Raw genomic sequence first — 57,671 nt, forward strand, 5'->3', positions numbered from 1 at the left:
CTTGCCCTGTAAGTCCCACAGCCGCGCTGTCTTGTCATATGAGGCGGTGAGGATGCGCTGCCCATCCCGGCTAAAACTGGCACTTGTGATATAACCTTCATGCCCCTGTAACTTGGCAATTTCCTTGCCCTGTAAGTCCCACAGCCGCGCTGTCTTGTCATATGAGGCGGTGAGGATGCGCTGCCCATCCCGGCTAAAACTGGCACTTGTGATATAACTTTCATGCCCCTGTAACTTAGCAATTTCCTTGCCCTGTAAGTCCCACAGCCGCGCTATATTGTCCAAGGAGGTGGTGAGGATGCGTTGCCCATCCGGGCTAAAACTGGCACTTGTGATTCTATTTTCATGCCCCTGTAACTGAAACTTGGCAATTTCCTTGCCCTGAAACTTGGCAATTTCCTTGCCCTGTAAGTCCCACAGCCGCGCTGTCTTGTCATATGAGGCGGTGAGGATGCGCTGCCCATCCGGGCTAAAAATGGCACTTGTGACAATACTTTTATGCCCCTGAAACTTGGCAATTTCCTTGCCCTGTAAGTCCCACAGCCGCGCTGTCCAGTCAGCTGAGGTGGTGAGGATGCGCTGCCCATCCGGGCTAAAACTTGCACTTGTGACAAAACTTTCATGCCCGGCCATTACTGTAGATCCCTGCACTTTATCCAAAATTGTCTGTAAAGCTAAAACTGGACTAGCCGCAGGATAAGCTTCTGATTTTCCCTGACTATGCTTGTCTATTAAACCTTTTAACTCCTTGCCATCCCACATGGCTGCCAGCAAAGCTCCCAGTTGATTAAACTGAGAGCGGTTAATATTCGCTACTCCTGACCGTTCCAGTCGCGTAATGTCTAAGGCAACTTGACGGTCTGCCTCTGCCTCTTTCTTGGCAATCTGCGCTGTTTTCAAATCTCGTTTTGCTAGCTGTTGTTGTTGCTGTGCCTTTTTCCGGGCAATTTCTGTTACTTTCAGGTCACTTTGAGCTTTTCTTGCTTGTTGTTGTGCCTGTTGTTTTTCTATCGTTGCTTTCTTCGCATCTTCCTCAGCAGACTTCACCTTCTTTGTTGCAGCTTGAAACTGCTGATTAGCTTTTACCAAGTTAGCTTTTGCAGAATTTAAATTCTTATTTGCTTGTTTCTCTTCGGTTTCTGCTGCTTTCTGTCTGACTTCTGCATCGTGCGATATCTGCTCGTATTTTTGACGCTGGGCTTTGGTTTCTGTCTTAGCTATTTTTAAATCTGTTTTGGCATCATTAGCTTGCTGAATACTCTGTTGTGCAAATATTCCCGAAGCAATTGCCCCCACCAGAGCAAAACCCAGCACCACAGAACCATTGCGAATTCGTTGATTAGCTCTGCTGTTTGCTTTTGCTAAAACTTGCTTTGCCTGTTCCTCTGCCTCCAGCCTTTTCTGCACATCGCGCTTTTCCAACTCTTGGCTAGCAGCTAAAAACCGATAGTCCAAGTCACTCAAACTTTTACCTACTGCCCATTCTTGGGCATCTTGCAAAGTCTGTCCCCGCAACAAGCGCGACTCATCTTGACGTTCCGACTCAACCCAGGCATTAAATGTATCGGAGTAGGGGCGCAAGTTTGCTAAAATCTTGTCGCACCATTCCTGCTTAAACACCTCTGTGTAAATCCGGTTATAAATTCGCAGCTTCCCGTCTCGCTTCACCACCAAACCCGTCAACCGTAGTTCAGTTTGTTCAGGACTATCATCAGCTACTATCTCTCCCTGCTGCAAAATCTGCTGATACAACCCCAACAATCGCCCAGTCCGCTGTTCCCCACTCCGCAAGATTCTGTAACGAATCGTTTTCAAATGCTCCTGCTCATCTTGCGTCTCCCAATTCTCAATAATCCCCTCGCGTACCAACTCTTCCACCCAGTCCCCAGCCCCTAGTTCCCAGTTTTTAGTCTCCAGTGCCCCCTGCACCAGCAACTTACAAACTTTTTGCGTCAAAAACGGCTGTCCCCCCGTCCAGTCCAGCACCACCTGCATCAACTCTTGAGAATCACCCACTTGTGCCAATCCACGCGCCAATGGTTCCGCCTCCGTGAGTTGAAACCCAGTTAAATCAATTGCCTGCCCAATATTAAAAGGTGTCCGGCGTTTATCTTGAATCAAATCTGAAGGTGTAGATACGCCAATCAAAGCAAAGGTGAGGCGATTATATTCAGGATGGTCTGCTCGTCGGTTATAGCAATCACGGATAACTGCAAAAAAATCATCCAAGTTGAATGAAAGACTCAATATGCTGTCAATTTCATCAATAAAAATAACAATCTTTTGTGTAATTGTTTTAAGTAATATTGTTTCAATAAACTTGCTCAAGCGCTGTACTGGTGAAAGCAACCCGTTATCAGTCCACCAAGTATCTAAATCAAAACTTGGATAAATATTAAAACTTCCCACTAGAGTATCAATCACTCCGGCATACCACTGTTCTGGGGTAATATCTGCCGTCCCAATAGCTGTAAAATCAACAACAGCACAAGCAAATCCCTCAGTTTGTAACTGCTGCATTACCTGCACCCGCAAGCTAGATTTCCCCATCTGCCGGGAATTGAGTACATAACAAAAATCCCCAGCCTTCAAGCCTTCATAGAGGTCATGGTCAGCTTGCCGTCTAACATAAGTTGGTGCATTTTGAGGCAGACTACCACCGACTTGATATTGGTACTGGGTCACGTCGCTTCGCTCCGAATTCAAAATTCAAAATTATGAAATACAGCTAGTTTGGTAGAGTGCATTAGCACAGATAGTATTGAAATGGTAAGTTATGTTCTTGGCTAACATACCCTATAAGATTACGAATTACGAATTACGAATTACGAATTAAATCAGCTAGATGTTTTAACACTTTTACGACAGTATATAAGTCATCCCCACGATTAAGCGACAGTGTGTAAGATAAGGCATATTTCGGTGTATCCTGTTTCGTCAACTTAATAAATTGAAATTCACTACCATTGGTGACAAACCCAAAAACAGGTTTTGCCGAAGTTGCATCTGCCAACATATAAGCCAATGCTTGGGGAATTGCTGGCACTAACGAGTAATTTGCTCGTTTTGCCTCAATAACAAGAACCCAAAATGGAGGATGGAACACCAAGATGTCAATACGTCCTCTAACAATTGTGCCTTCATCTTCAGAAGAAATTCTTACCTCTTCTTCTGACGCAATGTAAAAAGGCGGTTGATAAAAACCTGCTAGACGCAATAGTGGAGATAGCACCACCATTTTGACTACAGGTTCCAAAATAGGATATTTCGATAGATGTAAATATTCTGCCTTGATTTCGTTGAGAGATTGCTTTTCTAAGTCACTCAACTCAGGTAAATCTTGCTGCCACTCTGAGAAAAACTCTTCATTGTCTGCACGTTGTAGTCCAAATTCATCAATAAGTTGGGCTAGGGTGATATCTTTTCCTTGAATAACCTGAACCATTGTTAATCCTTTTAGTTAAATGGTAATTGGAGATGAAAATCTTATTGCACTTCTAATGTACTTTTTTAATTTTTCTACCCCAAGCGATGCCCAAAATATTGACGGTACAATTCACACAGAGGCACTACTTCATTGCCTTGAAACTTAACTAACCCCATACTGCGGAGTTTAAACGCTTTAGTTGTGCCTACATCCACGGCGCGATTTGCCATCATCACTTGTTTAACCGCAGCTAGCAATTCTGCATCCTCTTGCAAATTCAGCCAATGGCGGCGCAGATGGTCGCTGTAAGGGCCTTCCTCGGTTGCAGCGATTTTTTGCAGATTTTCCAGGGTCATCCGACCACGAGCAATTTCATAAAGCGCTACCCGCACTAAATAAGGATGACCACCCACCAGTCTCATTAATTCTTCAATTTGTGAGTTAGACCAATTGAGGCTGTGAAGCTGTACCAAGTCTTGTACTTGTGTTTGATTCAAGTCTGGCAACTCAATCGGTAAACCGACATTAAAAGGCGACTGATTAATATTGAGTGGGATATAAACTTCCTTAGAATGCACAATCACCAACCGGAGATTTTTCCAAACTGTCTCATTCTTTGACCGCTCATGCCAAGCTCGTAGTAATCCAAAAAAATCAGCCGCAATTATGGGATGCTTAAAGACTTCATCGACTTCATCTAAACCCAAAGCTACAGGGCTATTAATGGCGGGTAATAAATACCGCTGAAAGTAATTTGTACATTTATTCTTGCTACCTAAAACACCTTTCCAATACTCGTCTAACTTATCGGGTAGATTCAACTCGTAAGTAATGCTGGCACAGAACCACTGCAAAAACTGATCTAAATTGCCGAGAAATTCTGCATCAGCTGACTGGAAATTTACAGGTGCAGTCTGATATCCATGTTGACTAGCATGATGAAGAACCCGCGACATCAACGAAGTTTTGCCCATCTGCCGGGGAGCTTTGATGCGAATTAAGGCCCCTGGTTGCAGAATCGCTTGATAACAGTCTACCTCAATAGGCGATCGCTCCACATAGAAAGCAGAGTTTAAAGATACCTGCCCTTCTGGATTTTCTAAGGAAACTGCTGGTTTTATCTCGGTATCTCGAATTGTTTCGTTAGCAGAAATAGCACCTTGGGGATTATTCCGACTTTTCAGCACTGGGGTGGAAGACTCTGGAATACTTTCTAAATCAATGGCGCTACAGCCAAACTCATAAGCATCCTCATACGATCTATCTGCACCTAGTGCATCATAAAAGCCTACCGCAAATTTAATTGCGGCGCGATCGCCAATTGCCCGATTCATCCCAACCACACAGTTAATGTGTTGGTAAATAGACTCAGCTTGCACCTTGCTATAGCAAGCATTTAATAATACACACTCAACTTTGTCTTTAAATAACTTAAATAACTTTGCCAGTGACTCTGTACTCACTAGCTGCATTTGCCCTGTATTATTTTCCAAGGCTAAACCTTGATTTCCTCCACCATGTCCAGAAAAATGGATGATATGAGGATTATGATCTAAAAGCGCCCGTCGCAAATCGTCAGGACGCACTGCCCATTTAGTAATAAGTTCAAATTTATCTCGGCTGCGAGAGCGTTCCAACCCTGACTGAATTTCTCTTACTTCCTCGTCCAAGCGGAGTTTATCTGTCGTTGTGGGATTAGCCGACACAATCAGGATTTTTTTCACAGCGCTATCAACTATTGAATGCAGGCTTCTGGCTTAGATGTAGTTTACTACAGCAGATAACTAGACAATTACTGATAGCGCATTACCATTAACAAGTCTTTAATACTCGTGAATGAGGCTTGGACACTCCATTAATGAGTATCAAAGACTCATTAATGAGGCTCGGAACTCCATTAATGAGTCTTTGATACTCATTAATGAGGCTTTGATACTCGTGGAGATTACACTAATTTTTATATGTGTGAAGTATAAATGATTGCAGGGGCACAATATATTGTGCCCCTACGCATTTGGTCTATTTCATTGAAAACTGCTGTAATCCCTAGCTAGATGCAACCTAACTAATCTTCATGTCCGGTTTTTTCTTGGCAACTTACGTTTAAGTTAAAGCTTTGACATTGCATAGCTTCCAGCAATTGCCTGACTGCACCATCAGGCTGAAAACTCATTAAAGCTGCCCTCATAGCAGCCAGTGTAACAACAGTGGCTAGTCCCAGCACAGTAGCTCGTTTTCTAGGTATTATTGTCCTGACTAAAGTTTCTATCCCAACGGCAGTACCAACAACTTGAATTGGCTTAAGTGCTTCCAAAGCAACAGCCGCATTAGCATAACGACGTTTTCGGTTACGTTCCACCATTTTCATCAACCACCACCGGAAACGCGGACTGATTTGAGGAACTAATTGCTGGAAATTAAAGCGATAGTTATCATCAATTAATTTGCCAATCTCAATAGAACGGGTATTAGTAAGTAAGCAAATTAGTGTTGCTCCTAAACTATATAAATCTGATGCTTCTGTCAGAGAATGACCAAACTGTTCTTCTGGTGGCATAAAACCTGGGGTTCCAGCTATAAAGCTGCTCAGAGCTACTTTTGCACCCTGTATTCTAGCCAACCCAAAATCAACCAGGTAAGCATTTAGTTCTTCATCAACCAAAATATTCTCTGGTTTAATATCCCGATGAATAATTGGGGAAACTTGCTTTTGCAGATCAACTAGAATTTCTAAGATTGAGAGAGCAATTTGCTTAATTTCTTCAGGATGAAAGCTGCGTTTTAATCCCAAGGATGGGGCATTTTTATATTCTTGTACCAGATAAAAAGCCTCTGGCATTTCAAAGGAATCTATATAGCGAGGAATGCGGTAATGATTGAGTTGTTGCAAGATTTCAATTTCGCGCTGATATGCTTTCACACCTGATAAATCAGCATCTGCACGAGCAAAACAAAACTCTTTAATTACCACCTGTTGATTAGAGTTGAGGATATTAGCTAGATAAGTAATCCGTCCCCCTTCTCGGTTGCGTCCTAGTTCGCTGATGACTTGATAGCCAAGTTCTGAAAAATCTGGATGATGATTTAAGGGAATTACCCTTTTATTTCCATTACGCGCATCAAGCTCCATTTTATATACCATACGAGTTTGATTCTGTCAAGGCGCAATTCAAAGATTAAGATCCACTCACCCAGATTGTTAGCCCCTTTTTTACCTTGCTTGGGCTAATATAGCAACGGACAGGGAGCTTAGGACAGCAATAAAATCACATAGTATCCTGTTGAAGGCGCGTTTCCCACGAACTGTCCTAACGGCTTTGGCGACTGCTATACATATCGGCAGAAAGGCGAAATTATTACCTTTGCGCTAGCCAATCAACAATCTGGGCATTAACAACATCTGGAACCTCATCGTGAGGACAATGACCGGCATTAGGAATGGGAACAATTTTGATATCTTTGCCATTCTCCCGCGCCTTTTCGTAAATCTTGGCCCCGGTAATTGGTGTCCAGGGATCGTCAGCACCCCAAATTACTAATAAAGGACATTCTACTTTCGGCAAAAGTTCCTCTGGACTGGGGCCAGGAGGGGCTGTGAGAATGGAGGCGAAGACTTGTTGCGATCCTGGGTCGCAAGAGGGAGTATAAAGTAAATCGACTAATTCATCAGTGACGGCTTCACGGTTTCGGTAAACTTGGTAAAGAGTCCGGCGAATTTGGGCTTTTTGGCGGATGCGGTTAAAGACCAATTTACCTGTAATTGGCGATCGCACAAACCGATTAAAAGCTGCCATCACAACACGTAGCGGTGGGTTCAATTCGTGAGGACGATGACTCAAACCACCAGCAGAGTTAATTAAAATACTACCAGCAGCAATTTCTGCATGTTCTACCAGTACAATCAAGCTCAGAAGTGCGCCAATGGAGTTGCCAATAAATATAGCAGGTTCGTGTATATGTGCTGTGCAAAAATCTTTCAGCAGTTCCACCCAAACTTCTACGCTGTAATCAATGAGCGCTTTATCGGAACCACCAAAACCTAAAAGGTCTATAGCAAATACCTGGTAGCCAGCATTAGCTAAGACTGGGATATTTTTGCGCCAGTGTCCAATGGAAGCACCAAAGCCGTGAACCAGTACCAAAGGGCGTCCTGTACCCATGACAGTGTACTGAATTTTGTAGCCCTGCCAAGTCCAAAAAAATTTTTCAAAAGCGTCTTGGGTTGTAAGCTGTTGTGTAGTTACAGTCATTATTAAGATTAATAAAGTCTTTCTTCAATATAGTAATATTCTCTGACAGCAAAGGGTCTGAATAAAATGCTATTTTTAAACCAGTCCCAATTGAGTTAAAGTCTTTACCCTCTAACCTATTTTAAATTGAAGCGTAAAGCCTTCTCTACGAGAAGCTATGCCACGAAGGCGTTGCTTCACTTCCTGCGTAGCGTCTCTTAGAGAAGCGACCATGATCGACAAAGACTCATGATATAGAGCAACTAAATTTATTTAGAGGAATTATTAATTTTGAATTTTGAATTTTGAATTTTGAATTTGGAGCGAAGCGACGTGACCCTTTCTGCTAACCAGCTCAAGACCGAAATTATCTACCCCAGCTCTGATGGTAAACCAATAGCAGAGAGTGATCCAGCACGGAATTATCTAATTTATGCTGTAGAAGCCTTAGACATTTATTTCCAAAACCGAAATTATGTTTACGTATCAGGGAATCTATTTGTTTACTACAAAAAGGGCATTCCTAGCGCTGTAATTGCTCCTGATGTCTTTGTGGTATTTGAGGTAGACAAGAAAAAGCGCGTCAGCTACAAGGTTTGGGAAGAAGGGGGTAAAGTCCCTAATTTTATTTTGGAAATCACTTCTGCAAGCACCCAAGAAAACGATGAAGAGGATAAACCCAAGAAATATTCACTTTTAGGTGTGCAAGAGTATTTTCAGTATGACCCAACCGGAGATTACCTCAACCCACGATTAAAGGGTTCCTATTTATATGAGGGCAAATATCAACCGATTACATCCAACTTTTTACCCGATGGTGTCTCGTCTTTTCACAGTGAAGTATTGGGTTTAGACCTCAGATTGATTGACGGAGAACTGCGGTTTTTTAACCCCCAAACTGGGAGAAAACTGTTAAGTCATAAAGAAGCAGAACAACCGCGACAACAAGCAGAACAAGCGCAACAGGATGCAATACCTAGATTATTGGAGTTAGGCTTGAGTGTGGAACAGGTTGCAAGCGCTCTTAGTTTACCTGTGGATAAAGTAAGACGCTTTGTTCAAAAGTCTTAGCTAAGGGTTATAATACGATTTAATTAAGTTGTAGAGACACGATTAGTTGCGTCTCTAGCTTGCTTAACTGTAAAATTAATTTCCTGACCATAGGAAATTTCCAGGGTATGACCATCTGGGTCTTGAAGATAAGCCCAGTAACCAACCGGAGGGCCCCAGTCATTTGGCCCAGCCAGCAGCAGTCCTTCTGTGCGTGCTTCATTGCACAAGCGAGTAACTTCCTCACGATTCTGATAAGCTACCCCAAGATGGGATTGTGGTAACAGTGCGCCTTCTACTTTAACTACTTTAATCAAAACAATCACAAAAGGTCTGGTTAGGTCACTAATCCAAGCAACATCTACTTGAGTCGTTTGATCAGTGCGACGATGCACGACTGTCATCTGGGCATACTTTGCATAAAATGAAATACTTGCCTCAACATCAGTGACTGCAAGTGCTATGTGGGTAAAACCAAGATCAGACATCAAGAAAACTCCGTGTGTAGACTTAACCGGACGAATTGTAGGTATTGGTCTGAGGACTTACTAAGAAAGCTGACACCATTAGATAATGAAGGTAGGCGTTATCTTCATAAAATTTTATGTTCTTAACTTGGTTAGACAGCAACTCTTGGCTACTGGAAATTGGTAATAAAAGAATACTAATTGACCCTTGGCTGGTTGGTTCGTTAATTTTCAGCAATTTGGATTGGTTGTTTAAAGGTTCGCGATCGCAAAATCGCCCAATCCCAGATAATATTGATTTGATCCTGCTGTCTCAAGGTTTAGAAGACCACGCTCACCCACCAACGCTCAAGCTGTTAGATCGCAGTATCAAGGTTGTAGCTTCTCCCAATGCAGCTAAGGTAGTGCAACAGTTAGGCTACACCCAAGTAACAGTATTGGCTCATGGTGAAACTTTCACTTTAAATAATCAAATTGAAATCAAGGCTTTTCCCGGCTCTCCAATTGGCCCGACTCTGGTAGAAAATAGTTATCTCCTCAAAGAATTGGAGAGTGGTTTAACTGTATACTACGAGCCTCACGGGTATCATTGCCCAGAACTTCAGCAAGCTACACCTATCGATGTAGTAATTACACCGTTTATTGATATGACGCTACCTTTGCTTGGGTCGATTATTAAAGGACAAAATAGTGCTTTAGAAGTCGTAAAATCATTACAGCCTCAAGTAATAATACCAACAGCGGCTGGTGGGGATGTGGCGTTTGAGGGATTGCTGATGAAATTGATTCAGACTAAAGGAACTGCTGAGGAATTTCGTTCGTTATTAGAAAAAAACAATCTTTCGACAAGGGTATTTGAGCCGAAACCAGGCGATCGCTTTGAACTACCATTACAAAAACGAGCATTAGCAATCTAATGAGAGTAGATGCTGGATGCCGACATTCGACCAATGTTTAAGCTTTATATTCTGTCATTGCGTAGTTTACCGCCGTAGGCATCGCTCGTCCGAAACATCCACGTCCCAAATCCTCTACCCCAGGAAAGAGAAATAGCAACTAAAGCTGAGGTGAGACGCTTCCCCTTTTTTTCAAGCGAGGAAATTTCAGGCTGTAACTAGGCTTGGGTCAAGAGAGGGCAGCGCTGGGGGAGGAATTTTAGGCCGGGGTGCGGGCGATCGCTTATTTCCTTGGTATTCATTAGCCCCAAAATTACTTATCATAAAACTCAACTGGTTGTTTTTTATTTTTCCTTTGATAGCGATACCACCACATCACAAAACCTGTAATCAGCAAAATGGTAGGAGTTATACCAACCACACCGTAAATAATTTCTGTTGTGCGTCCGCCATAGTGACCAAAGTGCAGGTTTCCAATCCAATCAATCACTTTATCACCTCTAGATATTTGACGGTTGCTCCTGACCCATAGAACTTTTCCACTGTATTGGTCTACATAAACTTCACTCGAACCTGATGAATTTAAATCTTCAGGGAAATGCTTGCGAAAAGAATAGAAGGCTTCAGGTGTAGTGGGAGGCCAAATAATTGGAGTTGTAGCACCGGGAAGTGCTGTATTTGATATTTGAATTGCTTGTTGAAGTGAAATTGGTTTTTTACCAGGAATCGGCACAGAAACCAGGGTTGGTTCTGGTGAAGAAGGAGAAAAAGTTATAGCATGGACGACTGGATTAACCATGCTTCCCCAATTCATACAGAAGCCTGTAAAGCCTAGAATTGCTAGAAATACAGCTGCGAAGATACCTACTAGTTTATGAATATCAAAGTTTGCTCGCTTGGGATGGGCGTTGAGCTTGATTTTGAAGCCAGTTACTAACTTGCGCCAACCAGGCCAGAGAAAGATTCCTGTGATGCACAGAATAAACATCAGCAAACCAATAATGCCATAAACTATTTCACCTGTATGGCCCGCGACTGAGCCAATATGTAATTTACCAGCAATATCGAGCCAGTCACCTGTTGTTTGATGAGTGCCAAGAATTTCACCTGTATAAGGATTGAGAAGTACATCTAAGGATATGCCGTTTTTGTCAATTATGCCTACGGATGCAGGTGAAGTGCCTGTTTGAAAGTAATCAGGGCTAATCGTGCTAACTTTCAAGTCTGGCTGACTACTATATGCAGCTTGGACTTTTTCTACTAGCACATTTAATGGTAGCGGTTGACCCTGTGGTGTTACCTGCGTCAATCTTTTACCGAGGATAAGACGATAAACTTCTGCATCAAACATCCACAATGTGCCAGTCACACCAATTACCACGATAATTAGTCCCAAAACTAGACCGAGATAACGGTGCAGATAAAATACAAAGTTACGGAGCCTTTTAGGGGTGATAGTGTTGTTTTGGGAAAGTTTGGTAGATGTCATAACGGATTACTTAAGGACTTCAATTTGACTGTCAAAATATACTTATTAACTCAAGTGAGTCACAGTTAAAAACATTGATAAACAGCAAGCAATAGCCTCTTGCCTAGTTAAAACCGCACCGAAATCGAACCCAGCACAGTCAATGGTTCACCAGGTTGGATAAAACCATCTGTCTCGTAATACCGCTTGTTAAATAGGTTCTTAAAGTTCAGCCCAAGCTGCCAGTTATCTTGTTTGTAGAAAATTGCCGCATCAGCACGAACGTAAGATGGAACTGTGAATGTGTTAGGTAAAGTAACTTCTCTATCTCCCACATAAAACACTCCTGCACCAAAGCCTAATCCTTTGAAATCTCCCTTGGGGATTTCGTAACTCATCCATAAACTCGCCCCTTGACTAGGCGAATTTATGAGTTTGTCACCTACTGGTAAGTCATTATCTTCGCTGACAAATGAATTGTTAAAAAACAAAGAAGCAATAATATTTAAGTTTGGTAGCGGTTCTCCTGCTAAACTGAATTCAACTCCTCGACTCTTGACTTCACCTATACCGATCACAAAGTCAGGATCTTGTGGATCTGTTGTCAGAATGTTTGTCTTTGTAATTTCATAGGCAGCTAAAGTAGCTGATAATTTGTTGTCCAAAAGTTCGGTTTTGATACCAGCTTCATATTGAGTGCCACGAGTGGGTTCAATAATTTCTCCAGTTCTGGTACGAGCGTCATTAGGAACAAAAGATCTGCTATAACTGGCGTAGAGTGATACAGGCTCAATAGGTTGGTAGAGAATGCCAACGCGAGGTGAGAAAGCGTTACTATCACTTTTATTTGTGTTATTGTCAACACTTGGTTCATCAGGATTGATATTATTAAACTCAAGCAAGATATCAGTTTCTTTATTGAAATCATATCGACCCCCAACTAACAACTTTAAATTCGGGAGTAACGTGACTTGATCTTGAAGATAAAGAGCAATGGTATTACGTTCCTTCTTTTGTGATGATAAATAGTTCAAATCTCTAGGGATAGTTGCGCCATAAACTGGCTCAAAGATGTCAATTGAATAATCAGCATAGTTATCATCATAATTATAATTACCACTAGATTTAGTCCATTCAAGTCCAAACAGTAGTTGATGCTTCACAGTGCCTGTATGAAACTTCCAGATCAACTCATTTTGCAGGGAGTATAGTTGATTGTTGTCTGTGCCTGTTTCGTAGAATCTTGGTGCTAACGAACCATCCAAATCTCCAAAATCTAGCCGAAATGACGAGCCTTTGGAGTTGGTAAATTGAGTAAAAAAGCTACTACGAATTTCTAAATTATTATTAAACTGATGAGAAATTTCAAAATTAATATTATGAGTGTCACTCTGCTGGCGATCGCCTGGTTCTCCTAAAAAACGGTTGCGTGGTAATTGAAAAACCAGCGGATCTGCTGGAAAACCATTATAAGGCGTTCCATCCTGTCTGATGTACTCATAGCCAAAATTCAATGTGGTAAAGTCCCCAATCTTGTAGCTGAGGGTTGGTGCGATTGAAAAGATTTCCTGATTGACAAAATCAACAAAGCTACCAGAATTTTCATAGCCAATATTCAGGCGATACAACAGGTGTTTATCTGTTGTCAGCGGCCCAGAAAAATCGAGTGTGGGGTTGTAGAAGCTGTTGCTACCAACAATAAATTCGCCCGCGTAGTAAGGTGTTTCTAGCGGTTGTTTTGTTACATAGTTCACCACTCCTCCCGGTTCCAGGTTGCCATACAGCACTGAAGCAGGGCCTTTCAAGACCTCAACTCGTTCTACATTATTGGATACTGCTGATCCGTTCGCTGGAACTGTAGATGAGCCAGGAAAAGTAAACCCATTTCTTAGGGTGTTTTGTGTAGTAAATCCTCGAATGACGTAATCAGGTTGTAAACTCCGACGATTACCGCTAGTCACTACGCCTGGTACGTTGCGGAGAGCATCAGAAAGGCGAGTGATTTTTTGATCCTCAATCACTCGGCGAGGAATCACTTGGATAGATTGGGGAATGTCGCGTAATGGGGTATCAGTTTTAGTTGCTGTTGATGCATCCGGTACGCTATATCCTGTGTCTCGCTCACCTGTTACCACTAGTTCAATTGGTTCATCACCCTCAGCCGATGGTTCCTGTGGCGCGGTGGTTGGTGGCTTTGGTCGCGTTTGGGGTTGCTGTTGCGGCTGTGTTGAGGATGCAGCACTAGCAACGCGAAAAATAATACCCTCGTCTAAACTGTCAAACAACTCGACAATTGGTACACCCACCTCACCTGTCACCGTCACCCGGATGGTATTAGCATTAAAGTTAGTAACTGTAATCTCAGTAATTCCCGCAAGCGGTTTTTCCGAGCGGAATGTAAAGGCATTTCCTTTGGTTAATCGCAATTGGGCATTGGGAATATCAACGATAAAGCTGTTGTCAACACTGTGGTTTACTATTTGTAACTGTTGACCTTTCGAGGTTTGTAAAATCACCTCTACACCTTTATCAGTGGGATTTGTCTTGACTCCCGTAACTTGTACAACTTCTGTTAAAGGCGCTATTTCTGATGCTGGCAACTGCACTAGCATAATTGCGCGATCGCTTCTTTGCAGTCGTTTTACTGGTTGGGGTAATTCTTTCCCATGTGCTGGAATTGCCAATCCAATCCATCCTGCTATTGCGATCGCTAGCAGTTGCCATAGTTGCTTCGTATTCATGCTTTCACCTCACACGCGGTTGCATAATTCCCACAAAAAATTATCACTAACAATTCTCATTACCTGAGAATAGAGGATTTGACAAATTGAAGTGGCTCTTAGCGGAACCGCCATGACTCGAAGCGGAACAATTCAAATCTCCCGTTTTTGTGTTTCCTTGAAAAACTCACTCGGATTTATGCCAAACCGTTTGCGAAATGCTGCTGCAAAATGGCTGCGATTTGCATAGCCCACCGCGTAGGCAACTTCTGCTACAGTCATTTGCCCTTCTTCGATAAATTTCCTGGCTTGTTCCATCCGATGACTATGCAAATAGCCGAACACCGTTGTATCAAACTCTCGTCGAAAGCCCTCTTTGAGTTTGCGAGTATTGAGTCCCACTTGTTGAGAAAGTTCCAACAGAGATGGCGGATGTTCTAAATTGTGGATGAGGATTTCTTTAGCGTAGTGCAGGCGATCGCGCTCTTGTGATTTTGATGATGATTTTTGCCTTGGCTGTGGTTCGTTCTGGATGTACTGATCCAAACGTAGCGCCATCACCTCCAGCACCTTACCTTCTAGATACAACTGCCGTGTTAGCCCTTCATAGGGACAATTCAGGATTTGGTAAATGATTGTACACATTGCAGGTGTGTTAACACCCATTTGGAAACAATCTATATGATCTGAATGTTCAAGAAACTGCCTCAGCTTCGGATCGACCAGATCTAAACAATGGGCGATCGCATTTACAAATGTCTCAACTGTAATATGAATATCGAATTTCAGAATTCGTTGTCCTGCTTGCCAGTCAACTAACCCACTGATTCCGGGTTCAAATCCAAGACACAGAAAATTTTGTCCTGCAAGTGTCTGCTCAGTGTGATTATCACCCAAAATCATAAAACTGAACTCCAAATCAAATCCAGGTTTTCCAGGAGCAGTTTCTACAACTAAGTTTTCTTGCAGGGTGTATTGATCAATCACGAGATAAATTCCAGAGCAAAGCAAGATTATCTGTCGCTTTCCCTGGCTATGTTTATGCGGATCATGAAGAGGGCTATCTAATTTCCCAAAATTAGGTAAGCTGTTCAAGTACAAATGATTGGGAGAGGATTGTACCAAAGATTCTGGCTCGCAAAGGAACAGTGTCATTATTGATATGGCCAAAGCAAAAACAATTCTTGTTAAGAAATTTTCGCAGAATTTGGTTGAGGATTAATAATTCTTGTTAGCATTACACAGCAGGCTTGACTGAGGAATGTTGAGCCTCAATTACGCAAATACTTTACAGCACTGGCGGCTGAAAGTATTGATACTTGATTGTTGTAGCAAAGTTAAGAAATTAAGACAAGACGTTTCTTGCTTTGGGCTTTCTTCAAATATTTTTATCATCAGCAATAAAATGCGATGTCTAAGAACAAGCTACTGCTTCGTCTACGCACCCCATAATACGATTATCATTTTTATGCAGATATACTTAAAGACGTATTGACAAAGTTCACTCTATTTTAAATTGTTCCTAACGAAACCAGCCTAATTGATATTAATCGCTCTTTGCTCTGGAAGAGTACAGGTAAAAAAATCTAAAAATCAACCGAAAATACCCTGAGGGGGCATTGCATCTTGATATCAGGAAAAGGTCTAATTAAACGTTGACCCTTTAATTTAGAAGGCTTGAGTGTAATGAAGACCCTTCCCGGATTGCTATTTGTACTTAGCTTCATAGTAGTAGCTTGCAGTCCGTCTCCAGATAAAACGGTGTCTTCCAATCCTGAAGTAACAACCACTCCAGTTCAAGTAGGAGAGCAAAAGACACAAAATAAGCCTTTAGTTGTAACGACAGTTGCTCCTTTAACTAATATTGTGAGTAACATTGCCGGCGATCGCTTAGAAGTTAAGGGTATTATTCCAGAAGGAACCGACTCTCATACCTTTGAACCTCGTCCCAGCGATGCTGATTTGCTATCCAAGGCTAATCTGATTATCGCCAATGGGTTACATTTAGAATCCCCGACAGAAAAACTAGCTAAAGCCTCAAAGCCCAAAGAAACTAAAATCTATGAACTAGGTAGTAATACCATTACCAAAGACCAATGGCTTTTTGACTTCAGCTTTCCTAAAGAAAAGGGCGATCCCAATCCTCATCTGTGGGTAAACCCCAAGTATGCTGAGAATTACGCCAAACTAGCCGCCCAACAGTTAACCACTTTAGATCCTGCTGGCAAAGACTACTACGCGACTAATCTCAAAAATTATTTACAACGTCTGGATGCCTTAGACAAGGCAACACGGGAAATCGTCGCCAGTATTCCCGCCAAAAACCGTAAACTATTGACCTACCATGATTCTTGGGCGTATTGGGCTAGAGAGTATGGTTTTCAAGTAATTGGTGCGATTCAACCTTCAGATTTTAAGGAACCATCCGCTCAAGATGTCGCCAAGCTAATTGACCAAATTCGGAAAACAGGCGTACCAGCCATTTTTGGTTCTGAGGTCTACCCCAGCAAGGTAGAAGAACAAATTGCCCGCGAAGCGAAGATAAAAACAGCCAACACTGCCGATGATGAGTTACCAGGCAAAGGTTCAGCCAATGCAATTGAAAACACTAATCCTGAGCATACTTATATTGGCATGATGGCTAACAATATGCGGATTATCGCCTCTAATTTGGGAGGAAATCCTGATTTAGTGAAGAACTTGAACACTGGGAATGTTGTTGGGCCAACAGCAACCAAGTAGGATCAAGAAAATAAGTACAGCAGAATTCAGAAGTCAGAATTCAGAAGTAAAACACGCTTTATACCTGGCTTTAAGACGAATCGTTATGTACTTCACCAACTTGAAATCTGCTGTATATGCAACCAATACTTGAAGTTAGAAGTTTAACCTGTGGTTATCAAACCCAGCCAGTATTTAGGGATGTGAATTTGACGCTTTACCCTGGTCAACTCACTGGCTTGGTAGGGCCTTCCGGTAGTGGTAAAAGCACTTTAATCAGAGCGATTTTAGGGCTAGTTCATCCTTGGGCTGGAGAGATTTGGTTTCGAGGAAAGCGCTTAAAGCCAGGAGTACCACCAAAGGCGGTGGGCTATGTGCCGCAGGTGGAAACGGTAGATTGGACTTTTCCAGTTACGGCTCTGGAAGTAGTGATGATGGGACGTTACCAAAAGCAGAAGGTGTTGCCTTGGTCTTCACGTCGCGATCGCCAAGTTGCCAGCGAACTCTTAGAGCGCGTTGGGGTTGCTCATGTTGCCCATCAACCTATCGGTAATCTATCTGGTGGACAACAGCAAAGGGTTTTCATTGCCCGTGCTTTAGTTGGAGAACCAGAAATAGTTCTTCTAGATGAACCCACTAGCAGTTCCGACTTGCACGTTCAACACGAACTATTGCACCTATTGGCTGATTTGAATCAGCAAGGTTTGACAATTATCATCTCCACCCATGACCTCAACTCGGTAGCGACTCATTTACCTTGGGTATTGTGTTTCAACCACGGTTTAATTTGCCAAGGTCAACCTATTGATATCTTCACTCCCACAAATCTTCAACAGACTTTTGGTGGAGAAATGGTAGTTTTCCACCAACAAGACCGAATCTTAATCGCTAGCGGTGGTACTTCCCTACGTCATCAAATGCAACACAACTTACCGGAAGTATTGCGCTGCTCCAACTCGTCGAAATCTGCTTAATAAAATACTGTATATGGATTTTTTACTAGCACCCTTTCGCTACGAATTTTTTAGCCGTGCCATTTTAGTAGGCATGATGGCGGGGCTATTATGCGGCATTATGGGAGTTTATATTACAACTCGGAGAATGAGTTACATTGCCCACGGTTTATCTCATGCGATTTTGGGAGGAGCCGTGCTGAGTTATGTACTGGGCTTGAATTTCTATATTGGCTCTGGGATTTGGGGTTTTGCAGCTGCCTTGCTGATTCAATATTTGACCGGACGCAAAGTCTACTCGGATGCAGCTATTGGAATTGTGACAACTGCTAGCTTTGCTTTAGGAGTAGCTGTGATCAGTAGCTATCGCAAATTTAGCCAAAACTTTGAAGCCGCTTTGTTTGGCAATGTGTTAGGCGTTTCCCCTAGTGATTTGTGGGTGGTGACGGGTGTGACGATTGTCTTACTCAGCCTCGTTTTCTTTTTTTATCGCCCGTTGCTATTTTGGTGTTTTGACCGGGAAGTTGCTCAGGTTCATGGCGTACCCGTTTTTGCAATGGATACTTTATTTGCTTTGATGTTAGCGACTTTACTGGTGGCGACACTGAACGTTTTGGGGGTAACTCTGATTATTTCAGCGGTGGTGATTCCAGCATCAATTGCCCGATTAATGAGCGATCGCTTTGGTTATGTAATGATTCTTTCTGGGATTTTAGGAGTTGCGATTTCGTTTATAGGTATCTACCTCAGCTACTACCTCGACATTGCTTCTGGAGCAAGTGTAGTGCTACTTTCAACTGCCATATTTGCCTGTGTATTGCTCACCAGGAACCTGCAAGGACGATATAAACGCCGTCTGCCTCCCCTCCCCATAAAACACCTGCCTTAGTAAGAGTTAGTCTGAATTTAATGCCGAATTTTTATTTATATTATTTGGCACATAAACCTCTCTGATGGGAAAAGGAATTTGAATTCCTGTTTGCTGATAGCGTTTGTGTAATTTCTTAACAAAAAGATGTTTACCCATACGCTGATCGAAGTATTCATTTACCCGCATATAAAGCGTAAAATCTACACTAAAATCATTAAAAGTATGAAATCTGATATATGGTTGATTTTCTTTTAATTCCGGTGCAATTTCTTCCATGACTTCTTTAGCAACTTCTACAGTCACTTTTTCAACTTGTTCCAAATCGCTATTATAACTAACACCCACATCCATTGTTAAAGTAATTTCCTTTGCTGGTAAATGATAGTTTGTGAAAATTGCAGAAGACAACTTAGAGTTGGGAACAATTACTACGTTATTTGAAATTTCTTTAATTGTTGTATTCCGCCAAGAAATATCTGTGACATATCCTTCATGTCCAGCATCTAATTTCACATAGTCTCCGGTTCTAACTTGCTTAGAAATAATTAAGTAAAAACCAGAAAATAAATTGGCTAGTGTGTCTTGAAGTGCTAAACCAACTGCTAAACCACCAATACCTAGAGTCGTGACTATCGGTGTAATTTCAACTCCTACTGTTTGCAAGATAATTAATGTTCCCAAAATTAAAACAGAAGCTTTAGCAAGGTTAGAAATTAGTGATGTAGGAACCCCTTCTGCTTTGCGAATATATAAATTAAGAAAACTGGCAGTCAATTTGGCCAGGACTAAAGTTATTGAATACAGAAATGCCATCGTCAGAATTTTTTGCAGTACGATGGCAACATTTGGCTTGAGGGGAGCGCTCAGAACTGCCCAAAAAAAACCGGCGAGCACAAACCAAAGAAAAGTCATCCGGTGCAGAGAGCGAAATATAATTTTACTCCCAGCAATTCGTTTGTTAGTAACGAAGGTTTCCAGTTTTTTGAAGATAACTTTTTCACCAATTATTCCAGCCAGTAAGCCAGCTAGAATAAATACTATCGGCGTAATCCATTCCATCATATCAATTTTAAATTTGGAGTTTTAGATTTAGGATAATAGCACTGTTGCTGCAATTATGGCTAAATTTTATCTTGTTAGTTGCCAGATTACCTGCTTGAGATTTTCTGGATTATGGACTTGCCAATTATTTACCACCCAGATTACATTGCTCCCCTACCTGAAGGACATCGCTTCCCGATGTCTAAGTTCCGACAACTCTACGAATTGCTGTTAGCTGATGGTGTAGCGAATCAAGAACAATTTCACACCCCCAAACGCCCGCTGCAAGAATTGATAGAGTTAGTCCACACTCCAAACTACGTTCAAGCTTACTGTGAAGGAACCTTAGATGCCAAAGCACAGCGACGTATTGGTTTGCCTTGGAGTCCGGCATTAGCAAATCGTACCTGTGTGGCAGTAGGTGGTACAATACTCACTGCAAAATTAGCACTAAGTCAGGGTTTAGCTTGTAATACGGCCGGTGGAACTCATCATGCCTTTCCTAGTTATGGATCTGGTTTTTGTATTTTCAACGATATAGCGATCGCCTGTCGCGTTTTACAAAAATTCGGACTCGTTCAAAAAATCCTGATTGTCGATTTGGATGTCCATCAAGGAGACGGCACCGCTTTTATCTTCCAAGATGACGACAGTGTTTTTACTTTCTCCATGCACTGCGAAGTCAATTTTCCCGGTACTAAACAAAACAGCGATTTGGATGTTCCTTTGCCTGTGGGAATGGAAGATGACGCTTATTTGCAAACCTTGGCGAATTACTTATCAGATTTATTGTCTAAAGTCAAGCCAGACTTAGTATTTTATGATGCTGGTGTTGACCCTCATATAGGCGATCGCTTAGGCAAATTAGCCCTTACAGATGCTGGCATTTTCCGCCGGGAAATGCAGGTTTTGAGTACCTGTATGAGTAGCGGTTATCCCGTCGCCTGCGTCATTGGCGGCGGTTATGCTGATGATATGAAATCTCTCGTTTGGCGACACTCCCTGCTACATCGCGCTGCCAGTGAAGTTTATCATCAGTACAAACTATAGTAATTTAGTGGGCAATACTATCCAAAATCGTAGAGTTTTAAACACTATTTTGTCGGCAAAGGCAGTACTGGATGAACAACAGCAAACTCAGAATTTACGAACTAGCAAAAGAATTGAATTTGGATAGCAAGAAGCTATTAGCAATTTGTGAAAAACTCAAAATTGCAGTCAAAAGCCATACTAGTGCAATCTCAGAATCCGATGCAGAACGCATTCGTGTAGCAGTAAATAAATTAACAGCAAAATCCTCAAAAACTAAAATACACTCTGAAGATTGGGGCTATATGTTTATAGCTTCAGCAGTTGATAGCTTTATCCGCCATCTTGAAGGTGAAAGCGTCCTGAAATTATATCCCGAATTTAGAGAGCGACGCGATCGCGCCAATAAGTTGATGCTGGAATGTGTCGGTCAAAAGCCTTCTCTATTTTATGTGCGTCGCAAAGGTGCAGGGAAAGAAGCAAAAGAAGAAATTTGGGATTTGACAATAGCAACAGATAGCAATGATTTTCAATTACCTACAAGACTTGAGAAGCTCAGAAAAACATTAGGATTTAGAGCAGCTGTACCAAAAGATGGACGCGGCGGTTTAAAAATACTGTCGGCTCAGTTATTACAACCCTCACTGGGACATGCCGATAGCTATGCTATACCTTGCCGTTTACGTTTGCTGCCTAATCATCAGCATCATCTCGACATTGAGTCCGCAACATTGAAACGCATCGCCACCGCGCCAGTTTGTGGCGACCATGTACCTACAAAAGATCAACTGAAAGCTTGGAAAGCATTTTTACAAATTGAAGAAAAAATTGCTAAAGCTCGTCAATTTTGTGTGCGTTACGTAGGTTATAACTATAACTTCAAAAGGCGGATTAGTTTTGAAATTGATATAGCCTCAGCTACCCTTGACGGCTTTTATCAAAATTCCCTCGATGTCGAAAATTTCTGGGAACGAGCAATACGTACAAAAAACGAAGATTTAAAGCTTTTTGAAACTGCTCCTGTCGGCAAAAATTGGATTAGCGGTCGTCAATTAGGGACTGTTGAAGAAGTTGACCCCAACCGTTGTATTATCAGCCTTAGATTAGAACGCGACTTAGCTGAATTCATGGCAGCAGAGCGTTATAAGTTGCCAAATACAGGATTTTTGTGTTTTGAGGCAGTTGGTGATATTCAGCAGATTCAGCGTAAGAAAAAAGCTTTAGATGATTTGAATAATGGTTACACTCAAAATCCCTATTTGGGTAACTTTTTATTCGATGCTTCTCAGGCTAGACAAATCAAAACAACTGTTGAACTTCAACCACAAGATTTATTATTATCTTCTGCTAATCCTGGTCAGAAAGCAGCAGTAGAAAAGGTACTTAGCGCTAGGGATCTTGTTCTCATCCAAGGGCCACCAGGTACTGGTAAAACTACCGTAATTGCCGAGATTTGCTATCAAATTGCGCTTCGCGGTGGACGCACTTTAATCGCATCTCAAGCTAATTTAGCAGTAGATAACGCCCTGAGTCGATTAGTTCACAACCCAGTGATTCGCGCTGTACGCAAGGGGAAAGCCGAAAAAGTTGGAGAAGAAGGACAGCCATTTTTAGAAGACCAAGTGATTGGCAGATGGCTAGAAAATACTGCAACTGACTGCGAAAATAATCTGACTCAACGGCTAGAAAATATTAAAATTTTCACTCAATTACTGGCATCATCACAAAGATTTACAGCTTACTTGCAAGCAGAGGAAGAATTTAATCAGCAACAAACTAAATTTAATAAAAATAAGTTAAAAGTAGAGGAAGACTTTCAAAATCAAGAAAAATATTACACTGCAACTGTAGAAAAATATAACGAGGTTGAATCACTAATTGCAAAATTAGAAACTGTATTAAAAACTGCACCAAATATCAACTGGGAAGCTTCAGAAGTTACAGATTTTTTGCCACTTCTTAAACCCTACACAGAAGGTAACAGTATAGTAGAAGAATTTTTAGCAAACGTTCGTCAAACCATCAAATATACTGATGAACTTGGCTTTGTGCGTCCGGCGCTTGGTGCTTTTGGTTTAGCAGCTTGGTTGCGTGAAACTGTAGCATTAGAAATTTCTAGATTTAAAACTGCTTTGGCTTATGCTCAAGAGGCAAGTAAAGCCATCTTGGAAGTTGCAGCATCAGTGGAGGTTGTCAAGCAAAATTTCGCCTTGTTAAATCAGTTACAACCAGATTATCAGCAATATCTTATTAAACTGCAAAATATACAGCAAACAATTCAGATATGGCAAAACCGCAAACGGGAAATAGATTACATTATCTCAGCAGTTAAGGAATGGAAATCTAGAGCACCTTCTCATCTCTATCAAACTTTAAAAGAATGTTATCAATCAGGTTTACCACTGACAGAAAATTTAGTTGACTTGCCGCTAGGTTTATTGATGTTTGCTAATACATTAAAATTACCAATAGTACCAAATATTTATAAAATTAACCTACCTGAATGGGAAGTATTAGCAAAGGCGATCGCTTATGAAATAGACGGAGGTTTTACCGATAGACGAGGTAAACAGCATAATTTTAGCTATTTTTTACAACAAAATTTTAGTCAGATTCCAATAGTGCTATCAAAGAGCGATCGTACTCAATGGCAAGAAACTTATCAACAGTTCAATAATTATCAGTTACTCAACCCCAAACAGCGAAAATTACTAGTTGAAAATACTCAGATTTTTTTAATTAGAATGCAACGGACTTATGCTACATCATGGGAATGGAATCACATTGACTCTACTCTCACCTGCATTACACAAGAATTGCTAGATACTATCCTTGCAAATGCGCGTCAATGTGTTTTAAAAGTCAAAACAGAAACAGATCGACAACTTCAGTCACTGCAACGACAACTAAATGAACTTCATAAAAACGAAGTTAGCCAACAGCAAATATCTATTACTCAAGCTGAGGTAGAAAAAGCACAGCAGGATGTTAACTTCCAACTTGGACAGGTGATTAATATCTTGCAAGAACTTAATCAACAAACAAATATACCTGCTCAATTACGTATTCTAGTTGAAAAATATCTAACAACACAATCAAATATTTGGGAGCAACCCCAAGAATTCTCAAATCAAGTAAATTACTGGAAAACTTGTATCACTCAGCTTGAAACCTTAATTTCATTATTAGAACCTTTTGCTGCGCTAGATACAATTAAACATTCTCTGAGTGAGCATTTATTAAAGCTACAAAAAGAAACTGAAACTTCTTTAAAGCAAGTTCAACAACTACAAATAAATCTACGCAAACTAGAACAAAAATTACAACCACAGCTATCAAAACACTTAATAGAAGAACGAAATTGGTGGTTGAGAGAATGGCAAACTATACCTGATAAATTTAAACCAGAAAATTCTCAAGCCGACTTATTTAGTATAGAATTTTTATGCAAAATAAATACTCAGTTTGAATCTTGGCAGCAACAACTTCAAAAAGACGAAAGTTATCTGAATAAATATCAGAACTTTGTACAAGATTGGATAGGTAAATTAAGAGAGCCAACGGAAGGCGACCGCGACGATTTAAGGCGCATTTATTTAGATAATGCTAATGTCATTGGTATTACCTGTGTTCAGGCTGCAAATAGAGGTTTTTCTGAAGAATTCAAATCTTTTGATGTCGTCATTATTGATGAAGTTAGCAAGTGTACTCCACCAGAGTTACTAATCCCCGCCTTGAAAGGCAAAAAGTTAGTCATGGTAGGCGATCATCGGCAATTACCACCCATGCTTGATACTAGCACTTTAGAAGAAGTTGCTCAAACAATAGGCAACACAAGAGACGAACTACAATACTTAGAAGAATCACTATTTAAAAGTCAGTTTGAATCTGCTGATGAAAGCATCAAACAAATGCTAACTACACAGTATCGAATGCACCCATTTATTATGGGAGCAATCAATCAATTTTATGATGGTAAACTAGAATCTGGTATTTTAGAGCCAGACAAAAAACGTTCACATCATTTAGCAGACGAAATTATCCAAGAATCTCAGCATCTTATCTGGGTAAAAACGCCTATAGAAAATCAGTTTTTAGAGCAACGAAACGGAACTTCTTACTTTAATATTCCAGAAATTGATGCGATTGAACGTTTGTGTCATCAGTTTGAGAATACTTGGGCTTCTAAAGTTGCTAATGGGGAGCCAAAAAAAGAAATTGCCGTAATTACATTTTATGGCGCTCAATTAAGAAAAATCGATGAACGTCTGCAATTTAAACTTTTTCCTTCGTTAGAAATTCGTACTGGTACAGTAGACAGATTTCAAGGTATGGAAAGACCTGTTGTGATTGTCAGTATGGTTCGCAACAATAGCAAAGGAGATGTCGGATTTGCTAAAAAGCCAGAACGGGTAAATGTTGCTTTTTCCCGCGCTCAAGAACTACTAATAATTGTGGGTTGTCATAATTTATTTACCCACCAATCAGGTAAAGTCGGAAGTATGTATTCGGAAGTTTCAAATATTGTAAGTCTTCATGAAGGTTTCGTTGATATTTCTCACCTCTTGAGCTAAACCTATTGATGACAATCTCAAGAATTTAGTAGATAAAGTTGATGCGATCGCACTTGAGTAAGGATGTCTCCTGGCGTTTATCATCTCCGATCTCGATCCAGCAGGTTTACCCCCTGATTGGCAGGCTGCGGTTGAGTCATTAGCGGTTGATATGATTGCTGACAGTTGTACCCCTGTGATGATTCCACTAATTCGTTCTAACACGCGATCGGAGGTAGTCACAGATACTCAAGGTCAAGCGATCGTAGGCGCACGGGTAGAAGCTATACAACCAGATCGGGAGACTAAGCGTTTTTTTGTCACCAACGGTGCTGGAGTTTATTATTTAGAAGACTTGCTACAGGGTAAGTACAACTGTCAATCCCCTAAGATACTTCCAAAAAATAAATTTTCCCAAATTATTTGTACATTATCTATGCAAAATCGCAAAAGCCTCTTTCCTCCTGCTCCCTGCCACCTGCAAGAACTGCGGTCTAAATGATAAGTCTTTAGCCGGATACGATATGAGACACCATACATTTCTGGAAAAGACATTGTGGCGTGTGTAGTAATAAAGCAAATATCACTTGATGCTCAATTTAGCTCAAGGGGGTCTAATGATTGATCGCTTTGTAAATCTAATTTTTATCGATTCCTTCGCTGTAGTAATTAACCTGACATTTGGTACATTACTTCGCACGAAAATCTGCAATTATTCATGGGATGGAATTGTAAATGATGAGCTTTCAACACCAGAAAGTAGCGCTAGTTCTTCTGAATCTTCACCATCCTTAAAAGAGGTACAAACCACTCATATTCCATAAAGCTTACCTGCTATAACGATTCTCATTTGAATGAAATACCGGCTTAGGGGCGTACATCTGTGCGCCTCTATGAGAATCTATGTTTATCTGTAGTTAATTATATTGATTGTCACAAGCAACAAATAGAATTTTAATGGGAATACAGTAAAATCCAAAGGAATTTTTCTTGTTGATGGGCAATGCTACCCAAAATAAGCAGAGCAGCGGAAGTTAAAAATGTTATTCCTTCAGGGCATTTAGGAATATTAGACTCGGAAAACTTTGTTGGCAAAGGCAAGCAGTGGATGAATAACAACTAAGTCATAATTTATAAACACCTGCAATCTGAACTTTTCCGTTCGCTGCAAATTACCACTGATATAGTAAAGCGATTTCAAGGTATGGAACTACTTATTATAATTGTGAGTATAGTTCGCAATAATAGTAAAAAAGGTGTTGGATTTGACAAGAAACCAGAACGAGTTAACGTTGCATTTTCCTGCGCTAAAGAACTACTAGTAATTGTGGGTTGTCATTCGCTATTTACTCAGCAGCGTGGACAAGTCGGGAGGATGTACTCCAATGTTTCCCACATCGTGCGTCTACATGGAGGTTTCGTTGATGTTTATCGCCTCTTCTGCTAAACCGATTGATGATAATCTCAAGAATTTTGTAGACGAAATTGAAGCGCAAAGCTCAAGTTTATCAGTTTTGGTAGCGCGTGAATTCCGTTATAGTTTGCGGCAAACTCCTGTAGAACTAAATATCAAAGAACCCCGCCAGTTTAATGTACTTGAAGAATTTATTATCCGTGCTGCTATTGAATTTCAACCTCCGCCAACAGAAGATGAATTAGCCTCTGTACTTGGACTTGATTCTGTATTTATTAAAACTACTACTACAACTCTTCGTTCCTTACAAACTCTATCACCAACATCGCCACTAACAGTTACTCCTGAAGGTCGCTTATTTTATGAAAAAGGGTCTGTACCACAACCGCCATATCCTATACAAATTAATGCTATTACAGACCCTTTAAGCAACAAGATAACCTTTCAATCTGAATCACTAAACGAGACAGTGATAAATTTGCCTGATTTGGCAGACTTTATAACTATTGATAATGTAATTGCTGATATTGCTTCTTTACCATTTGAGGAAATCCAAAAAAGTATTCAAGCTTCAGGTTTAGCACTTCATGTACCAGAAGAGGGAAAAATCGTCACTTCCTGTAAGGTACTAGCTTCGACTCAAAAAATTTGGAGAAAGATATCGCTTTTCGTTATATTTGATGCTCTTGAAGAGAAATTGACCATTCAAATAAGAAATGGAAAGCAAATTTTAGAGTCAGCATCAAATTGGTTAGAACTGCTACATAGTAAAAGTAAAATATCTTTGCAAGCATTATGCAAATTGTCAACCGAAACCATCAATTTTCAACGTGAAGCCATTCTCAAGCAAAAAAATACTGAAATAGAAGCTAGAGTCGAAAAGATTCGCCAGAAGGCGCTAGAAGCTGCCCCAAAAGCCAATAATGAGGTAGGTAACTATAAAATATTAGGTGAAGTTATACAGTTACGCGATGGACAAATTAGCCTAGCTTTTTCAGAAGTTTTAAATTCGGCTAAAAGTCAAATTCTAATCTATTCTCCTTGGGTAAATCAAACAGTTGTCAATGAAAAATTTCTAACTTTGTTACAGAAATTAGCTAATCGCGGAGTTTGGATTTTAATTGGATATGGAATTGCGCGGCGACAAGAAGATGAAGATAAACCAATTCCACCAGAATTAGAAAAAAAACTTCGAGCGATAAAAACACCTGATGGTTTACCATCTGTACAGGTTTTTTGGTTGGGAGATTCCCATATCAAAGAAGTAATAGTTGATCAACAAATACATCTTTGCGGATCTCATAACTGGTTATCTTATCGCGGCGATTACCTACCACGAGGTGAGTCCGTTTATAAAGTGACAATTCCCTTTCAAGTCCAGGAAGCTTATGAATTTCTTGCTAATCGCTTCCAAAATCACGCTCAAAAATTATGGCAAAATGCTCTAAAAAACCGCGATTATAAACTAGCTATAGAGCCCTTATGTATATGGGGTGCGCTAGGTATGGAAGATATTGCACTCAAAGAGATACATAAAAATAATTGGTTTGAACTTCTGCCTGTATGGTTGAATGTAACAATACAGGGATTAAAGTCGAAAAACTTATCAGGTGATTCAGCAAGTTTTAAAACTGCACTTTCGTTGCTGAGTCAAGTTTCTATTGAAGAGGCTTTTATTGAATTATTGCAACAGGGATGGCGTAAAGTCATCGGCATGATCGCAGTTAACAATCCCGAAACTGCTTTCAACTTACTTAGTCATGAAGTATGGGCGCAATTTATACGTCTCAAGATTGTTCAAGAAAGTGATTCACCCAATGATTTTATTTTGCACTGTATTTGACCCACACTAAAATATTTTTCATACACCAATAGTAACAATTTATCAAAATACACCTGAGAAATATGCCGTCTTGATTTCGCGGGAATTGACAATTAAACGATTCTTAACCTTTGATAGACTTAAAGATAGATCCAGAGATTCGTCTTGTTCGATACAATTTATTAAATAGAGAGAGCCGAGGAGAACAAGGTGGTCTTATTAAAAGGCTTTGAGATTGAGATGTACACTGGCACGCCTCAAGGTGAAATCGTCGGTCTCTCCGACAAAATTGTTGCGGCTTTGGATGGATTTATGCGCGAACCAGATAGCCGCAACGTTGAATACATAACTAAACCATCTCACAATTACGAAAATTTATTGTGTGCTTTGCTGCGTCCCCGGCGGCAGTTGCGAAACTACCTCAATCGTTTGGGCAATTATACCTTAATACCAGGGAGTACTTTATCTTTGGGTGGGAGCGATCGCTTTCTCCGTTCCGATCCAGCAAACCCCTATCATGATTACATTGAGAACACTTACGGCACGAAAGTAGTCACCGCTAGCGTACACATAAATATAGGCATCAGCGACCCAGAAGTATTAATGCGGGCGTGTCGAGTGATCCGTATGGAAGCGCCCTTATTTCTCGCCCTCAGCGCCTCATCTCCCTTCTTGGATGGCAAAGCTACTGGCTATCACTCTACCCGTTGGGGCATCTTCCCACAAACGCCTAGCTATGTCCCCTTATTTGCTAGCCACGCCGCTCATATCCAGTGGGTGGAAGATCAACTCGTTGCCGGAACCATGCAGAATGTGCGGCATTTGTGGACATCGGTGCGACCAAATGGCGATCGCCGTCCATACAACTTGAATCGCCTAGAATTGCGAATTTGCGATTTAGTCACAGATCCTATTGCCTTATTAGCAATTACTGCCTTATTAGAAGCGCGTTTATTGCAAATAATCGAAAATCCCAGCATCGATCCGTTAACCCAAAGTACTTTCTCTGCTGAAGAACTTGTGACTCTGACTGCTGACAATGAAGCTGCTGCTGCTACTGGTAGTCTTGATGCTCAGTTAAGGCATTGGCAAGATGGTAGAAGCATTGTCGCAAGAGATTGGATTGCCGAAATTTACCAAGATGTTTGGGCGATCGCCAAGCAACAAGGTTTTAGCTGTTTCCTTTCCCCTTTGCACAAAATCCTCCGCGAAGGCAATGAAGCTCAACAGTGGTTACAGTTACACGCAGTTGGTTTTGACAGCCAGTGCGTAATCACTCAAGCTATTATTGCCACCCAAGAGCGCGAAATTGAACTCGAAGACAAATTATGTTCGTCTCTTTTGGGTTAACTCAAAAGCCATTGGGGATTGGGCATTGAGAAAACGCTTTGTTTATGAAAAAAGTTAGGTTTAAAACCTCGCCCCTTGTGGGCGAAAGAATCCTTATCTCCCAAAGTACGTAGAAACCCCAACGCCAGTTCTCTCAAGTCGGGAAACCCGCCCACAAGACTGGCTTCCCCTTGTGGGTAGCTGAATTTAATTTTGAATTTTGAATTTTGAATTTTGAATTGATTATTTATCCCCTTGTCTCCTCATCTCCCCACTCTTGTCTTCATACAAATGGTAGATTTTATTGCAGTCACTACCAGCTTTAAAATACACAAGTATTCACTTTTTCTACACAAAACTTAATATTTACCGATTGTAGCCAAATATCCTCTCAGGCATTGCTTTGGGATGATTTGTACTCCGTTTTAAAAATCTAATCGGTAGAAGATACTTGATTATTATTAAAAAAACCTATGAATAGCCTCTATCTTTTGGTAGATTTAACATTGGCAATAAATTGTTTTATACAATACTTAAATTGTACGGATAATGCCTCAGGTAGTTTTAGTTAACCCGCAGATACCTCCTAATACAGGTAATATTGCCCGTACTTGTGCAGCTACGGGTACAGAGTTACATCTGGTGGGCCCTTTGGGGTTTGAAATTAGCGATCGCTACCTCAAAAGAGCTGGCTTAGATTACTGGCCTTATGTAAAACTACACTATCACGAATCCCTTGAAGCCTTTAAAACCGTACATCAGGGGCGTGGCGGCAGATGGTTGGGTTATACGGTTAGTGGAAATTGTAATTATGTAAGCTTTCAGTTTCAACCTGATGATTGGCTTCTCTTTGGTAGTGAAACTACGGGCTTACCATCAGCGATTCTGTCAGATTGCGATGCTACCCTCTATATTCCCATGAGCCAATCGGGGGTTCGCAGTTTGAATCTGTCAGTAAGTGTAGCAATTGGCTTATTTGAAACCCGTCGTCAGTTAGGATATTTACAATAGTTGTTTACAATAGTTGTTTACATGAATAGTTATAAGTGTATTTACTTGTAACTTTTTTATAAACCTATTAGACAATTCATTTTTGACTACAAAAATTTTCTGGAACAGCAAAAATATGTAAAATAATATACAAAAGTTTGGGTTTATTTGCAAAATGTAGTGGAAGATACTTACAAGTATAGTAAGGTTATTATAAGAAATTTGTATATGAAACTTGGGATATTGCCAAATTTGAATGATAGATTTTGATGAATTTGAAACATCTTAAACTAGGAACAAAACCGCTAAAATCCAGTCATGTCTTACATTTGAGCTATTTTTGCTCAATAAAGGACAGAAATCAGCCCAAAAGTAGCCGATAGTTAATACGGTTGTTTTTTAGGGAATAATCAACGTAAAGTCTCGTGTTGAGAAGACGGATCGGGTAGAAATATCTTGAAGATATCTACAGCAGGGGGCATAACTTTTCCAGAAGTCGCCGCAATTTAATTCTCAGCAGCGACTTGGACTTGGCAGATATGTTTGTCCAGTCCCCGCAATTGATGCAAGACAAGCGCGGATAATGGTAAAGACTAAGATCAATCGTCCTAAGTGGTGTTAGGAGTGGTTCGGACAAGTAAACGCTGCAAAATTTAAGTTTTGCTAACAGATGTTGTGAACTTGTCTAAATCAGAGAAGCAGGTTAATCTTGCGTAAGCATCTCTGGTGAATGTGATCTCGATCTATCGTTCGTTGTGATCTAAATCATTGACTAGTATCCAACTGAAAAATCGAGGTCAATTAAGCGCTAGCGATCAATAGGAGGTCGTCTTTGAAACGAGCATTGAAAAAGAGAGTAAAAGCTGTGTTGAACAATAACCCCAGCAGCAATGATGCCCCGGTAGAACTGCTAAATGTGATAAATCCAAAAGTTAATAGCCGGGTGCGGACAAAAGCGGCAATGATTGGCTTGGCAATCTCTATGGGAGCAACCAGCCTTTTGGTGACTCGACAAAGCGATCAAGCCCAAGCAGCGGTGCCAGTAGGCAGCCAAAAGGCAACCTCAACAATTCCTGCTGTTCCTGACATCAAGGTGAAATTCGCCTCCACTAAGCTGGGGTCCCAAGCAGTCTCATCAGTGAGCGTGCCGGAAAATCCTGTAATCGTGGAACCAACGGCAGTCTCACAAGTGCCTGGGCTTGAAGCTAAATGGCAAGTCGCGGCAAGTGGAATATCTTTGCAAGTTCCTGCATCGAACACGTTTTCTCAAACAAACGCAGGTTATAAAAATTCCACTTACCTGAAGCCCAAACTGGCACAGGGATTGAACAATACCTTAGCCGAAACTAGTTTTCCAACAGTCAATAATCTGTCTGACTATAGTGTTGATAGTACAAACGCACCACTAATTGCCCAGCCACAAACAGTGGCAACATCTGGCGCAGTCAACAGTGAAATAAATGCACAACTTAAGGCGCAACAAGAGTTCGCACTAAATCGCTTACAAGAAAAGTCGAACCGTTTAAGAAAAAGTCTGGCGCAGTTACAGTCTGGAGAAACCAAAAATTTATCACAAGCTGATATAGAATTGGCGCAGCCGACAACTGTAGTTGAGAAGACTGTATTAGCAGCCCAGTTAGACACTTCTAGCGATGCAAGCCAAGCGAACCTGATATCGAGGTTAAAACAGAAGACACAGACAAGTGCATCTGTCCCAGCGACGCCAATAGTGATTGCCTCCTCGACACATACAGCCTACGAAGTTAAGCCTGGAGATACACTAGCAGCGATCGCCAGCAGATACAATACTTCAGTATCAGAACTAGTTAAAGCAAATAACCTCAATAATCCCAATGAGCTGCAAATTAGTCAAAAACTAGTTATTCCTGCTGTTAAAGTTGAGGCAACTATAGCGAGTCAGCCCACTTTTGTAGAGTCTAGCAAAACTTCTCATGTTACTACCTCCCCTTTGAATATTGGTAGTGCCAACTCATATCTACCTAGTTTACCATCACCAACTATTGCCGACAAAAGTAGCAGCGTTGCTGCCCCTACACCGATAACTGTACAGATTCAGGCAAATAGTGCAACCGACTTAGAAACCGCCTCCCCTACAGCTAAGTCTTATGGCGTTGGTGGTGACATTGCAGTGCCACAAGCTTTTGCCGAAATGCAACAGCCTAAGACACCAGCAAATAGGGTAGCAAGGGTAAACAATAGCTATAATGACCGTTTGCGGGGCTTACAAACGGAAATCCAGAGGTTACAGCAGAAATATCGCGCTCAACAGTCTGGTAATTCAATTGTACCAGCAGCAGCGATTGAAGCTAATAATGCTGCGATACTCACTCCTATTTCTACTCCTAATAATTTCACCGCACCCAACCCTGTATCTAGAACGAATAGTGTAGCAATACCAATTCCAGTTCCGACACCAATTCGCTCTAACTATAGCGTTCAGCCAGTTAAGCCCCAATTCCAAGCTTCTGTACGGGCTACCGAACCAGTAAACCCAGAGTTCTTGCCTAATCTAGGTTCTGCTAGTCAGTGGACTCCCTCTGGCACTCAATCTGCCACAAGGGTTGCAACGCCTTCTGTCAGAGTAAATGCCTCTGACTCTTTAGGAAAGATGCGAGGAACCACAGTTTCTCCACAGGTATTACCGCCTTTGGCAGCAGTGGATCAATATCTTCCCAGACCCATTGACGAACTTACACCTCCTCCATCTACTTCAACCTTGGCTTATATCTGGCCGACGAAGGGTACTCTCACTTCTGGCTTTGGTATGCGCTGGGGAAGACCGCATAAGGGAATTGATATTGCTAACTCTACTGGCACGCCAGTTGTTGCCTCAGCTGACGGTACAATAGAGAAAGCTGGCTGGAACAATGGTGGCTACGGCAACCTCGTCGAAATCCATCATCCTGATGGCAGTAGCACCCGCTATGCTCATAACAGTAAAATTCTAGTGCAACCGGGTCAACATGTACATCAAGGAGAAACAATTGCTTTAATGGGTACTACTGGTCACAGTACTGGCCCACACAGCCACTTTGAAATTCATCCATCAGGCAAGGGTGCTGTTAACCCAATAGCCTTTCTACCACAACGCCTGTAATTCTTAGTTGTCTTTAACTAAATCATTGCTTTAGTTAGTTGAGGGAGTTTACCTCCCTCTTCAACTTCTTACTACCTCAATAGGGATGAAAGTTCTAACAAAATTGCAAAAGAGGCTAGTCTTGAGCAAATTTATATGCTATATTGGTTAATGATTTTGAAAAACATGGCTCAGTAGCTCAGTTGGTTAGAGCACGGGACTCATAAGCCTGGGGTCGTTGGTTCAACTCCGACCTGAGCCACTTTAAAAATACGATAAAATAAGGGTTTCAGCTTCTAGTCATCAATAGTACTAAGAAGCTGAAGTTATTAAACCACTTTATATTTTTTAATATATTTGTCTTGATTTTATTTGCATAAACTTGCATACTAATAAATACAAAGGCAATTTGTAGAACTAATTAGAAAGCTAAAAAGCTTATCTACAAAGGCTTCTGGGGTTATAGCGCAGTTGGTAGCGCACCTCAATGGCATTGAGGGGGTCAGCGGTTCGAATCCGCTTAGCTCCATTATTAAAACCTACTTACTCAAAACCTATCTTGTGAGTGGAACAATAACTTTACCGCAGGTCTCGAAGATACTAAGAAGCACTTCGCTAGGCACAGTGTTGAATGCAAAGACTACCCAAGCCTTTGGAATCATCTTTGCAAGTTCCTCCGTACCTGACGAGGTGTGGGCGACGAGTTCGGTATTATGAGCATTCATTGGGAGCGAGCAGCTTACGATCACCTTACCTTAAAGGTCACCTGTCTGACTCAATAGGTCGTCCATTCGGGACTAAAGCACAGCCAGCCAGAGGACATCGACTTCCTGCACAGCCTCACCCAGTGTGCTCGCCCCCGCATTCCCATAAGCGTCCTGCGCGAGCTTCTTCAGTTTATCGTGGCGGCGCGCGTAACTGAATACTACCTCATGCCTCGCACAGGCGAAGAGCGTCCCGAATTTGCCACGCATCAATCCCGAACCTAGAATGCCAACTTGCATACTGCTCTCCCTGGTCTATCGCTGCCAGCTATCAGCCTTGCATATGTTGCCTTGCTTAGTGAACTACGGAATGCAACCAGAGAACACATTTTTTGCCGTTTAGCGACCGGTCATTTGCTCCAGCTTTTCGGGGTATCTAGCCCCTTGTACCGTGATCTTGGAGGCGGCGTCATCGATATCATGCAGATCGTCGGGTGTGAGTTCGACTGAGACTGCCCCAATGTTTTCGTCCAAGCGATGCAACTTCGTGGTGCCTGGGATCGGAACAATCCACGGCTTCTGAGCAAGCAGCCAGGCGATCGCAATTTGAGCAGGTGTCGCCTGCTTCTGTTCTGCAATGCTGCCAAGCAGATTAATCAAGACCTGATTTGCCTTGAGAGCCTCTGGCGTGAAGCGAGGTAGGGTGCTGCGCAAGTCGGAGCTGTCGAAGGTCGTGCTTTCGTCGATCTTGCCAGTGAGAAAGCCCTTGCCCAGCGGGCTGTACGGGACAAAGCCGATTCCGAGTTCCTCAAGGGTCGGTATTACTTCCTTCTCAGGAGTCCTTGTCCACAGCGAGTATTCGCTCTGGAGAGCAGTAATCGGCTGAACCGCGTGTGCACGACGGATCGTTTGCACTCCTGCTTCAGAGAGTCCAAAGTGCTTCACTTTACCTGACTGAATCAGTTCTTTCACCGCTCCTGCCACGTCTTCAATCGGCACGTTCGGGTCAACTCGGTGCTGATAGAGCAGGTCAATTGTTTCAACCTTGAGTCGCTTGAGCGAACCCTCCACAGCCTGCTTGATGTGCTCTGGGCGGCTGTTCACTCCAGGTGAACCCTTCATTCCGCGGGGATCGAAATTAGGACTTAGGTCGAACCCGAATTTGGTAGCAATCACCACTTGCCCGCGCAAGGGAGCGAGGGCTTCGCCTACAAGCTCTTCGTTCAAGAACGGGCCGTAGACCTCGGCGGTGTCAAAGAATGTAATGCCACGTTCGACGGCGGCCTTTAAAAGAGCAGTCATCTCTTGGGTGTCTTTGGGCGGGCCATAAGAAAAGCTCATTCCCATGCAGCCAAGCCCAATAGCTGAGACTTCCAGATTACTGTTTCCAAGTTTACGCTTTTGCATTTTTTGAACTCCTGTTTTTAAGTTAGTTGTGAACCACTTCTTTTGATGTCCATTTGCTTAATTCCTTCACTTGATGCCATTTCGGTGGCTAGCAGGCAAGTCTCTTGTGCAATCAAAACTGAGTTTTTTCTTGAATAAAAATCCAGAATGTTTATAAGAAGCCGAAATCATTTTTCATTGCTTTAGGTTCATTCTAGGAATTCTCAAGAGTAAGGAATAGAACGATCGTCTAAAATTGTTGTACAATTCTGCAAACTTAGAAATGAACGCTGCCAAAACGAGTGAAAAGTCTCATATCGATTTAATGAACGACCCGCAGGCAAAGCGCGAGGCAGACAGAGCGCAAGCCAATAGAGACGAACTGAAAGAGCATATTGTGCAGATGATTCATCATGATGGGACGATTGAGCCACTGAAAGGATTGCGCTTCAACCGCTCCTCTTCGCCTTCGGAATCCTGTCATAGTATCTCTATCCCTGCCTTTTGTGTGATTGCTCAGGGCAGCAAAGAAGTTCTTCTGGGCAAGGATCGCTATCAATACGACCCTATACATTATCTGCTTGCTACGGTTGAACTGCCGATTGTCAGCCGAATTCTGGAAGCGTCCAAGGAGCAACCGTACCTTAGCCTTCGCCTCGATCTCGACCCCACCCTCGTTAGCTCAGTGATGGTCGAGGCAGGGCATCCCTCATCGCGCAGCCGTGCTCATGTAAAAGCGATTGACGTAAGTCCGTTGGATGCAAATCTGTTGGACGCTGTGGTGCGGCTCGTCAGGCTTCTAGATTCCCCTGCTGAAGCTCATGTTCTTGCACCACTGATTAAGCGGGAAATCATTTACCGACTCCTGATGGGAGAGCAAGGTAATCGGCTCCGTCATATTGCAGTTTTCGGTGGCTACACCTACTACATTGCTAGAGCCGTCGAGCGACTTCGTAAAGATTTTAAGGAGCCGCTTCGTATTGAAAGCATCGCCCGAGAGCTGGGAATGAGTGTCTCAGGCTTTCACCATCACTTCAAGTCTGTCACTGCAATGAGTCCTTTGCAGTTCCAGAAGCAACTGCGGCTCCAAGAGGCTCGCCGTCTGATGCTGGGGGAAAACCTTGACGCTACCAGTGCTGCTTACCAAGTGGGGTACGACGATGCCTCACACTTCAACCGAGAGTACAAGCGGCTCTTTGGTGCCCCACCGATACGTGATGTGGAGCGGCTGCGAGAAACTGTTAAGGAGACTGTTAGTTCTATATGATCTCCTCAATATGCGCTAATCTTGCCAGAAACCGCTAAAAAATTGTGAAGACAGCTCTGTGTAGCGCACCGTATGCTGAATGTTTTCTCTCCTATATAGTACTGAATAGATTGTGTATCGTGCCCATTACAACTTCGCTAACGGCAAAGTTATGGTTTCACTCACAGATTTCGGTACGGTGATAATTTGTTTAAATTTAGGTTAATAAAAAGTTATTTATCCTTAACCACTGTTTTATAATGCCCTTTAACTACAGTATCTAGCTGAAGTTACCGCAGATTTAAGGGAAAAATTTGATGAACCAGGGGCAACGTACTTTTCAATCAAGGAGATATTTGACTGAATTAGTTCAGACTTATATTGTTAAAGCTTTATATACTACAAGACAGTGGCGCGTACAACTAATACGAAATTGGTTGTACAAATATTCTTTATTGGGTGTTGCGTCTCTATTCTTAGTCGGAGTTAGCTTGAGTGTAATAATGGCTGCCTGCTCTCCACGTGATATCAAGAATACTGGTAATACTAATGCAGTTTCCCAGAATGATGTAACACTAACGTTTGTTTCTTACTCAGTTACTAGTGCAGCATACCAGCAGATCATTCCTAAATTTATTGAACAGTGGAAGAAAGAACATAACCAAAACGTCACTTTCAATCAAAGCTATGATGGGTCTGGTTCCCAGACTCTTGCTGTGATTGACGGTAAAGAAGCTGATGTGGTACACCTGTCACTTGCCCTTGATATAAATAAACTTGTTCAGGCAGGTTTTATTCAACCAGGGTGGGAAAAAGAAGCGCCTAATGATGCAATTGTTACCAGATCTCTAGATGCGATCGCTATTCGTGAAGGTAATCCCAAAAATATCAAAACTTGGGCAGATTTGGCACGAGATGGCGTAAATGTGGTTACACCTGACCCTAGAACCTCTGGCGGTGCTCGCTGGAATTTTCTTAGTCTCTGGGGTTCTGTAACAGAAACTGGCAAAACTGAAAATCAAGCAATAGACTTTACCTCCAAAGTCTATAACAATGCACCTTTGTTACCTAAAACGGCTCGAAATGCCACTGAATTATTTTTCAACGATAATCAAGGAGATGTGCTGCTCAACTACGAAAACGAGATGATTTTGCTAGCAAAAAACGGTAAAAAAATCTCATATATTGTGCCTGACATTAATATCTCCATCGACAATCCTATTGCTGTTGTAGATAAAAATGTTGATAAACATGGTACTCGTCCGATTGCAGAAGCATTTATCAAATTTCTTTACACCCCAGAGTCGCAACGAGAGTTTACCAATTTAGGATTTCGTCCTGTTGACTTGACTGTTTCAAAAGAAACGGAAGGCAAATTTCCTAAAATTAAAACGATATTCAAAGCTCAAGATTTAGGAGGATGGGACGAAATTCAGAAAAAATTCTTTGATGAAGGTGCAATCTTTGACAAAATTCGAGCGAAAAAGTCTTAGAATTTCTATTAGACATCTCCGAAAATGAAGGAACGGCGAACAACCGTTCGCTCCTACAAAGGGTTTTGGCGAACGCATATTTAATTTCTGGAGATGTCTATTATCTAATCATCTTCTCTAAAGCGATTTGCAAATCTTGGGTCAAATCGCTCACAGCCTGTCTAGACGCTTGGCGATCGCCCTGACAATTTCTAAAGCGTTCTGTAACTGAAATTGGCTCTCCCACAGTGATTTGTGTCTGTCGCAAACCTAACCGAGGTCGCCCCGGAAGTGTTGTATCCTGAATTCGAGAAAGCATATCGAATACAAGCAAAGCTGTTTCTGCAAACCGATCCGCCGTTGGTTGTTCCTGAATATAAGTAGCTGTGACTGCAACAAAACTTTCCACTATCCGCATGTGCCGCATTCGCAAGTCGGCTTCTTCTGCAATCCAGTCTGCCAAACCGCGTTTGAAGGGTGCTAAAGCATTGATATCTGGCAAATCGTCTCGGTAAATGTAACTCCAGCCAGCCTCTTCCAAACGGCGACAGCGGTCAATAAAATTACCCTGCGCTTGAACTCCAAAATATTGTTCGCTAACTTGTAAAGCCTTATCCAGTAAGCAATGAAGTCGGGCAACTAATATCTGATTAGCACTAGCAGATTCATCAGTTGAGATGGTTTTTGGGATGTCTTGATGATAGAAGCGACGATAAAAATCTTCCATCTCGGTAATCAGATATTCAGCTAACCTACAGAGGCGTTGATAGTAAATCTCTTCGCGATTGCCCGAATCAATTTCCAAAGCTTTCAAGCCACTATCAGCTTCTAACTTACTTAAGAGCCAATCTATCTTAGACCAAGGTGGCTCAACGTAGCGATACTGGATAGCGATCGGCACAACGATCACAATCTCAGAACGGTTAGCTTTTTCTAAGTCTTCTACACACCAGAACCCCATTTGAGCAACACCAGGTTCTAAGGGGCTAACAATGCCACTATGACCATTAGTACCGCCTTCCGGCGCTACTGCGATCGGTAGTGCGCCATTAGCAAACAACTCCCGTGCTTTTTGGATAGCTTGCCGATCTAGTCGCCTACCACGACGAACTGGTACACCCCCCAAGAGAGAGAACAGCCAACCTAGCCACTTTCCAGCCCAAACTGTCATACCCCGGTCATAAAGAAAATAGCTGTGAACCAGAGATTTTAGGGTAATACCTTTTTGACGAGCCACTTGTGGCACTATGCGAGAAAGCAAATACTGCATACAGAGGGGATCGTCCACCTCTGGGTGGCGAAATGCCAACAAAAAGCGAATTTTTCCAGCCTGAAATTGTTGATAGAGTTCAGCTAATACTTCAACATTCTTGGCTTCAACCTTGACAATCCCAGCTGGTAACCAAGGGCGAGTACGAAACCGTAGTGCGATCGGCAGTAACCACCGAAAAATCTGGAGTACCAGCGGATTCAACCGTTGGGGAATAAATTTTAATGGTGGTTGAGTAGACTGAATCGATCTAGGCAAGTCACTCTCCAGATTGTAAGTAGGTCGGTGTGAATATTTATCGTTGGAATGAGGCAGGAGGCAGGAGGGAAGAAGGTTTAAGTCTATTTAATTTTTATTAACATAGTTTTGTTTTTCGACACCATTCTACTTATTTCTAGCGATTGTACAACGTGTGGTCTTGGTTTTGCGTAAACCCTGAGCCTTTTATGGTCAAGCTTTTTAATCACTACGTTTCGCTCTCTTGACTCCTTAGCACTCCTTAATTTTTCAACGATAGACCCTAAGTATCGAATCAAAAATTAGTTGGGATGTTTAGGAAAATTACGGAATAAATAGGCAAATACAGCTAAATTTAACACAAAAACTAATGTTTTAATCAGAGATATTCCTCGAATTAATTCATAAATCTCTGGTGGAATACTGATACCGACAAGTCCCAAAACTAAAACATGTGCCCAACGCTTTTCGTACCATAAACCAACGGCTTCAATAGCAGTAACAATAGCATAGATTCCGGTTCCGATGCCGCTAAATGCCAGAGTTCTAGGATTTAAGTTAACAACTTTCTTTAAAAGCCAATCAATGATTATCGATTTACCTTCTAAAACATAATTTTCTGAAAACACCTCTAGAGTTTGATAATTTTTTAATGTCAATAATAAAGCGATCGAAGTAACCATAAGCAGCAAGGCGGCAAATGATTTGTAGAGAACAATTGCCACTAACCCCAATGGACGCTTTTCCAAACAACCCCCTAAGTATAGATAAGTCAAATTTTGAACGTTCAAAATTACCTGAGTGCTGTAAAGTCAGAGTTCACCTCCTTATCCAGAGATTCTTCTAACTAAGTACGGCTTTGAATCGGTGCAATGGATGCAATACCATACTTTCTTCTCTCCAAACACCTTGCCTAACAAGAAAAATAACCCCATTTTGATAATAAATGGAATTTCAATTGATTTAAATGCGCGTAGGCTAGCAAGAACCGCAGGCATAGCACATTTTAATCAAATATTTACAATGGAGGTTAGCGGACTCGAACCGCTGACATCCTGCTTGCAAAGCAGGCGCTCTACCAACTGAGCTAAACCCCCATAAACTTAAAATAGTAGATAAACTTTGATTACCGTTGTTATTGTAACTTATATTGTTCTATTACCAAAGGGATGAAGCCAGAAAATACCCAAGTTGTCGCAGTACTGTATAAATTTGTTAAGCTGCCAGATTTTGCCGAAAAACGAGATCCTCTGCTGTCTTACTGCCAAGCGCAAGGTGTCAAGGGGACGATTTTGCTGGCATTTGAAGGGATTAATGGTACAATTGTCGGTTCGCGTCAGGCGATTGACTCGGTTCTCTGGTTTCTACGTTCTGACCCCCGTCTAGCAGACTTAGAATCCAAAGAGTTCTATACCGAAACCCCACCCTTTGAGCGGATGAAGGTACGGTTGAAGCAAGAAATTGTCACTTTGGGGTTGCCAGAAATCGACCCAAATGAGCAAGTTGGTATCTATGTCAATCCCCAAGAATGGAATGATTTAATTGCCAATCCAGAAGTAACTGTGATTGACACGCGCAATGATTATGAGGTGAATATCGGTACTTTCCAAGGGGCAAGAAATCCCCAAACTGAATCATTCCGCGAATTTCCCGATTATGTGCGCTACCATCTCGACCCAACTAAACACAAAAAGATTGCTCTCTTTTGTACAGGCGGCATTCGCTGTGAAAAAGCCTCATCCTTCATGCTTGCCCAAGGCTTTACAGAAGTTTATCATCTCAAGGGCGGCATTCTTAAGTATTTGCAGGAAGTTCCAGCACAAGAAAGTTTATGGGAAGGAGAATGTTTTGTTTTTGATGAGCGGGTAGCCGTTAGTCATGGGTTGAAGAAAGGGAGTTATGAGTTGTGCCTCTGTTGTGGACGTCCGATTTCTGAGGAAGATAAGATGTCTCCTAAATATGAGCAAGGTATCTCCTGTCCCTATTGTTTTGATAGCCTTAACGAAGACAAAAAAGCGCGTCAGCAGGAAAAATGGCGCCACTATCAAACCCAAGTTGGTAAAAAAAATCAGGATATAAGTTGAAGAAGAATTTATAACTCATAATTCGGAATTTAAGGGCAAAATTACTGTAAATCTAGTACCAACTCCAACTTTGCTTGTAACGCTGATTTGACCTCTATGAGCATCGACGCACCTTTTAACGATTACTAACCCCAATCCAGTACCCTGAATTGATTTGACATTTGAGGCTCGGTAAAATGATTCAAACAGTCGAGCTTGGTCTGGTTCGGGAATGCCCATACCTCGATCTTGAATGTAAAAAATTGCTACTTTCTCAATTGGGTTGCATATTAAATTAAACTGAATCTTGCCACCTTGGGGAGAATATTTAACCGCGTTTGAGAGAAGATTTGCAAACAGATAATGTAAAAGTCCTTCATCCATTACAGCAGATGTATTCTCACTATGACAGGTAAAAACAATTTCACATACGCTGCTTTTAACAATCAAAAAATCTTCAATTAGCTCTTGACAAAATTGCTTTAGGTTAAGAGGAGCAGGGTTGAATATGAGTTTTTCTGCTTCCGCTCGACCCATAAATAGCACTTCTTCCATGAGTTTTTCCATAGATTGCACAGCGCCTTGAATTCGCTTTAAATAGACGCCTCTTTTTGTATCTGTCAAATTTGCTCCTTGCATTTCCATGAGTTCTACTGCCGTTTGCACAACAGTCAGGGGATTACGGAACTCATGAGAGACAGTAGAGATAAATAGGGACTTGAGACGGTTAAGTTCTTGCTCCTTTTCCAATGCTTGCTCTAGCAATTTTGATTGGCGTCGTTCGCTAAGATCCCAGAAAACAACTAATACACCATTTATCTCGTCAGATCCTCGCTTCAATGGTGAAGCACTATCGCCAATAGGAACTCTTTTGGCGTCTTTAGTAATTAGAGATTTAAATTCTCCTAAATAAACAACCTGTTGCTCCCGCAGCACTTTTGTCACAGGATTTTCTAATGTAACCTCTGTAATTTCATCAACAATATGAAAAATCTTCGCCGCTTCATTTCCTAAAGCATCTTTTTGTTGCCAGCCAGTCAGCACCTCAGCCGCAGGATTCATAAATGTTATTTTTCCCTGCTCATTTGCGGCAATTACAGCATCACTCATTGAGTTTAAAAGGGTTGCTAACTGATCTCGATTTTCCCGCAGTTCGCGTTCTAAGCGGTGTTTTAACAGACCAATCTCGATCGCGATTTTTAAATCTTTTGTAGTAAATGGTTTAACGATGTATCCGAAAGGTTGAGTAATTTTGGCTCTTTCTAAAGTATGATCGTCGCCATAAGCGGTTAAATAAATTACAGGTACATCTAACTGCTGGCGAATCTGAGTGGCGGTAGCAATACCGTCCATATCACCTTTAAGAATAATATCCATTAATACTAGTTCTGGTTGAGTTTCCGATGCCTTGGCAATGGCAATTTTTCCAGATGAAGCTGTACCTGTAACAATGTATCCTAGTTGACTAAGTTGACTAGCAATAGTTCTAGCCACAATTACTTCATCTTCAACAACTAAAATCCTAGCTTGACCCATTTGATATTTATTAATGCAAAGTTAACTGCGTAAATTTTATTTTGAATACTGTTCCATGATTGCGTTCTAAAGTAATTTCGCCTTCTAGTTGTTCTGTAACCAAGTCATATACTAACGACAGACCCAAAGAATCAGTATTTCTCCAATCTAAATTATCTGGTAAACCAATCCCATTATCTCGGATAGTCATTTCGATACTATTGCCCACATTATGTAAAGCAATACTGATTGTGCCTACTTGTTGATTGGGAAAAGCGTGTTTGAGGGCATTGGAGACTAATTCGTTAATCACCAATCCACAGGCAATAGCTTGATCGACATTCAAGCTTACTGAATCTATATCAGCTTCTAGAGAAATTTTCCCAGGACATATTTGATAGGAAATTAGCAAGCTGGCTGCTAAATTACTGATATAGTCAGCGACATCAATTTGTCCTATATTAGCTGAAGTATATAAATTTTTGTGAATTAGAGATATTGACTCAATTCGATTTTGACTTTCTCGAAGAACTTTGATTATTTCCGGGTTTTTGAGTGTTTGAGACTGAAGTTGTAATAAACTGGAGACAATTTGCAAATTATTTTTAACTCGATGATGAACTTCTTTTAAAAGAACTTCTTTTTCAGCTAAGGCCGTTTTTAACTTGATTTGAGCTTTTTGTCTTTGAACAAGTTCAGTTTGAGCTTGCTCTAAGATGCTGGATTGTTGAATTGCGATCGCTAATTGGACTGTCACTTGATCGAGCAAATCTAATTGACTTTCTTCCCACTCACGAAAAGCAGAGCATTGGTGAGCAATCAGTAAACCCCAAATGTGAGAGCCAGGGTTTTGAGAGCTTACTTCTAGTAGAATGGGCACAACTAAATTTGCTTTCACCTCAAACTGTTCTAACAGGCTAATATGGCAATCAGTTAGTCCAGCTTCATAAATATTAGCGATCGCTCGTTTGCGTCCCTGATAATATTCCAATCCTGCGCCTGTTGGAAAACACGTATCATGAATCTCTACACCTAAAGAAACCGTCCATCCAGGTTCCACTGATTCCGCCATAATTGTGCCGATCATCTTTGAGTCAAACTGATAAACTACTACTCGATCAACCCCAAGTAAATCTCGCACTTCTCGAACTGTCGCATTTAGAATATCTTGAAGATTCAAAGATTGACGAATCCGTTGAGAAACAGTTCGCATCAATTGCTCTCGCTCGGCTTGGGCTTTTAGAGCTAGTTCAGTTTGCTTACGTTCTGTGATATCTTGCCCAATACTAATAATTTGACCATTTGAAAGGTAAACATTAGTCCAAGACGTATCTAGTGAACGACCATCGCGCACCTGAGTTTTAAAGTCACCCCAAATGCGTTGTGCAGACTGCATAAAACTAATTATATGTTGTCGATATTCAGGATTAGGATATAGGAGTTCCAAAACATCATCAGTTTGGAAATCTTGAAATTTCCAACCGAGAATATTTTCCCATTCTTGGTTCACCCACTGGAGTTTACCATTGGCATTGACCAGGGCAATCATCAATGGTATGCTTTCAAAAATTATCCGCAAAAACTCATTTTTTTCTTGGAGTTTTGTTTCGGCATTTTTGCGGTCATTGATATCATTAAATACCGTTAAAATCGCTGATTCATTGTTAAAATTTAAATACTGTAAAGAAGCGATCGCCCAAAAACGAGTTCCATCTGCTTTTTTTAATTGCAGTTCATAATTATGAATAAAACCTTGATGATTAAGAACTGTAAACAGTAATTCTAAATCTGTGAGATTATAATATAAATCTCCAATATTTTTATGATTAACTAAATACTCTGGAGAAAACTGAAATGTTTGAAGCAACTCTGTATTAGCGTATAAAATTAACCCATCAGACACACGCGAAATAATAAATGGAACAGGAATAGCTTCAGAAATAACTCGAAATCTAGCTTCACTTTGTTGAAGAGTTCTTTCTATTTGTTTGTGTTCTGTGATGTCTCGTATATGAACTAAGCAAGCTTTATAACTGCCATAGTCTATTGTCTGTGTGAAAATTTCAACATCAATAATCTCTCCATTTTTTCGCTGATGTCGCCATTGCCTAGTAAAATCCAAGATAGAGTGCTTTTGTTCTAAATATTCAAGCAAGATAGGCACATCTTCTGAAGGGCGAATGTCAGTTATTCGCATTTGTAAGAACTCTTCTCGTGAGTAGCCGTAGTGAACAACAGCAGCTTCATTTACATCTAAAAATTGTAGATTATTCTGGTTATATACCCACATAGGGGTGGGATTTCTGGAGAAAAGTAAATTAAAGCTCCTTTGACTTTCATTTTCAGGAAATAGCATTGGTGGTTATGTGATAAAAGTTTTTATTATGTACTAATTTTAATGAGTTTAAATCTCAAACAACCAAGACACGATAAATTGCATCTCTACATCAGGGTTTTGGACTGATCTGAACTGTGTTGAACTATAGAGGTGAATTCAAATCATCCGAAAAATGACTTTATTATCAAAGTTTTTGCAGGTTCAGTTCACAATTAAGTCCCCATTTCTCAACTCAACTTAAAGCCAAGTCCTCTGGTGTATTACAGTTAAACAACATTTCTGGTTCTGCTAAGGGCAAAACTTCTACAGAATATTGCCGAAGCCACTGTTGAAATGATCGCTCCCCTTGGTTGATAAACTCTAGGAGTTCTGGCAAACAGCGACGGCGATAAAAACCACACAGAGGTTCCCAACCTTTGGGATGACAAGCTAAAGCTGCGATCGCATTATCCTCCACGCTATCAAGTTTACTTGCCCAATCTTGCAACACCTCAACCCGCAACCTCGGCAAATCGCAAGCTAGCAACAGCACCCAATCTGTCTTGACTTTAGCTAGCCCTTGAGTAAACCCAACTAGAGGCCCGTGGGCTAGAGATTCTCCAGATAAAGGTACTTCCCGAATAAACTGACAACCAGCCAAAAGTAAATCTTGATAGCGTTCTGGCCAGGGAGTTACTACATAAACAGTATCAGCGCAGCTTTGAGCAATCCCACAAACTCGCTGCAACAATGGTACCCCTTGAATGGGAATCAAGGCTTTATCGTGACCCATGCGAGAACTCTTACCTCCAGCTAACACAATCGCGGTTAATTTGCTACATAAGTTAATAGTCATTCGTCAAAAAAATAGAGGGTAAAAAACGAGTCAAACTAAATTAACCCCTGACGCTGAAAGTAGAATAAATTTATCTTCTACTTAAACCCATCATGCCTATCCAAGAACTCGAACAACAACTCCTTCAGCTTTCCCCCAACGATAAACTATACATCATTCAACTCCTTGCCCAAAGCCTGACCACACACAACAACACCCACCCAAATCAACAAGCAAACTCTCAGAGTTTTTCCGTCAATCCCTCCTGGCTGAACTCACCGAAGAACTTGACCTGAGTCGAGATCGCACCCTTCCCCGCGATGCTTTCACCCCATGACTTATCTCCTTGATACCTGTGTGATTTCTGAACTTGTTGCCAAACAACCAAATCAACAAGTTTTAGATTGGCTAGATGCCCAAGTGCCAGAAACACTTTACCTTAGCGTTATCACAATTGGTGAAATTGCTAAAGGCATCATCAAAATTACTGCATCTAAACGGAAAGAATCTCTAACAACTTGGCTCAATGAAACCCTGCCCAATCGCTTTCAACAAAGAATCTTAAATATAGATGTCTCAACAATGTTGTTGTGGGGAAATTTAGTCGCCCAACTAGAACTTTGGGGCGACCTCTACCTCTCATGGATTCTCTTATTGCAGCAATTGCAATTCATAACTCTTTATCACTTGTCACCCGTAACGAAAAAGATTTTTCTGGGACAAGGGTTGTAATGGTTAATCCTTGGTCTGTTTAGGCATCACACTTCACACTATATAGTGTCAAATGAACAACCGCGCAGAAAGTTACGATCAAGACTGAATGACCTGCTGGTAACATTCTAGTTGGGAGAAATAAAACTATTTCACGCCCTCACCTGACTTTTCTGCACTTGCTGCAATAAATGCTCTACACTTTCTGCTGGTGCAAGACACTTCAAACCTTGGCAAACTAACCCAACGCTTCCCTCTGGAAAATCGGATGTGATAGCAAACACAGCCGCCGGTAAATACTTGGGAATTAGAGCGTTGATTTGCTCAGTGGTGCTGCGAATCAAGGTAGAATTACGATACCAATCCAAAGCTGTAAACAAGCTGGGACAAGCTTGGGGAGCGCGATGCATTACACTTCTAAAAGCTTTCAAACCAAGTTCTGCTAAATCCAAATAATCTAGATTATCGGTGAGTAGGGCCAGACGCACAAGGTTTGCGATCGCAACTCCATTGGCTGATGGTGTCGCATTATCTGCGTAACTACGCTCTCTAACAATTAAATATTGACTAGAATCGCTTGATGTGTTATAATAACCACCTAATTCTACACTCCAAAGAAATTCGTTAAATTCATCTTGGATAGCGATCGCATTTTCTAACCATTGCTTCTCCTCGGGGTTGGAAGCTTGTAAATCTAGCAGAGCTTTAACAAACAAAGCATAGTCTTCAGACTGCGCTAAAACGGTTGGTTCTCCTTGATAATTGAGTCTCTGGAAACGCCCATTGACAAACTGATTTTCCAAAATAAAATTCGCTGCTCGTGCTGCTAATTCTAGGTACAAAGGTTGTTGGAAAACCCCAGCAGCCCTAGCCAGCCCAGAAATCATCAAGCTATTCCAGGCGACAATCATTTTCGTATCTGTCACCGAGGGAATGCGACCTGGCCAGTTAGTAGTTTTTGCTTCCTGGTTGTTACGAGCAGCAGGAAAAGTTTCTAGTGACTCAGAATTAACGCCATAACGAGCGGTAAATAGCTTGCTCAGTGACGTTTCTAGCGTTTCACTCAGTTTGCCTGAATTCCTTCTTTGTAAAACATTAAGTCCTTCAAAGTTGCCGTTAGATGTCACCGTAAACTGTTGTTGTAATTGGGTTAATTCTTCAGGCGTTAACAGTTGTTGTAATTCGCTGTAACTCCAGGCGTAGAAAGCTCCTTCTTCTGGTTCTGTAGCCGTGGATTCAGTGAAGCTGTCGGCATCTTGAGCAGCATAGAAGTAACCTTCTGGTGCAGTCATTTCTCGCTTCAGCCATTGTACAGTCCCAGCAACCGCCCTCTCAAAGCCTGGCTCTTGTACTCCTGCACTCCATAAACAAGCCAGATACTCGACAATCTGTCCATTGTCGTAGAGCATCTTTTCAAAGTGAGGTACTGTCCAAGTCGAGTCAACAGTATAGCGATGAAAACCACCAGCTACATGGTCATAAATGCCGCCCAGCGCTAAGTCTAGTCCCCGCTGGGTACAAACTTGCTTGCCATCATCGCGAGATTCAAAATTAAATCGAGTTCCCCGCAGTGCTAATTCTGCATAGGGAATCATCGGAAAACTGTTACCAGATTGACTAGGAGTAATTACGCCTGTACTGGTTTCCCAACCTTGGCGGAGTAATTCATGGTCTTCAAGCTCATCTGTTGTACCATCTTGCAACACCGCAGACGTGAGCAGCGACTCAATAATTAAGGCTTTGCGTTGCTGTAATTCTGCTTTTTCTGTATCGTAATAACGGCGAAGCGCTTGTAACACCTGCAAAAATCCCGGACGACCATAACGCGGGTCTACAGGGAAATAAGTACCAGCGTAAAACGGTACTAAATCTTCTGGAGAAAGAAAAATATTTAAAGGCCAACCCCCTTGGCCGCTCATCATCTGCAAAGCTTGCATATAAATACTATCGAGGTCAGGTCTTTCTTCCCTGTCTACTTTGATCGGAAGATAATTAGTATTCATGTAGTCAGCGATCGCAATATCAGAAAAAGCTTCACCTTCCATGACAGTACACCAGTGGCAACTAGAATAGCCAATGGAAAGAAAAATCGGTTTATTTTGCGCCCTTGCAGTTGCAAGTGCTTCATCACACCAAGGCCACCAATCAATTGGGTTTTCGGCGTGTTTGCGGAGATAGAGGCTCTTAGCTTCAGCAAGGCGATTAGTCATGATCAAACGCAAGTAGTTGCCTTCTTTGCTCAGTCTACCCTGTTCTCAGGAGTGTTAGCCGAGATAGCTAGGTACATTAAGTAAGAAACTCAACGAGCGAATTATACTTTTGTTTTTAATCTTGCCTAAGTAAGTTAGTGTAAAAAATTGCAATTTTGTAGTCAGCGCTAACTACAAGGGAATCATCTATATAATTAAGTTTATGTATGCCGACTTACTTACACCTGTGCAACTTATGAAACATTCTATTGAAAAGATCGCAATAGCAAGCTAACAATATTTGGTGGCATTTCTTGCTGCATAGGTGATGCTGTCTTTGTTTGCATTAAAGTATTTGGGCTAAGTCCTGCTATCAGATGGAGCAAGAAGGTGATGATGGCGGCTTGTATGAGTTTTTCCAGCATGGCACGTCTCTCTCTAAGTGGATAGCATTTCAACTGCGACTGATTATTCTAAATACACCTTGTACTTCCGGTTAACCGAATCTAACAAAAATAACTCAATAAATGCCGAAGGAAATCCTAAAAAAATGTTTAAAATGTTACTGATGGTTAATATAATTCCCTAAGCAAATCGGATTTCGGTTATCGGTCTAGTCAATACATCGCCAAGGTTGTGTACCAAAGTCCAAAATATAAAATTGGCGACAATTGAAGTTTTTTGATTTATTCTTCTCTAAACCGGATATTCTCTTAGACAGCTTTTGTCGCTAAAAAGTGTCCTTAGAAGTTGAATTTATTGCAAAAGCACATTTTGTTCCTTTGTTGAATAAGACAAAATAGCCAAGATTTACTTATATCTAGCTGGGAATAGTAGAGATCAGCCCCAGTTTCGTGCTGTCACCGATAAAATGTATTTAAAGTAGCCACAAACACGCTTCCATGATTCCTATCGTTATTGAACAATCGGGTCGAGGTGAACGCGCCTTTGACATCTACTCACGGCTGTTACGTGAGCGCATCATCTTTTTGGGACAACAAGTTGATAACAATATTGCCAACTTGATTGTTGCCCAACTGCTGTATTTGGATGCTGAAGACCCGGAGAAAGACATTTATATGTACATCAATTCTCCCGGTGGTTCGGTGACGGCTGGTATGGGCATTTTTGACACTATGAAACATATTCGCCCTGATGTCTGTACAATTTGTACCGGATTGGCGGCGAGTATGGGCGCTTTTCTGCTCAGCGCGGGTACTAAGGGTAAGCGGATGAGTCTACCTCATTCTCGGATTATGATTCATCAACCTTTAGGTGGCGCTCAAGGACAGGCGACTGATATTGAAATTCAGGCGCGGGAAATTCTCTACCATAAGCGGCGGCTAAACGACTATTTAGCCGAACATACAGGTCAACCAATTGAGCGGATTGCTGAAGATACTGAGCGTGACTTTTTCATGTCGCCAGAGGAAGCCAGGGAATACGGTTTGATTGACCAAGTGATTGACCGTCACTCCGCTGGTAGTCGCCCAGCAGTTGCTGTTCTTAATTAATAGTCACGATTAATAAATGGTGATTTACCACTTTTAATTTTCTTAAACCCTAAAAATAACCCCTTTTCATAACTGAAGAGGGGTTATTTGAATTAAAAACTTGATTTAGGAGTTGAAAACTCGATTTTAAAGGGTCAAGATCCTATCGGGACTTAAACAAAACTGAAAGGTTAAAAAAGCAATTAAATTAATAGACTTGACCTTAACTCGTGGTTATCAACCAGGAATAGTCATTGTAGATGCTGGATATGGCAATAACACATCCTTTTTATTAGAGTTAGAGAAGGGGCAATTAAAATATTTAGGGGGATTAGCTAAAAATCGCAAAGTAACAGTCAATGATAAAGAAGGATGGTTAGGGCTAAAAGAATATCAAGTCCGAGATAAAAGAAGCCTAACTCGATACTTTATCTTAGTTTTTTGTGCTTATACTTTTATTCTTTGGCATCAGATGACTGGCGGGTTAAGACAAAGGTGGGCAAATAAAACTTTGAACACTTTTACTGAAGCTAATAACGCCTTTAAAACAGCTATGTCTTTCCGATTTTTTGATTGGTTGACTCTTAATCGTCACCTGTTTGCTTCTTAATAAAGCTAGTTTGGGCTATATTTGGGCTTGATTTTTGTTTAAGTCTCGCTAAGAACTTGTCATTCACTTGCTCAAAAGAACTTGTGGGTCTCCCGTAAACCAAGTGGTGTCAATGGTTAGCCGACAAATGCGCCAATCTTTTCCGTCACGAATTAGATCGACATCGTAACGGTTTTTCATCAGGCAATGCCGTGAGTGGTCGTCTGGTGGCAGGTGCGTGGCTTCGACTAACGCCAGCATTTTGGCGGTATCTCCTTCAACACGAATGCGTGGGTTAGTCACCACGTGGGTCGTGGTATGCGGTCCCGCAACGCTGATAATGTGTTGGACGATGTTTTCGCCGCCGATGAGAAGCGGAGGAAGCTCGAGACCCAGCTTACGCGCGACGGCACTGAAATCCACGACGGCATTCTCAGAAAAGGCAGAAGCGAATAGGGCTGCGTCGTTGAGGTCAATGCCGGTACCGTAACGATAAAGTGCATCGGCAATCCCTAGATAGTCTTGTACCGAGTCGGGAATAGTAGTCACAGCAAGATTTGGATCTGCTCCGGTAGTTAGATTTGTTTCTAGTGTGTTTATATTCTTTTCTGCAAATTGTTCATTCATAATATATTGTCTTTCTTTTATTTACCTTTTTCGAGATTGTCAGCGACGAAAAATTCATTCCCAAATGCTAATTTAATAGCTTGTTCAGAAGAATGGAAAATGGTCTAACCTGCCTTCAGACAGAATGCGTTTTACATCTAATGCAAATGCGTAAGTCCTAATTACAAATGACGAATGACTAATTACTAACTAAAATCCCGCTATTGGGTCTGGCTGGGATTGTAAGTATTTGAGAAATCCGTGTAATTCTTCTTCAGTCAGCAAAGTCCGCCCGCGCTTACCGTAGGTTTCAATCAGATGCTCCCGTCCCTGTTCTGGTGTCCAGCCTAAACGCTGAAGTTCGACATCAGTTTTTGCAATTACATCTGATAAGTCGACTGGTTCAGCTTTTTTCTTTCTCTTTCCTGTCACTGACGGGGTAGCGACATTTTCTTGAGGGCTGTAACTCCGAGGTGTAAATGGTGTGACATTGTTGGTAGAAATTGCCGGAAAGGTTTGATTTTCTGGCTGGTGATCAAAATTTATTTCCAAGTTCTCAACTGGAGGATCGAATTCTAGCTCCCGGTTGGCAGTCATCGGAAAGTTTTGACCTAAATCTTGGCTATAGGTATCACTTGCTAGGGGCGCAGCATTTCTGTACTCGTATTGTTCGTTATTGCTTGTTACTACTTCTGGTTTGATATTCCGTTCTTTGGAAGGCGGTATAGATATTTCTTTGTCGCTGACTGCTGACCACTGACTACTAACAAAATCCTCTTCTTTTGCAGAGGAATAAGCAGCAGGCTCACTCAATCCATCTTTAGTATCCAAGTCAGGATTTAGCTGTGCTGGGGAAACTGGATTTGAGGTCAACATCACTGATTCTGGTGGCGCGTTTGTAATACCCAAAACTATCAGTGCCCTAGTTCTGGCTTGGTCTTCTGCTGCTTCTACTGTTTCTGCTGCTGCCATACCCGTAGCACGGGTTACGCCTTCAATTTGCACGCTTGCCCGAACAATATATTTTCCTTGAAAAATTTGCACTAATTCAGAAATCAAACTGCCTTTGGGATACAAGCTCTGGAATTGAGCCAACATAATACTGCTACCAATCTAAATATTTTTAATAATGGGGTTGATACTGCCTGTATGTTCAAGCGAGATCAGCTACCCTTACTTTAATTTACATCTACTCCATACCCAGGATGCCTGCCAATATTGCATTTATTCATTTTTATTGTTTACTGTGTGTCATCAGTTTCTTGGCAGGCGATGAGTAGGTATAATTCTCTGCTCTAAGCCGTCAAGGTGATATTCTTGCTTTGCCTGGTGTCCCAATTGTAGCAGTAGCTCTTTTTTGACGAAATTTTTGGTCAGTGCTAATTTAATCTGGGTAGTCTTGCTTGCAATGCTATACTGATTACCCAAGTCTATATCTAGAACTATTTTCTGGAAGTGCCCTCTAAATCTACAATAGTGGAGATAAGGTTCGCTCTCACTGCTTATTAAGCTGCTTACCTAATTGTTACCGATTCTACATGTGGGAAAATTGGGTTCACCAGCAGTTCCTTTTAGTTAAAAATCAGAGTCTAATGGCGTAAAATTACTTTCTCTCTAGACAATCAAACACCTGTAGTTTCCACGCCACTTGACGGCAGTTGCTCCACTTGGGGAGACCCCAAAACTGTAGTGGCTCCCCTGCATAGCGCTTTTGGGCAGTATGGATTCTCTAAACCCAGCTTCTCAAAAACCCGTCGCGTAATGAACTAGCGGGGCTAAATTTTAATCAGGCGTGCAATCTTAAGTTTGGTTAGGTGAAGGGACTTGAACGCAGGCGAATTCTGAGAGCACCGTGCAGTGAGAAGTTCGTAAATGCCCAGAGTTGTCTGTGGGTCGGCTTCTTTGCAAAGGAACTGCGGGAGTAGTTTCCCGCTCTTACTGGGTCGGGCTTCCTTTCTTTAGAACTTAGGGAGCTTGCTTCAGGGCAATTAGTTTCCAGCTTATTTTTGTAAGCCGTGAGGGTATACAGAAATGAACCAGATTAAACAACAAATGATGTTTTGACCAAAGGTCGGTTCACTGCATGGAATTTTCAATCGCTACACTCCTTGCCAATTTCACCGATGATAAATTGGTAGCTCGGAAGGTTTTAGAAAAGAAACTTGGCTGTGAAGATGAAAAAAGTTTACAAAAACTTCACATTGCCTTAGATGTTCTTGAAAAAATCGGTATTTTAGTAAAAGAACGGGGTAAGTACCGCCGTGTTTTAGAAGAGGGAATAATCGAGGCAAAACTCCGTTGTTCTAGTAAAGGCTTTTGCTTTGCTATTCAAGATGTGGAAGGTGCTGAGGATATTTACATCCGCGAAAGTCATTTGAGTAATGCTTGGAATGGCGATCGCGTTTTGGTGAGAGTTCTTAAAGAAGGCAGTCGCCGTCGCTCTCCAGAAGGTGAGGTGAAGCTGATTCTCGAACGTTCTAACCACACTTTACTAGCACGAATCAAGCAAGTAGAAACTGGTTTTCGGGCTGTGCCTTTAGATGATCGATTGCTGTTTGAACTCAAAATTCAACCGAACGGAGCAAAGTTAGAACAAGCGATCGATCATCTGGTTCATGTGGAAGTTTTGCGTTACCCGTTGGCACAATATCCTCCCCTTGGTCGAGTGGTGCAAATCCTCGGTAGCGATGCCGAAGCCGCAGCTGATATAGATTTAGTTACGTGCAAACACGACCTTTCCCGGACTTTTCCAGATAATGTTTTAGAAGCAGCCGCCAAGTTACCCAAAAAGCTGCTAAAAGCAGACCTGAAAAATCGGCTGGATTTACGTAATTTGTATACTCTCACGATTGAAGGGGTAAATAGTGATACCAAAGTTATAGAAAACGCTTTTAGTTTAGAAAAAAACTTAGCCGGAAATTGGCTTTTGGGCGTTCATATCACTGATGTTTCTCACTATGTCCAACCTGACGAAGCCCTAGATAGAGAAGCACTCAAACGGGGCAAATCAGTCTATCTAGGAGAATTGGTATTGCCAATCTTGCCGCCAACTGTGGTAGAACGCTGTTCTTTAATACCTGGGAGCGATCGCTTAACCATCTCTTTTTTAATTACCATCGATCCCCAATCGGGAGAAGTGCTGGAATGGGAAATTCAACCCAGTGTAATTAATGTCGAGACTGCACTGAGTACTGAACTTGCCCAAGCAATTCTCACAGGTGAAGCTCAAGATAAATCATCACAGGTTTCCCAAATCCTGCAAGACCTGCAAGCCTTGCAAACTGCTGTAAAACAAGTGCGATTGACTCGTGGTAGCCTCCAGTTAAATCTGCCGCCTAGCCAAAACGCCTATTATGATGAGGGGATTCTTGGCGCTGTGGTGGTGAATGATTTACCAGTGCGATCGCTACTCACGGAGTTGGTACTGTTAGTTAACCAACTGTTTGCAACTCACTTAAATGCCCTTGGTGTTCCTGCTATTTGGCGAGTTCAAGGTACTCCTGATGTTGAAGATGTCCAGGAAATGCTGAAATTGGCAGTCAATTTAGGCGTTGACCTCACATTAGATCCAGAAGTTGATATCCAACCCTTAGATTACCAACATTTGACTACAGCTTTTGCTGAATCTCCCTCTGAGCAAGTTCTTACTTACTTATTACAAGATACACTTAAACCGTCTGCATACAGTACCACCAAGGGATCTCACTTTGGTCTGGCATTACCGCAATATGTCCACTTTAGCGCTCCCTTGCGGCGTTTCCCAGATTTGCTGATGCAGAGAGTGTATTACACGCTACTCGAAAATGGACGCGATCGCCGCAATACCCGCGTGAGAGAGCGGGTTAACCTGCGCCACTCCTCTAGCCACGAGGAAATTAACTGGAACGTTTTACCCCCGGAATTGCAACAAGAACTCCAAAGCGATTTGACTAGGGTAATTGTCCAAATCAACGACCGAGAAAAAGAAGTCCAAGAAGCCGAAGCCGATTTAGCCGGACTGCAAAAAGCCCAACTGATGAAGCAACGCATCGGTCAGGTATTTCAAGGCGTAATTACCGGGGTTCAATCCTACGGTTTCTTTGTAGAAATTGAAGTGCCCGCGGCTGAGGTGGAGTCCAGCAGTAATCCTGGTGTGCCTTTGCGGGTAGAGGGATTAGTACACGTCAGTTCTCTCAAAGATGATTGGTATGAATATCGCGCCAGACAACAGGCACTGTTTGGGCGCAAAAATCGCGCTTCTTATAGACTAGGCGATCGCGTCGCCGTCCAAGTTAAAAGTGTCGATTACTACCGTCAGCAAATTGATTTGGTAACAGTTGGCAGCGATGGCATCGCTAAAGGTTTAACTAGCAATGATTCCCGTGACGATCTTTCAGACCTCTACTTACCAAATGACATGGAGCCTGATGACCTAGACCCTTACTCTGAGGATGAGTAAAATCCACTAAAATTTACGTGTCAAATCACACTAAACCTTTAATTATAGGCGTATCGGGCGCATCTGGTCTGATTTACGCTGTTCGCGCGATCAAATTTTTGCTAGAAGCAGAGTATAGTATTGAATTGGTTGCCTCTAAATCAACTTACATGGTTTGGCAGTCAGAACAGGAAATTCGGATGCCACCAGAACCAACTGGGCAAGAACAATTCTGGCGAGAGCAAGCTGGTGTTGCACTTTTGGGAAAACTCCGGTGTCATCCTTGGAGCGATGTCGGAGCCGGAATTGCCAGCGGTTCCTTTGTAACTCTGGGGATGATGATTATTCCATGCAGCATGAGTACAGTAGCAAAGCTAGCAGTTGGCTTGAGTTCCGATTTACTAGAACGGGCAGCGGATGTCCAACTAAAAGAAGGGCGAAAGCTGGTTATTGTCCCGCGTGAAACGCCTTTTAGCCTCATCCACCTGCGTAACTTAACCTCTTTAGCAGAAGTTGGAGTTAGAGTTGTCCCTGCTATTCCCGC

The 57,671-nt window shown here is 41.7% G+C and carries 42 protein-coding genes, 3 tRNA genes and 2 pseudogenes (1 of these 47 running past the window's edge); 25 read left to right on the forward strand and 22 right to left on the reverse strand.

Annotation, left to right across the window (positions count from 1 at the left end; genetic code table 11):
• The 5 genes from V7K56_RS20995 to V7K56_RS21015 form a co-directional block, all read right to left on the reverse strand.
• Nucleotides 1-2,685 (reverse strand): AAA-like domain-containing protein (locus V7K56_RS20995; RefSeq protein WP_334913204.1); only part of this gene is annotated, 2,685 nt, incomplete at its 3' end.
• A 133-nt stretch (nucleotides 2,686-2,818) separates the two neighbouring features.
• On the reverse strand, nucleotides 2,819-3,445 hold the full coding sequence (locus V7K56_RS21000) for a type I restriction enzyme HsdR N-terminal domain-containing protein (protein WP_334913206.1): 627 nt from the start codon (nucleotides 3,443-3,445) through the stop codon (nucleotides 2,819-2,821).
• Nucleotides 3,446-3,519: 74 nt separating this feature from the next.
• Complete coding sequence (locus V7K56_RS21005) at nucleotides 3,520-5,151, reverse strand: AAA-like domain-containing protein (protein ID WP_334913208.1); 1,632 nt, start codon at nucleotides 5,149-5,151, stop codon at nucleotides 3,520-3,522.
• Between the two features lie 341 nt (nucleotides 5,152-5,492).
• Nucleotides 5,493-6,557 (reverse strand): serine/threonine protein kinase, encoded by a 1,065-nt coding sequence (locus V7K56_RS21010; protein WP_334913210.1) that lies wholly within the window; start codon nucleotides 6,555-6,557, stop codon nucleotides 5,493-5,495.
• 226 nt (nucleotides 6,558-6,783) lie between these two features.
• Nucleotides 6,784-7,677, reverse strand: coding sequence for an alpha/beta fold hydrolase (locus V7K56_RS21015; protein WP_334913212.1), 894 nt, complete (start codon nucleotides 7,675-7,677; stop codon nucleotides 6,784-6,786).
• 312 nt (nucleotides 7,678-7,989) lie between these two features.
• On the opposite strand from V7K56_RS21015, the gene V7K56_RS21020 reads away from it, so the two are divergent.
• On the forward strand, nucleotides 7,990-8,727 hold the full coding sequence (locus V7K56_RS21020) for a Uma2 family endonuclease (RefSeq protein WP_334913214.1): 738 nt from the start codon (nucleotides 7,990-7,992) through the stop codon (nucleotides 8,725-8,727).
• Between the two features lie 23 nt (nucleotides 8,728-8,750).
• Here the strand turns inward: V7K56_RS21020 and V7K56_RS21025 are convergent, their stop codons facing one another.
• Entirely contained in the window at nucleotides 8,751-9,194 is a 444-nt protein-coding gene (locus tag V7K56_RS21025; RefSeq protein WP_334913216.1) for a VOC family protein, read from the reverse strand.
• 116 nt (nucleotides 9,195-9,310) lie between these two features.
• Here V7K56_RS21025 and V7K56_RS21030 point away from each other — a divergent pair, with 116 nt between their 5' ends.
• On the forward strand, nucleotides 9,311-10,090 hold the full coding sequence (locus tag V7K56_RS21030; protein ID WP_334913218.1) for an MBL fold metallo-hydrolase: 780 nt from the start codon (nucleotides 9,311-9,313) through the stop codon (nucleotides 10,088-10,090).
• A gap of 292 nt (nucleotides 10,091-10,382) precedes the next feature.
• Here V7K56_RS21030 and V7K56_RS21035 read toward each other — a convergent pair whose 3' ends face one another.
• The 3 genes from V7K56_RS21035 to V7K56_RS21045 form a co-directional block, all read right to left on the reverse strand.
• Complete coding sequence (locus tag V7K56_RS21035; protein WP_334913220.1) at nucleotides 10,383-11,558, reverse strand: PepSY-associated TM helix domain-containing protein; 1,176 nt, start codon at nucleotides 11,556-11,558, stop codon at nucleotides 10,383-10,385.
• A 107-nt stretch (nucleotides 11,559-11,665) separates the two neighbouring features.
• A complete protein-coding gene (locus V7K56_RS21040) occupies nucleotides 11,666-14,278 on the reverse strand; it encodes a TonB-dependent siderophore receptor (RefSeq protein ID WP_334913222.1) in 2,613 nt (870 codons plus the stop codon).
• A gap of 132 nt (nucleotides 14,279-14,410) precedes the next feature.
• Nucleotides 14,411-15,244 (reverse strand): helix-turn-helix transcriptional regulator, encoded by an 834-nt coding sequence (locus V7K56_RS21045; protein WP_334913224.1) that lies wholly within the window; start codon nucleotides 15,242-15,244, stop codon nucleotides 14,411-14,413.
• 699 nt (nucleotides 15,245-15,943) lie between these two features.
• Between V7K56_RS21045 and V7K56_RS21050 the strand changes: the two genes are divergently transcribed.
• From V7K56_RS21050 to V7K56_RS21060, 3 genes are all read left to right on the forward strand, one after another.
• Nucleotides 15,944-16,999 (forward strand): metal ABC transporter substrate-binding protein, encoded by a 1,056-nt coding sequence (locus V7K56_RS21050; RefSeq protein WP_334913226.1) that lies wholly within the window; start codon nucleotides 15,944-15,946, stop codon nucleotides 16,997-16,999.
• Between the two features lie 116 nt (nucleotides 17,000-17,115).
• The gene (locus V7K56_RS21055; protein WP_334913228.1) at nucleotides 17,116-17,952 is read left to right on the forward strand and encodes a metal ABC transporter ATP-binding protein; all 837 of its coding nucleotides are present in this window, start codon (nucleotides 17,116-17,118) and stop codon (nucleotides 17,950-17,952) included.
• 13 nt (nucleotides 17,953-17,965) lie between these two features.
• Entirely contained in the window at nucleotides 17,966-18,820 is an 855-nt protein-coding gene (locus V7K56_RS21060; RefSeq protein ID WP_334913230.1) for a metal ABC transporter permease, read from the forward strand.
• Nucleotides 18,821-18,826: 6 nt separating this feature from the next.
• On the opposite strand, the gene V7K56_RS21065 is transcribed toward V7K56_RS21060, so the two are convergent.
• A complete protein-coding gene (locus V7K56_RS21065) occupies nucleotides 18,827-19,864 on the reverse strand; it encodes a mechanosensitive ion channel family protein (protein WP_334913232.1) in 1,038 nt (345 codons plus the stop codon).
• A 111-nt stretch (nucleotides 19,865-19,975) separates the two neighbouring features.
• On the opposite strand from V7K56_RS21065, the gene V7K56_RS21070 reads away from it, so the two are divergent.
• From V7K56_RS21070 to V7K56_RS21120, 11 genes and pseudogenes are all read left to right on the forward strand, one after another.
• Complete coding sequence (locus tag V7K56_RS21070; protein ID WP_334913234.1) at nucleotides 19,976-20,893, forward strand: histone deacetylase family protein; 918 nt, start codon at nucleotides 19,976-19,978, stop codon at nucleotides 20,891-20,893.
• 71 nt (nucleotides 20,894-20,964) lie between these two features.
• A complete protein-coding gene (locus tag V7K56_RS21075; protein WP_334913236.1) occupies nucleotides 20,965-25,446 on the forward strand; it encodes a translation initiation factor IF-2 N-terminal domain-containing protein in 4,482 nt (1,493 codons plus the stop codon).
• 151 nt (nucleotides 25,447-25,597) lie between these two features.
• Nucleotides 25,598-25,927, forward strand: coding sequence for a carboxypeptidase-like regulatory domain-containing protein (locus V7K56_RS21080; RefSeq protein WP_334913238.1), 330 nt, complete (start codon nucleotides 25,598-25,600; stop codon nucleotides 25,925-25,927).
• A gap of 88 nt (nucleotides 25,928-26,015) precedes the next feature.
• A complete protein-coding gene (locus tag V7K56_RS21085) occupies nucleotides 26,016-26,249 on the forward strand; it encodes a hypothetical protein (RefSeq protein WP_334913240.1) in 234 nt (77 codons plus the stop codon).
• Nucleotides 26,250-26,554: 305 nt separating this feature from the next.
• Nucleotides 26,555-26,872: pseudogene (locus V7K56_RS21090) on the forward strand (AAA domain-containing protein); the annotation flags it as partial.
• Nucleotides 26,850-28,682, forward strand: coding sequence for a hypothetical protein (locus V7K56_RS21095; RefSeq protein ID WP_334913242.1), 1,833 nt, complete (start codon nucleotides 26,850-26,852; stop codon nucleotides 28,680-28,682). The pseudogene V7K56_RS21090 and the gene V7K56_RS21095, both read left to right, overlap by 23 nt.
• Nucleotides 28,683-28,871: 189 nt before the next feature.
• Nucleotides 28,872-30,011: a glutamate--cysteine ligase gene (gene gshA / locus V7K56_RS21100; protein ID WP_334913244.1), complete on the forward strand. Its 1,140-nt coding sequence runs from the start codon at nucleotides 28,872-28,874 to the stop codon at nucleotides 30,009-30,011.
• 528 nt (nucleotides 30,012-30,539) lie between these two features.
• The gene (locus V7K56_RS21105) at nucleotides 30,540-31,001 is read left to right on the forward strand and encodes a tRNA (cytidine(34)-2'-O)-methyltransferase (RefSeq protein WP_334913246.1); all 462 of its coding nucleotides are present in this window, start codon (nucleotides 30,540-30,542) and stop codon (nucleotides 30,999-31,001) included.
• Nucleotides 31,002-31,812: 811 nt separating this feature from the next.
• Nucleotides 31,813-34,098, forward strand: a complete 2,286-nt coding sequence (locus tag V7K56_RS21110; RefSeq protein ID WP_334913248.1) for a peptidoglycan DD-metalloendopeptidase family protein — start codon at nucleotides 31,813-31,815, stop codon at nucleotides 34,096-34,098.
• Between the two features lie 167 nt (nucleotides 34,099-34,265).
• A tRNA-Met gene (locus tag V7K56_RS21115) sits at nucleotides 34,266-34,339 on the forward strand.
• A gap of 194 nt (nucleotides 34,340-34,533) precedes the next feature.
• Nucleotides 34,534-34,606 (forward strand) — tRNA-Ala (locus tag V7K56_RS21120).
• Between the two features lie 268 nt (nucleotides 34,607-34,874).
• Here the strand turns inward: V7K56_RS21120 and V7K56_RS21125 are convergent.
• Both V7K56_RS21125 and V7K56_RS21130 read right to left on the reverse strand, forming a co-directional pair.
• A complete protein-coding gene (locus V7K56_RS21125) occupies nucleotides 34,875-35,081 on the reverse strand; it encodes an NAD(P)-binding domain-containing protein (RefSeq protein WP_334913250.1) in 207 nt (68 codons plus the stop codon).
• A gap of 99 nt (nucleotides 35,082-35,180) precedes the next feature.
• The gene (locus V7K56_RS21130) at nucleotides 35,181-36,188 is read right to left on the reverse strand and encodes an aldo/keto reductase (protein WP_334913252.1); all 1,008 of its coding nucleotides are present in this window, start codon (nucleotides 36,186-36,188) and stop codon (nucleotides 35,181-35,183) included.
• A gap of 262 nt (nucleotides 36,189-36,450) precedes the next feature.
• Between V7K56_RS21130 and V7K56_RS21135 the strand changes: the two genes are divergently transcribed.
• Both V7K56_RS21135 and V7K56_RS21140 read left to right on the forward strand, forming a co-directional pair.
• Nucleotides 36,451-37,434: an AraC family transcriptional regulator gene (locus V7K56_RS21135; RefSeq protein WP_334913254.1), complete on the forward strand. Its 984-nt coding sequence runs from the start codon at nucleotides 36,451-36,453 to the stop codon at nucleotides 37,432-37,434.
• A 296-nt stretch (nucleotides 37,435-37,730) separates the two neighbouring features.
• Entirely contained in the window at nucleotides 37,731-38,906 is a 1,176-nt protein-coding gene (locus tag V7K56_RS21140) for a sulfate ABC transporter substrate-binding protein (RefSeq protein ID WP_442940131.1), read from the forward strand.
• Nucleotides 38,907-39,006: 100 nt separating this feature from the next.
• Here the strand turns inward: V7K56_RS21140 and V7K56_RS21145 are convergent, their stop codons facing one another.
• The 3 genes from V7K56_RS21145 to V7K56_RS21155 all read right to left on the reverse strand — a co-directional run bounded on the left by V7K56_RS21145 (nucleotide 39,007) and on the right by V7K56_RS21155 (nucleotide 41,489).
• Nucleotides 39,007-40,413, reverse strand: a complete 1,407-nt coding sequence (locus V7K56_RS21145; protein WP_334913259.1) for a 1-acyl-sn-glycerol-3-phosphate acyltransferase — start codon at nucleotides 40,411-40,413, stop codon at nucleotides 39,007-39,009.
• A gap of 281 nt (nucleotides 40,414-40,694) precedes the next feature.
• Entirely contained in the window at nucleotides 40,695-41,141 is a 447-nt protein-coding gene (locus V7K56_RS21150; protein ID WP_334913261.1) for a DUF2127 domain-containing protein, read from the reverse strand.
• A gap of 275 nt (nucleotides 41,142-41,416) precedes the next feature.
• Nucleotides 41,417-41,489 (reverse strand) — tRNA-Ala (locus V7K56_RS21155).
• Nucleotides 41,490-41,561: 72 nt separating this feature from the next.
• Here V7K56_RS21155 and trhO point away from each other — a divergent pair.
• Nucleotides 41,562-42,476, forward strand: a complete 915-nt coding sequence (trhO, locus tag V7K56_RS21160) for an oxygen-dependent tRNA uridine(34) hydroxylase TrhO (RefSeq protein ID WP_334913263.1) — start codon at nucleotides 41,562-41,564, stop codon at nucleotides 42,474-42,476.
• A gap of 15 nt (nucleotides 42,477-42,491) precedes the next feature.
• Here the strand turns inward: trhO and V7K56_RS21165 are convergent, their stop codons facing one another.
• The 3 genes from V7K56_RS21165 to V7K56_RS21175 all read right to left on the reverse strand — a co-directional run bounded on the left by V7K56_RS21165 (nucleotide 42,492) and on the right by V7K56_RS21175 (nucleotide 47,143).
• Nucleotides 42,492-43,991 carry a hybrid sensor histidine kinase/response regulator gene (locus V7K56_RS21165; RefSeq protein WP_334913265.1) on the reverse strand — a complete coding sequence of 500 codons (1,500 nt, stop codon included), beginning with the start codon at nucleotides 43,989-43,991 and terminating at the stop codon, nucleotides 42,492-42,494.
• A gap of 10 nt (nucleotides 43,992-44,001) precedes the next feature.
• Nucleotides 44,002-46,326 carry a PAS domain S-box protein gene (locus V7K56_RS21170; protein ID WP_334913267.1) on the reverse strand — a complete coding sequence of 775 codons (2,325 nt, stop codon included), beginning with the start codon at nucleotides 46,324-46,326 and terminating at the stop codon, nucleotides 44,002-44,004.
• Between the two features lie 214 nt (nucleotides 46,327-46,540).
• Complete coding sequence (locus V7K56_RS21175; RefSeq protein WP_334913269.1) at nucleotides 46,541-47,143, reverse strand: molybdenum cofactor guanylyltransferase; 603 nt, start codon at nucleotides 47,141-47,143, stop codon at nucleotides 46,541-46,543.
• Between the two features lie 92 nt (nucleotides 47,144-47,235).
• On the opposite strand from V7K56_RS21175, the gene V7K56_RS21180 reads away from it, so the two are divergent.
• Together V7K56_RS21180 and V7K56_RS21185 are read left to right on the forward strand one after the other, a co-directional pair.
• Nucleotides 47,236-47,418, forward strand: coding sequence for a hypothetical protein (locus V7K56_RS21180; protein WP_334913271.1), 183 nt, complete (start codon nucleotides 47,236-47,238; stop codon nucleotides 47,416-47,418).
• Between the two features lie 37 nt (nucleotides 47,419-47,455).
• Nucleotides 47,456-47,854, forward strand: a complete 399-nt coding sequence (locus V7K56_RS21185) for a PIN domain-containing protein (RefSeq protein ID WP_334913273.1) — start codon at nucleotides 47,456-47,458, stop codon at nucleotides 47,852-47,854.
• Between the two features lie 131 nt (nucleotides 47,855-47,985).
• Here V7K56_RS21185 and V7K56_RS21190 read toward each other — a convergent pair whose 3' ends face one another.
• Together V7K56_RS21190 and V7K56_RS21195 are read right to left on the reverse strand one after the other, a co-directional pair.
• Nucleotides 47,986-50,043: a thioredoxin domain-containing protein gene (locus V7K56_RS21190; RefSeq protein WP_334913275.1), complete on the reverse strand. Its 2,058-nt coding sequence runs from the start codon at nucleotides 50,041-50,043 to the stop codon at nucleotides 47,986-47,988.
• Between the two features lie 245 nt (nucleotides 50,044-50,288).
• Nucleotides 50,289-50,447, reverse strand: coding sequence for a hypothetical protein (locus V7K56_RS21195; protein WP_334913277.1), 159 nt, complete (start codon nucleotides 50,445-50,447; stop codon nucleotides 50,289-50,291).
• A 477-nt stretch (nucleotides 50,448-50,924) separates the two neighbouring features.
• On the opposite strand from V7K56_RS21195, the gene clpP reads away from it, so the two are divergent.
• Nucleotides 50,925-51,536 (forward strand): ATP-dependent Clp endopeptidase proteolytic subunit ClpP, encoded by a 612-nt coding sequence (clpP, locus tag V7K56_RS21200; RefSeq protein ID WP_322729505.1) that lies wholly within the window; start codon nucleotides 50,925-50,927, stop codon nucleotides 51,534-51,536.
• Nucleotides 51,537-51,702: 166 nt separating this feature from the next.
• A pseudogene (locus V7K56_RS21205) lies at nucleotides 51,703-52,156 on the forward strand (IS701 family transposase); the annotation flags it as partial.
• 32 nt (nucleotides 52,157-52,188) lie between these two features.
• Here the strand turns inward: V7K56_RS21205 and V7K56_RS21210 are convergent.
• Entirely contained in the window at nucleotides 52,189-52,731 is a 543-nt protein-coding gene (locus V7K56_RS21210; protein WP_334913280.1) for a nuclear transport factor 2 family protein, read from the reverse strand.
• Between the two features lie 189 nt (nucleotides 52,732-52,920).
• Nucleotides 52,921-53,808 (reverse strand): hypothetical protein, encoded by an 888-nt coding sequence (locus V7K56_RS21215; protein WP_334913282.1) that lies wholly within the window; start codon nucleotides 53,806-53,808, stop codon nucleotides 52,921-52,923.
• Nucleotides 53,809-54,793: 985 nt separating this feature from the next.
• Between V7K56_RS21215 and V7K56_RS21220 the strand changes: the two genes are divergently transcribed.
• Nucleotides 54,794-57,148 (forward strand): ribonuclease R family protein, encoded by a 2,355-nt coding sequence (locus V7K56_RS21220; protein WP_334913284.1) that lies wholly within the window; start codon nucleotides 54,794-54,796, stop codon nucleotides 57,146-57,148.
• Between the two features lie 17 nt (nucleotides 57,149-57,165).
• A protein-coding gene (locus V7K56_RS21225) for a flavin prenyltransferase UbiX (protein ID WP_334913286.1) crosses the window boundary here: on the forward strand, nucleotides 57,166-57,671 show its 5' portion. 115 nt of this gene lie beyond the right edge of the window; the window shows 506 of its 621 coding nt (coding positions 1-506); it begins with the start codon at nucleotides 57,166-57,168; its stop codon lies off the right edge, out of view.

The sequence above is a fragment of the Nostoc sp. genome (genome assembly GCF_036917535.1).
Lineage (GTDB): Bacteria > Cyanobacteriota > Cyanobacteriia > Cyanobacteriales > Nostocaceae > Nostoc.

Bases quoted from the DNA above. Each gene is read 5' to 3' on its own strand.
- V7K56_RS21170 (WP_334913267.1), bottom strand. From the start codon at position 46,326: ATGCTATTTCCTGAAAATGAAAGTCAAAGGAGCTTTAATTTACTTTTC.
- V7K56_RS21080 (WP_334913238.1), top strand. From the start codon at position 25,598: ATGATTGCTGACAGTTGTACCCCTGTGATGATTCCACTAATTCGTTCT.
- V7K56_RS21040 (WP_334913222.1), bottom strand. From the start codon at position 14,278: ATGAATACGAAGCAACTATGGCAACTGCTAGCGATCGCAATAGCAGGA.
- V7K56_RS21130 (WP_334913252.1), bottom strand. From the start codon at position 36,188: ATGCAAAAGCGTAAACTTGGAAACAGTAATCTGGAAGTCTCAGCTATT.
- V7K56_RS21095 (WP_334913242.1), top strand. From the start codon at position 26,850: ATGTTTATCGCCTCTTCTGCTAAACCGATTGATGATAATCTCAAGAAT.
- V7K56_RS21215 (WP_334913282.1), bottom strand. From the start codon at position 53,808: ATGTTGGCTCAATTCCAGAGCTTGTATCCCAAAGGCAGTTTGATTTCT.
- V7K56_RS21075 (WP_334913236.1), top strand. From the start codon at position 20,965: ATGAACAACAGCAAACTCAGAATTTACGAACTAGCAAAAGAATTGAAT.
- V7K56_RS21180 (WP_334913271.1), top strand. From the start codon at position 47,236: ATGCCTATCCAAGAACTCGAACAACAACTCCTTCAGCTTTCCCCCAAC.
- V7K56_RS21010 (WP_334913210.1), bottom strand. From the start codon at position 6,557: ATGGAGCTTGATGCGCGTAATGGAAATAAAAGGGTAATTCCCTTAAAT.
- V7K56_RS21070 (WP_334913234.1), top strand. From the start codon at position 19,976: ATGGACTTGCCAATTATTTACCACCCAGATTACATTGCTCCCCTACCT.
- V7K56_RS21195 (WP_334913277.1), bottom strand. From the start codon at position 50,447: ATGCTGGAAAAACTCATACAAGCCGCCATCATCACCTTCTTGCTCCAT.
- V7K56_RS21140 (WP_442940131.1), top strand. From the start codon at position 37,731: ATGAACCAGGGGCAACGTACTTTTCAATCAAGGAGATATTTGACTGAA.
- V7K56_RS21085 (WP_334913240.1), top strand. From the start codon at position 26,016: ATGCTCAATTTAGCTCAAGGGGGTCTAATGATTGATCGCTTTGTAAAT.
- V7K56_RS21185 (WP_334913273.1), top strand. From the start codon at position 47,456: ATGACTTATCTCCTTGATACCTGTGTGATTTCTGAACTTGTTGCCAAA.
- V7K56_RS21190 (WP_334913275.1), bottom strand. From the start codon at position 50,043: ATGACTAATCGCCTTGCTGAAGCTAAGAGCCTCTATCTCCGCAAACAC.
- V7K56_RS21000 (WP_334913206.1), bottom strand. From the start codon at position 3,445: ATGGTTCAGGTTATTCAAGGAAAAGATATCACCCTAGCCCAACTTATT.
- trhO (WP_334913263.1), top strand. From the start codon at position 41,562: ATGAAGCCAGAAAATACCCAAGTTGTCGCAGTACTGTATAAATTTGTT.
- V7K56_RS21175 (WP_334913269.1), bottom strand. From the start codon at position 47,143: ATGACTATTAACTTATGTAGCAAATTAACCGCGATTGTGTTAGCTGGA.
- V7K56_RS21035 (WP_334913220.1), bottom strand. From the start codon at position 11,558: ATGACATCTACCAAACTTTCCCAAAACAACACTATCACCCCTAAAAGG.
- V7K56_RS21065 (WP_334913232.1), bottom strand. From the start codon at position 19,864: ATGATGGAATGGATTACGCCGATAGTATTTATTCTAGCTGGCTTACTG.
- V7K56_RS21220 (WP_334913284.1), top strand. From the start codon at position 54,794: ATGGAATTTTCAATCGCTACACTCCTTGCCAATTTCACCGATGATAAA.
- V7K56_RS21050 (WP_334913226.1), top strand. From the start codon at position 15,944: ATGAAGACCCTTCCCGGATTGCTATTTGTACTTAGCTTCATAGTAGTA.
- V7K56_RS21135 (WP_334913254.1), top strand. From the start codon at position 36,451: ATGAACGCTGCCAAAACGAGTGAAAAGTCTCATATCGATTTAATGAAC.
- V7K56_RS21030 (WP_334913218.1), top strand. From the start codon at position 9,311: ATGTTCTTAACTTGGTTAGACAGCAACTCTTGGCTACTGGAAATTGGT.
- V7K56_RS21165 (WP_334913265.1), bottom strand. From the start codon at position 43,991: ATGGGTCAAGCTAGGATTTTAGTTGTTGAAGATGAAGTAATTGTGGCT.
- V7K56_RS21055 (WP_334913228.1), top strand. From the start codon at position 17,116: ATGCAACCAATACTTGAAGTTAGAAGTTTAACCTGTGGTTATCAAACC.
- V7K56_RS21015 (WP_334913212.1), bottom strand. From the start codon at position 7,677: ATGACTGTAACTACACAACAGCTTACAACCCAAGACGCTTTTGAAAAA.
- V7K56_RS21025 (WP_334913216.1), bottom strand. From the start codon at position 9,194: ATGTCTGATCTTGGTTTTACCCACATAGCACTTGCAGTCACTGATGTT.
- V7K56_RS21060 (WP_334913230.1), top strand. From the start codon at position 17,966: ATGGATTTTTTACTAGCACCCTTTCGCTACGAATTTTTTAGCCGTGCC.
- clpP (WP_322729505.1), top strand. From the start codon at position 50,925: ATGATTCCTATCGTTATTGAACAATCGGGTCGAGGTGAACGCGCCTTT.
- V7K56_RS21105 (WP_334913246.1), top strand. From the start codon at position 30,540: ATGCCTCAGGTAGTTTTAGTTAACCCGCAGATACCTCCTAATACAGGT.
- V7K56_RS21210 (WP_334913280.1), bottom strand. From the start codon at position 52,731: ATGAATGAACAATTTGCAGAAAAGAATATAAACACACTAGAAACAAAT.
- V7K56_RS21125 (WP_334913250.1), bottom strand. From the start codon at position 35,081: ATGCAAGTTGGCATTCTAGGTTCGGGATTGATGCGTGGCAAATTCGGG.